This is a genomic window from Rosistilla ulvae, assembly GCF_007741475.1.
GTDB classification, from domain to species: domain Bacteria; phylum Planctomycetota; class Planctomycetia; order Pirellulales; family Pirellulaceae; genus Rosistilla; species Rosistilla ulvae.
The window spans coordinates 1326447-1384117 of sequence record NZ_CP036261.1 but is presented as its reverse complement, the minus strand read 5'-3'; the positions used below and the strand labels follow the sequence as shown (position 1 = coordinate 1384117).

Genomic DNA, 57671 nt, shown 5'->3' with positions numbered 1-57671 from the left:
CGATCCGATGCCGGTGTTGATCCGATTGGGGCATCACTGCAGCGATCAAGAGAAAAACGCCGAAGCAGCCGAACGCGAATTGATCCGCATCAAGTTACTGCATCATATGAATAAGAACGTCGGGCAAACGTTTGAGGCGGTGGTGACGCGAGTGCATCCCGACGGACTGTACGCCCGCGGGATCAAGATGCCCGCCGAAGGTTACATCTCGATCGATAAACTGCCATCGGATAACTATCGCTTCGAACGAAAAGGGCACCGCCTGGAAGGCTTCCGCGAAGGGAACCAGTTCCGGCTGGGCGATCGAATCGTGGTCAAGATCGATAAAGTCGACATGCAGGCCCGCGAGCTGTTTTATGGACTGGTCGGCAGAGAGGCCGGCAAGGCCCCCAAACATCAGTTGAAAAACAGAGCGAAACCCAAGACTGCCGCGGGAAAGCGATACGACAAAGCTCGCGTGAAAAAGAAACTGAAACAGAATCAAAAACGAAAGCGTTAACCACATCGACCGGGGTTAATCTGCGATTCCTTGGGAGATGTCATTCGGCCGCGCGATAGCGCCGCGGCGTCCATGGGACGGTCAGCCCGCGCGGCAAGGCCGAGTTGCCTAAACGCAAAAACTGATTCGCCCTGCAGCATCGACGTAATTGCATCGGGACCGCGGAGGATGCATGATAGGTTTCCCGCCTTTCCTGCTTTCCTCCGTTTTCTCGATTAAAGAGTGCTGTGATGGAACCCCGCCGCGTTGCTGCCTGTTTGTTTGCACTGAGTCTTATGGTTGTGAGTCACCAGGTCGTAGGCCAATCGGCCACGCCCGAATTGACGACGCTCGATTCCCACTTTCCGATGCAGGTCCCTGCCAGCAAGCAGGCGATCGAAGCGCAGAACGAACACGTTCGCACGATGCTGCGATTGGCGAACGGATTGATTCCGATGCCCGAGTTGGCCGATCCGCAGCCGACGATTTATGGCCGCCGCGAAATGGACGGCTACAGCATCGAAAAGATCTACTTCGAGAGCCTGCCCGGTTTTTATGTGACCGGCAATCTGTACCGCCCCGAGGGCGCGACCGATGCGGCGCCGATCGTCTTGAGCGCCCACGGCCACTGGACCGACGGTCGATTCTACGACGCCGGTGACAAAGCGGCGCGAGCGGCGATCGCGATGGGAGCCGAGCGTTTTGAATCGGCAGCTCATAACGTCATCCAAGCTCGCTGCGTGCAGTTCGCGCGGATGGGATGTGTCGTTTTGAACTGGGATATGGTCGGGCATGCCGACAGCCAACAGATCTCGATCGACCGAATTCACGGTTTCCGCACTCAGGCCGCCGAGATCGAAAACACCGCAGACGGTTGGTTGTTGTTCAGCCCGCAGGCCGAAAGCCATCTGCAATCGCCGATGGGGCTGCAGACGATCAATACGCTACAAGCGGTCCGCGTCGCTCAGATGCTGCCGGGCGTCGATGCGTCGCGAATCGCGATGACGGGAGCCAGTGGCGGCGGAACGCAAACCTTCGTCGCCGCTGCGATCCAACCGGCGATCACCGCCGCCTTTCCCGCGGTGATGGTCAGCACGGGAATGCAGGGAGGCTGCACTTGCGAAAACGCTTGCTATCTGCGGATCGATGGCGGAAACATCCACATCGCCTCGTGCATCGCACCGCGATGGCTGGGGATGACCGCTGCGGACGATTGGACCCGCACGATGCCAACCGACGGATTTCCCGAACTGCAACGCGTCTACGAATTGTTTGGCGCCAAGAACCGCGTCAGCCTCGCCCCGGCGATCCACTTCCGACACAACTACAACCACGTCAGCCGCGTCGCCTGTTACGCGATGCTGAACAAAGCGTTTGGACTGGGACTGCAAGAACCGATCCTCGAATCCGATTTCCAGCGGCTGACAGCGGAAGAGCTGACAGTTTGGGATGCCGAACATCCAGCCCCGCCAGCTGGCTTGGACTTCGAACGCAAGCTGCTGAAGGCTTGGCACGAATCGACGCAGCGGAAGCTTCAGCTGACGCTAGCGGTTGCTGAGGACAAGGGAGCGGAATTCCGCGATGTCGCTGGGCCCGCGGTCGAAGCGATGGTTGGATACCGCCCCGACGAAGCCGCTGCAAAAGCTGAATTCGATTTAGCGTCGAAGCAAGAAATCAATGGCAGCCTAGTGATGACGGGCGACCTGACGTCAGCCGGCGATGCGGACAAGTTGCCCGTCTACTTCAACTATCCCGATCAATGGAACGGTAACGTCACGCTGGTCGCCGACGTCGGCGGAATCGCGGCAGTCGAGAAACGTTTGGCCGATCCGGAGTCGGAATATGCGAAACTGCTGGCGTCGGGAACCTGTATCGCCACCTGCGATCTGCCGGCTGCCGAAGGAGATGACGAGGGGACGAAACAGAAGCTGGTCCGCCAGGATCGGCTGGCCGCCTGTTTTACCTATGGATACAACCGCGCTCTGTTGCTGCGACGCGCCAAGTCGCTGCTAACGTTGGCTCAGTTCATGCGCAACCACGACCGGACTCCAAAGCAGATCCAAATGGATGGTCTTGGGGAAGCGGGCCCGATCGTCGCGGTAGCTGGTGCTGTCGCGGGGCCGTTGGTCGACGGTTGCCGCATCAACCGCGGAGACTTCCGTTTCCAGGATGTCGCCAACATCGCCGATGCCAACTTTGTTCCCGGCGGAGCACGTTATCTGGACCTGCCTGGAATCTTGGCTTTGCATGCACCCCGGCCGTTGGAAGTGCACGGTGGGGCAAAGGGCACGTTCGACGCAACGGAAGCTCAGTACAAGAAGATGGGGGCACTAGGCAGCTTGAAGTTTGCCGTACCTAAGTCGGCCGATGGCCAATGATGCGCAAGTGTCTTGCAACTTGAAGCGACTTTTGAACAGGGGAATGATTGTGGATTGATCGATTGCCCTTGTTCCGATTTTTCCGTCGCGATAGAGTTGGCAGCGGAGAGTTATCCGTTGCCGCAGATGATTCGATTTTTTGCTAACGCATCGCTGACCGTTCCCCCGATAGTGTAGGTGGACAGTCATCCTGAACGCTAGCAAAGTCGCTTATTTCTGCTACGGATTGCATTTCCCAACGACACGGAATGCGGCGTATTAGATTGTCCTGATGCGGGTTTTCCACATCACCAATACTGCCGCATGGCCTGTCGCATCACTGCGGCCAGGTTGCATCTTCACCGTACAGGGAGCCTTCTACCGATGCAGATTTTTGGTCCATACCGCGTGAGTACACCTCAGCCGACCAATAATGTTTCGCGCACCAATCAAGTTGTCGAAAATCGAGCCACCAGTGGCTCGAGCCAACCGATCGATCAATTAGACCTTTCCTCGGAAGCTCAAGGGATCAATCGTCTCTCCGGGGCCAACGAGACCGGCGTGGTCGATGGCATTCGGTTTGATAAAGTGGCCGATATCCGGCGGCAGATCGCCGATGGCAGCTATGACACCGACGATAAATTGAGCGCCGCGCTCGATCGGTTGTTGGACGAAGTCGGTTAGCCGACGTAAATTTCGGCCAGCGTAACTCAACAAACGGGTTCCTAGTTCCCAACCGCGTGCCATTGGTATCTGCTTGCAGGCGGCGTATACTTCGCGTGGCTTTAGCAGCGGCGACTGTCTCCGCGATATAAGGGAGACATGGTGTCGCTTCGCGCCCCGTTCGGTTTAAACTGGAAGGGTTGGTCAACATGGTTCGTTGGCTCCCGATTCCCCTTGTCGTGCTTTGAGTTGCGTAGTTGTGTCCGATTCAGCCCCACTTGAAAAAGTTGCCGTCTCGCTGACTCCCCAAGAGAGATTTGAGGAGTTTTTGCAAAGTCGCGGACAACGGAACACCGAGCAGCGACGTTTTTTGGTCGATCGCGTGTTCAGCAATCACGAGCACTTCGATGTCGATTCGTTGATCGAACAACTGCCGCGCAAGGGTCAAGAAAATTACGTTAGCCGCCCAACGGTCTATCGTGCGCTGAAAGAATTTGTCGACGCAGGACTATTGCGTTGCTTCCAATTGGAAGGACGTTCGGTCTACGAACACGATTACGGGTATCCGCAGCACGATCATCTGTACTGCACCCGTTGCCAGAAATTGATCGAGTTCACCAGCGACGAAATGATGAAGATTCGCGATCAGGTCGCTGTCCAACACAGCTTCCGAGTGACCAGCCATCGCTTGATCATTCAAGGCGTCTGCCAAGACTGTTCGCGTCGGCGGAAAAAGCGAAAACAGGACCTAATCTAGGCATCCACACCCCCAATTTAGAAGGTCGCTGGGCAGGCGACGTTGCCACTACTGGCAATTAAATGGGTTGCTTGGGTAATATGAGTGCGTTCAACGGGGAAACGTCTTGCGGTAAGGCTCACGCACTGCCGAAACTAAATGGGGTTCCGTGCTGCTAGTGCGCTTCAGACTCGATCTGAAGGCATCGGCTCAGCAAGTCAATTCTTCACTAAACTGGACGAAGGCTCGTGAATTCAACAATTCGTATTTGTACGGGAGTTCTCACCGGGCTATGCGTTGTGCTATGCAGCTTCGCCCCCCCCGTTGCCACCGCTGCCGAGCCTTTCCCTCCAAATCGCACGCTACTGTCGAACCAGACACAAGCTGTCTTTGAGATCCTGGATGTGCCGCAATTGGAGACCCGCTGGGGGAATTCTTTTGCCGGAGCACTCTCGGAAGCTCCCGAACTGAAGCCGTTTTTCGACTCTCAACGGGAAACACTTCGTCAGCGATTGTCCGAATCGGGGTTGGCTTTCAATCTAACGCTGAACGATATTCACGCGATCGCCTCGGGCGAAGCGACCCTGGGCTGGATGCAATTGCGGAATACCAACGCGGTTTGCATCATGATCGACACTCGCGGCCGCGACGCTGCCACAGCCGAAGTGCTGCAAAGAATCGATGCTGAACTGAAACAGCATCGTGGGGCGACGATGAGCGAACTCCCCTACCAAGGTCACACGATTTCGACCTATGTGCTGAAGAAGAAGCTTGGCCAGATCAAGGTCGAACAATTCAGTTACGTTCGCATCGCCGGGCGGTTGATCGCAGCGGACCAGATCGATGCGGTCAAAGGAATCGTCGATCGCATCGCGGGGACAGGCGAACTGGTCAAGGCGAGCGATTTTGCCGCGGTCGAAGCCAAGATCGGCGAAGGTGACGATCAAGATATCCGTTGGTTTGTCCGCCCTCTGGGTTTCGCCCGCGTCTTGGAAGCGCGCAGCGGCGGCCTCAAAAAACAACAGCTCGATACGATTCAATTGCTGCAGGAACAGGGCTTCGATGCGATCCTTTCCGCTGGTGGACACCTGCGGTTGGATGACGGAAAGTTTGACGTCCGGCACCAAACCTACATCCACGCCCCGCCGACCACGGCGCTTCCCAGCAAGTACAAGCTGGCTGGCCGGATGTTGCAGTTCCCCAATGTCGATGAACAGGAACCGCCCGCCTGGGTGCTCCCGACGGTAGCCAGCTACCTGGATGGAAACTGGAAGCTCGAAGAAGCCTTCTGGGCTGCCGAGACATTGGTCAACCAGGCCGTTGGCGATGAAATCTTCCGTCGCGTCGTCGATGGTATTAAAAAGGACAAAGACGGTCCGCAGATCGATCTGGCCAACGATATTGTTGCCAACTTTCGCGACCGCCTAATCTTGTTGACCGACAACGTCCATCCGGTTTCCAAACATAGCGAGCGGATGCTGATCGGCGTTCGATTGCAGAACGAAGCGGTCGTCAAAGCTGCTGTCGACAAGGCGATGAAAAGCGATCCCAACGCCAAAGAATTCCCCTACGCCCACCACAACTGGATCTGGCAGGTGACGCAGCCCGAGGCGAGTGACGATGAAATCGAACTCGAAGGCTTCGAGGACTTTGAGGAATTCATCGATGAATCCGAAGGCAAACAGACCCCGCCCCTTTTGAATCAATGGGCGATCACGGTCTACGACGGCTACCTGATGTTCTCCAGCCACGCTCAGATGCTGGTCGATTCGATCGAACACCACCGTCAAGCAAAGGATGAATCGCTCTCGGCCGCCACTGACTTCATTCGCATTCGCGCCGCACTGTTGGATCAATATGGCCCCGATCGCGCGATCTGGCGCGTCCTTCGTTCCGAATCGGCCTTCCGTGCCAAATACGAACTGCTGCGGCGCGGCGAGCTGAAGGAATCCGATTCCGTCCTGGCAGCGATCGTGCGACGGCTGTTCGTCCAATCGAACGCTGAAACCGACGAAGAAGAATTGCAAGTCGATGCCTCGGAACTGCCCGACTTCAGCATCCTCACAAAGCACCTCCAACCTTCGGGCGTGACGCTGAAAACCGAACCCGCGGGATGGTTTGTTCGTGGGCTGATGCTCAAGCCGGACGAAACTCCCGCCCCGAGCGTTGCAGCTCAGCGGTAGCCCCTCGCGCTGCGGGGAGCCCCAAATTCCTCAACTCGAATCCTGGAGTGGACACTTATGGCCAACGACCCCATCGATTTGCTGGCACCAGGATTGCGCGGTTGGACGATCGCCGATCGCTTTGATTTTGCAGAGCGAGGCGAGATCTCGCTCGACTCCGGAACGCTTTCGATCGGCAAGGGCCGACCAGCCAGTGGGCTCAGCTATCGCGGGCCGCAACCGGGCGACTTCTACCGCATCGCTTGGGAGGCTCGCCGCACCGTCGGCAGCGACTTCTTCTGCGGCCTGACCTTTCCGATCCGCGGCAGCCACGCGACGTTGATCGTCGGCGGCTGGGGGGGCGGTGTGATCGGGATCTCGAACATCGACAACATGTCGGCTGTCGAAAACCCGACGACCGAATATCGCGAGTTCGAACTGAACCGCTGGTATCGGTTTGAGATGGAGGTCAACAAGACGGCGGTGCTGTTTGCGATCGATGGCGAGCGAGTGATCGATCTGGATCACGACGAGCACAAATATTCGGTCTGGTGGGAACAGGAGCAGATGGCGCCGATCGGGCTGGCCACCTGGGATACCGCCAGCGAGATCCGCAAGCTGACGCTGACGAATCTCGACGGCTGATGTGTCGCTGCGATGCCGAGGGATTTGCGTCGCGCTGACGACACAAATCAAAACTGAACGGAAGAATGAAAAAGAGCCTGGCCGGAAAGTTTCCGGCCAGGCTCTTTTTGTTTGAGTTGTATGAACTCGCGGCGATCCTATTGGTCGGCCAGCGGTTCTTTCTTCTCGGTGATCACTTCACACTTCTCCGCTTCGTCAGCGTTCATCTGAGTGTATTCCGACCATTCGTCGGGAACGTTGTCTTCGTGGAAGATCGCTTCGACGGGGCATTCGGGTACACACGCTTCGCAATCGATGCATTCTTCGGGGTGGATGTAAAGCATCTTCTCACCCTCGTAAAAGCATTCGACGGGGCAGACGACAACGCAATCTGTATATTTGCAACCGAAGCAAGGTTGAGCTACTACATGAGTCATTCTTGAAAACCTTTCTGGATCTTTTCTTACGCGAATCTGGATGGGGCCTTGGGGAGCCAGCCGGCCAGAAAACTCACATCCCTGAATTCAGTTGATCGGTAACGTACCTGTCACAGCACCAATCTTTTCCAATTTCCCCGCAGACACAAGACGACAAACGACCGCATAAAGGTTCGCGCTTGCATCAGTCGGAATCGTAAAGCTCCAAACGACTTATGTCAACGAAACCAAAGCTCCAAATCACGCGATCGGCCTAACATTTTGCGGGCTCTCTATTGAGATCCGATCTCGCTAAGCCGGCTCGGATTCATCACTCGGTTCCCGGCGACCAAGCGTTCTGCGCCCGCCATCGCAACCAGTGGTCGGAGATCACGATCGCGACCATCGCTTCGGCCATCGGGATGAACCGCGGCAGCAGGCAGGGATCGTGGCGGCCGCGCGTGCGGATCGTCGTCGCCTCGCCCGAACTGGTCACCGTCGCCTGTTCGATCGGCAGGCTGCTGGTCGGTTTGACCGCCGCGCGAAGCACGATCGGCAACCCCGTCGAGATACCTCCCAACATGCCGCCGTGCCGGTTCGACTTGGTTGTGATCTGGCCATCTTCGCCGGTGGTAAACAGGTCGTTGTGTTCGCTGCCACGCATCGTCACACACCCAAACCCGATCCCGTATTCGACTCCCAAGACCGCGGGCAGACTGAATAACGCCTTGGCCAGATCGGCTTTCAATTTATCGAACACCGGTTCGCCCAGTCCCGCCGGGATGTTGGCCGCCACGATCTCCGCCGCACCGCCGATCGAATCGCCCGCTTTGCGGACCTCTTCGATCTTGGCGATCATCTGCTGGGCGACCGCTTCGTCGGGACAGCGGACGATGTTCGGTTGGCCGTCGGCGAACTCTTCCACTTGCTGCAGCGTGACGCTCGCCGGATCGGCGATCTCCGCTTTCAGATCCCCCACCTGCGCCACGTAGCCCAACACGCGGCCGCCAAACGCTTCGGCGAGGATCTTCTTCGCTAGCGCCCCAGCCGCCACGCGGGCTGTCGTTTCGCGAGCGCTCGAACGTCCGCCGCCGCGGTAGTCGCGGAAACCATACTTCTGATCAAACGTGAAATCGGCGTGCCCCGGCCGATATTTGTCTTTGATGTCGGAGTAGTCTTTGCTGCGTTGATCCTGGTTGCGGATCAAGATCGCTACGCTGGTCCCCGTGGTCCGCCCCTCGAAGACGCCAGCGAGGATCTCCGGTTCATCCGACTCCTTCCGCTGCGTCACGATCTTGCTTTGGCCGGGCCGGCGGCGAGCCAGATCGGGCAGCAGGTCGTCGACTGAAAACGGAATTCCAGCGGGGACGCCGTCGATGATCACGACGTTACCGGGGCCGTGGCTCTCGCCAGCTGTCGTAATTCGCAGTGCCTGTCCGAACGAGTTGCCTGTCATGGGGATCCGTTTCGTAGCTTGAAGTCAAACTGTCCCCAGTCGCAAAAATTGACGCAGAAACCAGGGATTCCTGCCGGGAATCGTCAAATGCAGCCCCGAAACGCGTGCCAAAGGGCCTTATTTCGGTCAAAATCTTCGAGTGCAAAGGTTTCACTTGCGGGACGCTAATACCGTACCTAAGATGAAATTGAACGCCAACCGACGGCAATTCATCCGGCTTATACCGGTATTTTGTCAGAAATCTTCTCCTCCGAACAGAGACGCAATTCTTGACACTCTCGGACATCGATCGACAACTGCTGGATCGTTGCTTGGACAACGAGCCTCAATCTTGGGAAGCGTTTATCGATCGCTTCTTGGGGCTGGTGGTGCACGTCGTCAACCACACCGCCACATCGCGCGGCGTTACGCTCCCCGTTGCGGAACGAGACGACATGGTTGCGGAAGTCTTCCTGACCCTGGTCAACAACGACCGAGCGGTGCTGCGTCGCTTCCGACGTCAGAGTAGTCTGGCGACCTATCTGACAGTCATCGCCCGCCGCGTGATCGTGCATCAATTGGCAACCGCCCAGCGGCTTGCGGCTCAGAAAAATCGCATCGCCAGCGAAGAGACACAGATCAGTCCGGTGGAACAGCAGGTCGAGGATCGCGATCAATTGGAGCAGATGCTCGCGCGGCTCGATCCTAAAGAAGCCGATGTGGTCCGGATGCACCATCTGGAAGGTAAGACCTACCGCGAGATCGGCAATCATCTCGGCCTGCCCGAAAACAGCGTCGGCCCAATGCTCAGCCGTGCCCGCGACAAAATGCGTCAAAGCCAACCGGGCGTCTAGCCGGTTGCGATGAACGCCTCAATATTCTTTTCTTGAAGGCGCTCGCTGCCAAAATGATTGAGCCACCGAGGTCACCGAGCACACAGAGAGAATCAATCCTCCGTGGCCTCTGAGCCCTCTGTGGCAAAAACATCCCGAATGGAATCGAACACGCTAACCGGTGGTTTGAGCGTAGCGAACTCTTTGCGGATTCAGGGCCGAAGGCCAGGCGATTTGCATAGCCCAGGCCAGCGGCCTGGGACCCCGTCGCACGCGAACATCGAGAGGGCCAACGGCCCGGCAATTTGTTGGCGAATCAATCCGAACTCAGAGCAAATCGCCGGGCCGTTGGCCCTACGGATTTAACGCGGCAATCGCCAACCCCAGGACGATGGCCTGGGCTATGCAAATTGCTGGAGCTTCGCCCCGCCAAACCAAGACAAACCCGGCCCCCAACCGCGAAATCAATCGCCGCCCCCCGACGGGGTCGCACATCGATCTGCGATCCCTTCGGGAGCGCCGCGCTCGGGGCCCTATGTGGCATCGCGCTTATTCACCGACCGCGGCAGCTTGGCGTGAGAGCGGCCGCGGCGTCTGTTCCAGAGCTTCCGCAGTGCCTCCGCGACGCCAATCGGCGACGCCCGTCGCCTCGCCGGTCTCCAGGTCGATCATGATGCTATGAGCGGCCCCCTGGCGGCGTGTGGGCGACAGATCGACGTGATGGCCGCGGGCTTCCAGATCGGTCTTCATCGATTCGAATAATCCACGGCTAGTCGATTCGAAACGGATCTCGTCGGGGAACCACTGGTGGTGAAACCGCGGGGCTTCGATCGCTTTTTCGAGCGATCGATTCATAAACAACGTCTGGACCAAGATCTCCGTCACGGTGTTGATGATCGTCCGGCCGCCGGGGCTGCCAACCAAAAGTTTTGCCTGGCCATCGACGCGAACAATCGTCGGCGATTGGGAGCTAAGCATCCGTTTTCCGGGAGCCAGCAGATTCGCGGCGGTTCCGATCTTCCCTTCCTTGTTGGTGTAACCGGGATACCAATTGAAGTCGCCCATCTCGTTGTTCAGCAGAAAACCGGTTCCGGGAACGACGATCCGGCAGCCGAAAGTTCCTTCCAAAGTGTAGGTGTTACTGACGGCGAGGCCATCGGCATCGATGACCGAGAAATGAGTCGTCTCGGGGCTCTCGTAGGGCCCTTCGCTCAGCGGGATCGATCCGGCGATCGCTTCGCTAGGCGTTGCGACGTCGGGGCGAATGGTTTTGGCAAGTTCGATCGCGTGCTCATCGGTGAGTAGCTGTTTTGGAATCTCGACGAATCGGGGATCGCCCAGCCAGGCAGCCCGTTCGCGAAAGCCACGTCGCATCGCTTCGACCAAATAATGAACCTGATCGGTTGTCCAGAAAGCATCCGCCGCCGCTGGCAGCGGAATCGCTGCGAGCATCCGCAATTGCATCAACACTGTGATCCCACCCGACGACGGCGGAGCGGCTCCGAAAATTTCAAACTGGCCGATCTTGCCGGAGATCGCTGGCTGGATCTCGGCGGTGTAGTTCTTTAAGTCGCTTTTGGAGATCAGACCACCGCTGCGCTTCATCTCGGCCACAATCTTGTCGGCGATGGATCCATCATAAAAAGCGTTTGGCCCCTGAACTGCGATCAATTCCAGCGTGTCTGCTAGGTCGGGTTGAACCAACACGTCTCCTGTCTTCCAGAACCTGCCTGCGGGATGGCCGTAGACTCGCCGCAGTTCGGCGAACCGCGGTTCGGTTTGAATCGACTTCAGCTTCAACACCGAATTGAGCGAGTACGCCAAGTGTTCGTCGACAACAAATCCATCGCGAGCCAAGGCAACGCACGGCTTGATGATCTCGTCCCACGGCAGCTTGCCATATTTTTCGTGAGCCAACGCCATGCCGCGGACCGTTCCAGGGACGCCCGCCATGCGGCTGTGGTGCCGCTGTTTCCATTTGTCAAAGCTGTATTCGTCGACGCTTGCCGGAGCTGTTTCGCGATAGTTGACGCAGACGACCTCTTCGTCGGGAGGAGCGATCATCATGAACCCGCCGCCGCCGATATTGCCAGCTTCCGGCCAAGTGACCTGCAAACCGAAGGCGACTCCAATCGCCGCATCGACCGCGTTGCCGCCTTTGGCAAGTATCTCCCGTCCTACCTTGGAAGCTCCGGCTGTATTCGATACGACAACTCCACTCTTGCCCGTTGCCACATCGACAGGCGTGCGATCCGGCAACGGGAACTTCGCCTGGGCATTGGCGACGCCGCTGAACAGGAACGCTGCAAAAAGAGTTACAACGACCCTCGTCAACAGACACTTTCGGGATGACCTGAATCCAGGTTGGAACGATATAAACATTGTCTTCATCATCTTTGCAGGTAGGACGGAAAGGAGAGTTGGATAATTCGTGGGCATTCGAATCACTTCGAATGCGTCGGCGGGGAAGGTGAATGAAAGGTGGGTAATGATCGAGTACTCGTGTCGACACTGGCTAGGCGAGCGACTGACAAGTCGATGTTTCGTTGTTAGACTCAATTATCTTTTCTATCTCAATCGGCGGGCTATTCAAATCAATGGTCTTGCTGCATAAATGTACGAACCACTTTTAAACAATTGATTCCAAGTGCACCGTATCGGAGATAACGATGGCTGACGGTTCTCATTCAAGCAGTGATTCTCATCCGTTGAGCGACGCCGCCTCGCCAGCACCGCTCTCTCCGTTCCACTTGGCTGTTCAAGTGAATGACTTGGCGGAGGCTCGCAAGTTCTATGGTGAACTGCTCGGTTGCAGCGAAGGACGCAGCGCCAGTACTTGGGTCGATGTTAACTTTTTTGGACACCAGTTTGTGTGTCATCTCAATCCCGACAAAACGCCTGGTGGGATTCACTGTAACGAAGTCGATGGGCATGGGGGTGCCGGTTCCACATTTTGGAATTGTCCTCGACATGCAGCGTTGGTCCGCGCTCGCCGATCGATTGAAGTCAAAAGGTGTTGAGTTTGTGATCGCTCCCTATATCCGATTCCAAGGTGAACCTGGCGAACAGGGAACGATGTTCTTTTACGACCTGTCGGGAAACGCAATCGAAATGAAGGGTTTCAACGACATGAACGCGTTGTTCGCAAAGTAGTCTCCGGTGGTTAGCCATCGCTTCGTGTCAGCCACGCGAAGCGGGCGGTGTCGTGGCGGGGGTGCGAGCCAATGTTTTGGCGGCGTCGATCATTCGAGCTTCTCGAACCCAAGTGCTGCGGTGGAATGCGGTGAGGAAATCAGGGGAGACGTCGCGACAGCCCTCTTCACAGATGGCGTGATAGTTTGGGTGGGGCAGCAATTGCGAGTCGAGCAGCTGCCGGCCTTCATGCGTTTCGGTGCGGCAGGAAAGGAAATAGCCGATCTGTGGAGCGGAATCCATCGCGTCCCAAAGGATTGTCCAAGCTGGCAACAGGTCGTAAGCCGACTCTCGTTCGACCAACGCCATGATATCCACAGCGTCTAATTCGTATTGGATTCCGTTGAACCAGTCGTTGGAATCATTGCTGGATCTCGCATTGAGGACGCCGAAGCGCCCCTCCGCCTCCTGTTCGCCATAGATCTGCCGGCCGCGGGGACTCATCACGTATTCGTAGACCCGGCGAGCCCCCATCACAAGTACGGGACGCGCCGACGAGACGCACTGTTCACTGAGCGTACGACGTGCAGAACTCCGATTCATCAGGCTGCCATATCCGACCAGGGGCAGTCGGACCGGGCTGTCGGGGACGATATCGATGGTGTTCCACGGATAGAAATGCTCTTCGGCAACCTCCCACGGATCGCCAAGTGGCAATCGGCAAATGGCTTCGCCCGAAGCGGCGGCGAATCGATCGATAAACAAGAATCATCCCTTCGCAAAAGCTATCGTGCCCGGGAGTCGTGAATTCTCACCCAAGCGTGACCGTTCACCCGCGATGCGAGTCTCAGTTCCGTGGCTTGCTGCCGGCCCAGCGGATCCCTTCGACCATGATCGAATTGGGGCCGCCGGACGATTCGGGATGCGGGCTAAAGCACAGAACTCGCCCGTCGTGAAACATCGTTCGCACGATGGCGTGAGTTCCAACCATGGCACCCACTGGGGCACCCTTCTTCGCGATCTCGGTCTCGTAAGTTGCTAGGACTTCGTAGCCCGGAAGTTCAGGATTGTCGTGAGGAATCAACAGTGGGCCCTGGCCGTAATAGACTTCCAATTCGGAGGCTTTCGATTTCAGCACGTTGCGTCCGCTCGGAGAGAGCCCCAACGAGACGGTTCCGGTTCCGCGAGCCCAGTGGCTGCGATCCCAAACTCTCGCGTTGACGATTCCTAACGACCACGTGTACTGAGACGATGCGAGGTAGGATCCGGCGCAGATCCCGACATAGCCGCCGCCGGACCGGACGAAGCTCTTCACCACCTCGCGTCCTTCTTCGCCCAGCTTTTCAGCCTGCTTGCTGCCCGATCCACCCGGCATGATCAAGACGTCGAACTTCTCCAAGATGCCTTTTTGGATCTCTTGCGGAGTCACGCGGACCGCATCGAATCCTGCGTCGCGGACCAGGATCCGTTTCAGGTTTTTGGGGCCGTTGGCCGATCCGTCGGAATGGTCATAAATCGCAACGCGAATCAGCGTGTCGCGATCCGTCCCCGGCAGCGATTCTGCGCGGACGATTCCGGTGGCGACCAGGACGCAGAAAAGCATCAACTGGCAGAGAGTTGTGATCGAACCAAGGAGAGCTTCTGGAAAGGTAGCGGTTGAACGTTTCATGGGTGAAGACTTTATTAGGTTTCAATTAGTCGGCGTGCGTCAATCAAGTTGGCGATGTGACTTAGTTCGAGGAGGTGGCGAAGCTCGAATCATTAAACACTGGCGGCTTGGGGGCTGGTTTCGCCAAGGCGATGGTTTTCGCTTCTTGCAGTTCCTTCGACATCGCTTGCATCGCGGCATGGGCCGCTTCGTTGTGTAGCTTTTTGATCTCCTGCACCGGTGCCTTTCCTTGGGACCACCGCTGTTTGGCGCGAAGTGTCGTTGTTAGCAGACGATCTTCGAGGGCCCACAGATCGCTCCAGATACCTGGCAGCAAGTCGCTGTAGATCGCTTCTTTGTCCGGTGTTAGGCTCCATTCGCGAAGCGTGATTGCGATCTCTCCAATTTCTCCACCACGCTCGTCCGTCAGATCATCGGCGACGCCCGCGACAACAAACGATGGGACCGCGATGGTGAATTTGGGATCGCCCAGCATCGTCCACATCGTGGTCAGGCGAGGATCTTCGCCGGGGCGGACGCCATGGAACACGGCGGCAGAGACGGTGGTCGTGCGGCTGATCGTGTTTTTGGTTGCGATTCGCGTGGGCAATGTTCCCGGCTTGCCGTTGACCGAACCTGGCAGCGGGTTGCCATTTTCGTCGCTCAAGTCTCGAGCGCATTGCCGAAGGACTTCTTCGACCGAGATGCCATCCGAAGCTGTCAGTTCGAGAATTCCACATGCTCGCAGGTAGCGATCGCTCGACGAGACATCGCTCAGTTCAACGGGACTCGGATTCGCGCCGAGTTCCTGAGCGGTCGTTGCAAAGTTGGAGCGAACGATGTAGCCGCGTGGGGCGATCTTGGGATCGTTGGCGTCAAACATCTTGTACTGCTTGGGCCCGGTTTCAAACAACGCAGCTCCGCCTTGAGCATCGATGACACCAAAGTTTGCGATCGTTGCCCGCCCCGTCGTGTTGGTCTCTTTCAGTAGCTTTTCGAAATCGGCGACCGTCGCACACGTTTGCAACGCCATCCGCATCAAGGTGCCGTTGCCGGGGCCCGACGTCTTGCCTTCGATCTTCAAATCTTTGCTGAGTGAATTTTCGATGCAGAAACCCGCCTCGTTGACACCCATCCAGACCGACGATCGGCTGCCCGCATTGACGACGGCGATCGCTTTGAATTTCCCGCCGGTGATCTCCGCCATTTCGTTGTGCAACCGACTGCCGTAGTCGCGATTCTTCCACAAGATTGGACGGCCATCGGGGGTTGCGCTTCCGCTGATCACAGCCGTCGTGCAAGCCAACGTTTGGGCAACCATGCCGTTTTCGGTAAGCAGTAACAAGAGCGGAAGCATCACTGTCAGAAGGCGGGATCGCATCATGATTTTCATCGTTGCGTTCTTCTTGTGCAGAGGTGGGGAGTTTCAGGTGGGGACGCGCGGAGCTGCCTGCTATTTAAGCAGCAGCTGCCTAGGGTCTAGGAAATATCATCGAGTTGCGGCGCCGTATCAATGCTGTAATGCGCAAAAAGAGATCCATTCCGTCCTAACTTCAAAGGCTCCTAGTGCTTTGTCAGGCTTTGATTTTGGGGTAGAGGGATTTTAGTTTTGTTCTCGCATCTTTGACTTGGAATTGCCAGTCAACGCCACGCTGTCTTCTGTTTGAGTGTGAGGACCACGCCTGTGTTTCCTTTCTCAGCGGCGCAATCGTCGCGAATCGACGACCGTTGATACACTGCCGCGTCATTGAACTGAGTTCGTTCTCAGCCGCGTTGAGCCAACTTCCATGCTTGGGTGTGTAACGGAACTCGATGCGACGAACCAAGGCACGGGCTTTTTCTGGCTTAAAGGCCTCGTAGAAGGCGCCTTTGGTGTGGGTATTGAGATTGTCACATACCAGGATGATCTTCTTCGCCTTTTTGTAGCGTGTCGTCAGCAGTGCCTCCATTTCGATGGCCCAATCGACCTTGGTTCGCTTTGGACGCACGGTGACTTCTCTCCATCCGGCCAGCGGCTCGGTGAACATGAACACGCTGGCGGTTCCGCACCGTTCATACTCGTAATCGACGCGTCGAGCATGATTGCGGGTCGCCGGGATCGGCGTTCGCGTCTCTTTGTGAAGCTGGACCGGCTGTTCGTCCATGCACACCACGGGATAGTCCGAATCATACGGTTCTTCGTAGGTATCTAGGACTTCTTCCATGCACGCTACAAATTCGGAGTCGGCGTCGGGTGGAATCACCCAATACTGGATCTTGCGATTGGTCATGCCGTTTTTTTAAGCGTTTGGCGAACGGTTTCGTAGCTGATCGAGTCCACGATCCCCAGTTCTACCACGTGGTCTGCCAACAGACGCAGCGACCAACTCGCGAACCCTTTGGGAGGTTTCCCCAACCGCAAGGCGATCACTTTCGCTTCTTGCTTTCCGTCAAGCGTCTTCTCTCGCGGGGCGCTCAAACGCGGTTTCCCGTGCAGCGCCGTATCGAACCCTTCGGTCACCAAACGTTTGCGAAGATTCTCCACGGTCTGAATCCGACACGCCAAAGCTTCCGCGATTTTGGCGTCGGTCCAGCCAGGTCCTTCCGTGTCAGCTTTGAGAAGGATCAGCGCCCGCCGTACCTTCTGCGAGGAGCCTTTCAGCTTCTTTACAATCGCCTTCAGTTCTTCCCGTTCTGTATCCGAAAGCCGAACGATATACTTCTTAATCATCGAATCCTCCGTGACTCGTGGGGCAATCGACCTACAAACTCCCGGATTCTTCCAATTTAGGAAACCCCAATTCCTAAGCCTGACAAAGCACTAGCGGGGTCCTTGCGAATAGACGCAGTAAATTACAAGAGAAAACGGAGGATATGCACTTTGGGGCCGAACGAAGTGTTTTAGAGATTCTCCCCCACTACCTTTCGCCCAAATCGAGCGGCTTGGTCTCCCACACAGGGAAACGTTACCGCGTGCATTTGCCACGACCGACAACTCGGGGACCTTTCAACTGGAGACCCCGCAATACGGTGAAGGCATTCCTGAAGGAAGCTATCTGGTGCAGATCCAATCGAGCGACCAGACGATCGATTCGCAATCGGGCAAAAGTGTATCGATTCCGATTGTCTATGGAGAGAATGGAATCGAAGTCATCACGATTTCGAGCGATGGCGAAAAGACGTTTACGTTTGATTTGAAAAGTCGCCCCAAGAAGGGTGACTATGTTTCCGAAAACTCGATGGCGGAAGCCTGATTTCGGATGCGGGTCAAAATCAATCAGCCACATCGATGGCTGATTTTGGGGCGACTATTGCAGCCACGCCCATCCGGTCTGTTCCGGGCGATCGAAGCCCCATGATGCGGCGAGGGCGTCGGCGGCTTGTTCGATGTCGGTAATCTCTCCCCAGCCGCCGTTGTGCAAGTGCGCGTGAGCAAACTCGTGAGCGATCACGTATTTGGCAAACGCCTCGGTCGCCCGGTCCAGCTTCGGCCGCAGCACGACACAGCGACTCCCTTTGCCAACCGCTCCGGGACTGGCGATGAACAGCCGCGATCCCTTGCCCGGTTGATAATCTTCGATCGCGACGTCGAACCGTGGATCGCTGGCGAAATCCAACTGCACGTCGCCTGGCAACGCGTGCAGTACCTCCAGCACGCGTTGTTGCAGCGACGGATATTCGGCAAACGGTTTGATAAAGGTCGCAAATGCCTCGCGGTAGTCTGACATAATCGTTCTGCATCAACCGGCGATTCAAGGATCCAAGAAACGGAAACTGTAGGCTAGCCGATTTCGATTGCCTGCGTCTTCCGAACCGCAAAATATAACGTTTCGCCCTGCTGCCCCCAACTGCCCCCCGGTTCAAAGTCATCACCGCATCTCTCATCGCCGTCGCGGATCATTAAGATTCGTCGATCGTGTGATTGAGCGGCGCTTTGGTTGTCTCTAGCCTAGGGCGTCGCACGTCCCCCAAACTGGACCGTCTCAGGCAATCGGCTAAACATCTAAGGATAACACGATGAACTCTCAATCGCCCGCAACGCAGCCGACAATCCATCGAGGAAACAAGGCTCGCGAACGCCTTCTCTCGACAAACATGCCGCAGCGTTTGGCATCGCAGACAAACACGATTGCCCGCCGGTCGATTGCCGTTGCGATCCGAACGTTGGCGTTGCTCCTGTTCGTCGGGGCTGCTGTCTCAACCTTGCTAACGAGTACGATGAGTACAGTCGTAGCCGAGGAGACGGCGCCGCCGGTTGAGTTTCGAATTGGATTTTTCAATATCTATTTGGGACTGGCCAATGCATCGCATCGCGCTGCCGTTGTGCGTCAGATCCAACGCACTGCTCCGGATATCATGGGGCTCAGCGAGATCAACGACGCGGACCATTCAATGCTGCGGACGTTGGTCCCGGGGCTGCCCAACGTGGTCACTCAGCCCGGCGGCTTGCAGCCGGCGTTGCTCACCCGTTATCCGGTACTGTCGTCCGGATCGCTTGGCTCCAACGCACCAGCGAACGAATTCCGACGCAAGCACTTGTGGGCAGTACTCGATGTGGGGCACGAGAATCGGAACTTGCTGGTCTACGTCGTTCACACCGAATCGTGGTGTTACAAGGGGCCGTGTGCAAACGTCAAAAGACCCGCGTTGGAGTTCCCGCGGGCGATCGAATGGATTCGGCTCAAGCAACACATCCAAGCGAAGCTCAAGCAAGATCCCAATCTCGAGGTCGTCGTGATGGGAGATTGGAACGACGATAATCGCAGCCCGCAAACCGACGCGTTTGCGTCTGAGCCCGAAGGAGTGTTCGGCGGGTTTGCGTTGGGTGCGGATATCGACTTTCCCGTCCAGCACGCTCCGTATCCCAATTACCAATGTGAGCAAGCTGGGCTACGGTTGCTGGAATCGACCGACACCGATGGCAACCGCAACACGGTATGGGCTGGAACGCCGAATCCGGCGCTGCAGACCGCCGTGAAAATCGATTACATCGCCCACAGCGAGGGCGTTGAGGTTGCAGGGCACGAAGTGCTCAATTCCGAAGTCAGCGACCCGAATGCGGGACTGCGGAAATACGGAGAGCCGTTGAACTTCGGTGATTCCCGCGCTGCCAGCGATCACTTGATGGTCTTCGCCGACATGGCGATCCAGTAGTCTTCGCAGCGGCTGGGAACGCAAGAGACCGAAAAACCAGATCCGCCAACATCATTTCTCGTTGAGCTCGATTGATCCAGTCAACGGATCACCGATAGACGCCGCGATAGGTTGTTCCTTGGCTGACCTGCGGGACGTAGCCGCTGGCCGGCGCGTAGGGTGGCTGTTGGGGCGCGTATTGCGCTTGCGGCGGCGGATAGCTTGCCGCCGGAATCGCCGCTTGAGCCTGCGGCGGTGGGGAGTTTGGCTGCGGGTAATTTGCTGGTGGCGGACTAGCGGTTGCCGGCGGAAAACCTGGCAGCGGCGCGTAGCTGGCTTGCGGTGGCGGGACGGTGTAGGTTGGCGGCACCGGGCTCATCGGCGGCTGGCCGATCCGGGTTAGATCGATCGGCCGCTCGTTGCCATCTTCAGGCATCGCAAACAGTCGCGGATCGTCCGACAACAACTGGTTCACCGAATACGAACCGATTTCGATCTTCAGCGCCAGCGGTTCGCCTCCGTTGGGTGTCAACCGCAGTTGAACATCGTGCGGCAGGCTGCATTGCACTTCCTCGAAGTAGCGAAAATCCTCTCCCGACGCGTTTGCCAGCAAGCGACCATCGGGACCGTACAGCAGCAATTCGGTGACAACACCCTGCCGCTGGTCGATCACCATCACGCGGCGATACGTCCCGTCGACCATCGGTTGCGACAGCTTCAGTTCCAGCTTGCCGTCGGCTCGCACCGTCGGCCCTTCTTCGATTTGATTGACGTCGATGTGAGCCATCCCCAAGGCGTCGACCAACCACGTCGGGTCGACCGGCAGGATCGCTCGCTGCAATTGCCGTTGGTAATCTTCGTGTCGAGCAAAATAAAGACTGGTTCCCATCCCTTCGGGAATCTTCATCCAGAACAGCTCTTCATTGCTCCCTAGATCCATCCCGCTCCCCATCACCACCGGCAGGCTGGCTCGCATTCGGATTCGCCGCGGACGTTCGAGAGCGAGGTTCGCGCGCAGGCTCGGCAGCGCCGGCATACTCAAGACCTTGATCGATGCCGACGTGCTTTGCAGTTTCTCGATCCGGTCGGTTCGATTCACAGCTGCCGCCAATTCCTCGCGCGACGGAGTCCCTTCGAAGATCTCCGGCGGCGGACTGAAATCGGTGACCGCTTTGCCACGATAACAAGTTGCACCACCGGCGACCCAGGTCACGGACAGCGTCAGCAAAATCTGCAGCCAGCGTTGGCGATGCGATGGTTCCGAGTTGGGGCCCCGTGGATTCATGATTCCTCGACTTCACAGTAGAGCAGTTCGGTCAATTCGTCGCGGATCTGATCCCGCTCTTCCCGCGGGATCTCGCACTCGGCGACTTCGATTTGCGAGTTGTCGGCGATCACCTGGACCACCAACATCCCTTCGACTGCCCCTTCTTCATGGTCCAACGGGCGGACGACCCGCTTCCGCATCAACATCAGTGCCAGCAGATAGCGGACCGCTTCGCGATGCGGTTGTTCGGACATTTGTTTCAGCAAATCCAGCAGGACATGGTTGGGCGCCAGCTTCATCCGGCCCGCTCCAGCCTCGGGCATTTTGCCCTGCCACCAACCGATCGCCTCTTCGGGCGGTCCTTCCCAAGCCTCCGCCGAGATGTCTTTGCGCGCGAAGTCCTCATCGTCTTCGAAGACGACCGAATAGAACGTTTCGCCAGGTTTTAGCGGCCGATCCAGGACGCTGCAGCGTCGCGAACAACGGCTAACTTTATATTCCGACAACAAGACAGAAGTGCCTCAAACAACAGCCGATTCCGGCGGCCGGAACGTTTTCCCGGCCACTAGCAAATGGTCAACGACCTGAGCTTCTACCAAATCGGAAACAGGCAAAGCAATAGACATGAAAGGCGTAGGAGTCGGGGGCATGGCTGTGTTTGCACCATGCTAGCAACGGCGCTACGTGAAGCGATCGAAACCCAAATTTGGCAAGAAACTGCGGGGGCGACGTGAGTTAGCGAGCTGCAAATATCTCCGTCTCTGTAGCAAGCGAGTGTTGGCACGCACCTCCCTATTCTGACTGTCTGCCCTGTTCCTGCAATCAGCGATGCGAATCAGCGATGCGAATCAGCGATGCGAATCAGCGATGCGAATCAGCGATGCGAATCAGCGATGCGAATCAGCGATGCGAATCAGCCTCGTCGAACCCGGTTTCGGAAACCCTGTCAAGCCCCCATGTTGCAAGATAGCATCGTGGCTATTTGTCGAATACTATTTCGACGTAACTTCAAACTGGAAGGTATTCGGGCCGGTGGTTAAAACGTCCGCCGTTAGCTCACTTTCGAGGTTATATTTAGTGGGGATATAGTTTTCCTCGCTGGCATCCATCCCAGGCGTGCCGCCACTTACTGGGCGATAGGCTACGATTTCGACGCGTCGCGACCCTGGTTCCACCTGGCCTGCATATTTTCCATCTACGATCTCAGTGCTATCAATTACCCCTTCGGCGATTGTCTTGAAATAGATAAATCCCTTCGGAAGCGGCTTGCCGTCGATCATCACTTCACCGCTGACGTCGACGCGTGTTGGTTCGGAATTTTCCTGAGTGCAACCGAGCGAAATTGCGGATGACGCGACCAAAAGTATCAGCCAGATTCGTGGTAACATTTTGCTTGTCCTCAATTGTAATTTTCCAATCGCCATCGCAATACTGTCATTGTGCAATGAATGTGAACAAAACTGCTAGCGGCTGGAATTGCCGCTAGCAGTGTAGGATTCGAACCATCGTGATTCGTTGTTGGCTAATAATCTGCGATCACCTGACCATCGTCGCGGGTTGCGAGCCTCGCCAGAGTATCGAGCGTAATGGTTTCGGCGATGAAGCGAATTGAACCATCCCCCATCAACGCAACAACGCCGCCGGGGTGGGGCGAGTTGAGGGGGATATTGGCAGCTCCATCACTCCCAACACCGGTCCCTGACCTGTCATTGCTCCAACCCCTTGTCTTGTTGATAGGGTAGCGAATCGTCGACATGGCAAACGAGCGATTATCGGAGTTGAGTGTCATGTTGGGCGGCGAATCGGAACTTTTCACGCCAATCGCCCAACCCCACGATTGACTAGTGCGGTAGTCAAGCTTTGCTCCACTTGAGGACGTCAGGAAATTGCTATGTTCGCTGACGGCTAAGCAATTGCTTGTGCCATCGACGATGTCAGCAAAACGGGTTTTACTGTTCGGGTAGAGCAAGCCGCCAGCGCTCATTTTCCCGCCACTGGGGGCATGGATCGTTCGCGATTCGGTATACCCGGGAATCAAGCCGTTGTCGGCACCGCTGATTCCAACATAGTCGACTGCTGCCGAAGTTGAAATGTTGGCGCAAAATTCTGGCAGTGGCGAGGAAGGGCAGCGATACTGTTCCATCTTGTTACCGCTGACAACAGCCCGGTTGTTGTTGTTGAAGACTCCAGAACTGCCGTAGAATTGCCATTGGTCATAGATCGTGTTTCCTTCTACAAACGGCAGGATGTAAACCAACCAGTTGCTACCCCAATTTGTTGTCGCTGTCGCGTCGGTCCCAAACGGTGCTTGATCTTGAGCTCCACCAGGCGGAAATCTCTTGTAGGTGTCATGGTGATTATGCAATGCCAAGCCGATCTGCTTGAGGTTATTTGTGCATTGCATACGACGAGCCGCTTCGCGGGCGGCCTGGACTGCAGGCAAAAGCAAGCCTACGAGAATTCCGATGATCGCAATCACTACCAGCAGTTCGACTAGAGTGAATCCACGTCGCGGTTTCATAGGAGATAGATACATAAAAAAACCTTTTCACAGGGAAGAGACAGACACCTAACATTTAAACACACGGAAAATGCCGCCACATTGAACGGTAACACTTCAACAGCCATGATGATTTCAATGAAAATGCGTCACTATTGCAGTGCCGAATGGGCTGGAACCGATCGATCATTGCTCCGTTATTTCCGAGCGTCTCCATTTCGATGCCGCAACCGGCAACAAGATAGTAGTACTGGCGGCATATTACACCAGACAGGAGGGAAATCCACCCCCATGTGCGGTTTCACGGTTAATCTCTGCACGTAGAGCTCGTGGTAGCCAAATGCAGCGGCTTTTGGGCATGAATTAAAGAGGGGAGCTGGCCGAGCTTGCAGAAGGGCCTAATGAAGCAAGTCATCGACGGGCGATCCGACCTCCTGGGACGGTCAAAACAACAGTCCCTCTTCGGCAAGACGAAAGTTCTGACAGACGGGTCTTGTCTTTCAAAAATTTACGCCACCGACTGCACGTTCGACGCGGCATCGATGTTCGTGCAATCGAATACACCCTGGATGATCCTCAGCGGACCGGCCACGGTGAGACGCCTCGTTTGTTGAGTCCAATAGTGGACGAGGAAACCAATCCGAGGCAGACGATTATCGTTCTGTATCGCGAGCGTTATGAAGAGGAGATAGCGATTGACGAAACAATACCCCAGTTGCGTTGCAGTCCGCCACTGCGCATACATCGTCCCGCCGGAGTGGTTCAAGAGACCTACGGCTTTAACTGATCGCACATTTTGTGATTCGCAAACTGGAAGTCGAATCGTCGGCCCTCGCAGGCCCTGTCGCCTCGTCGCATTTCATTCACCACGACGGTCAAAGTCCTCCGCAACAATCTAGGTGAGGCTTCGCAATCCCCCGTACTGTTCCGTCAGTGGTACTGACAATTTGATCGACGAGATCAGTTTGCAAGGGCTTGAACCGCGTCAATCTACGCGTCATAAGACGCCGTGAAACGCCAAAAACACCGCGATCCCCGCTCCTAATTCACAAATTCGACGAAACCATTTGTCCCCTAACTTAGCGGTCTTGGGCTTCAGCCGATTGCTCCACGCATGCCTACTGCGTCCGAAAGAACGTATCGCGGCGGCCGCCATTGCCTTCGACAAACCGGATTTTAGCAAAACACTGCGGGCAGCGTCCCTCGTAAAACGCTCCCCCTTTGCGGTCGCGATAGACCCGCACGTAGATGTTGCAGCAAGAGAAGACCACGCCCAAAAACGGTTTGGCTTTGCTGTCGCCGCCGCGACGGGCCGAACCGTTGGGATCACTCGTTAAATCAAGCTGTTCAGAAGACTCCATCCTGGCAACCCTGCTAGCAATACAAGGGAACGCGACGCATCGACTCAGCCGTCTATTTCGGCCAAATGGCGATCTATCGATTAACCGCGATTTCGATCCGCTGCAATACTTCTTCGCGTCCCAGAATTGCTAGCGTTTCAAACATTCCAAATCCGACAGCCTGACCGGTCGTGGCAACGCGCAAGGCGTGGATGATCTGGCCGATCTTGATCCCCTTGGCTTCGACAAACGCCTTCACGGCGACTTCGGTTCCGGCGACGCTGAAGTCGTCGGCTTTACCGAGTTCAACGGCCAGGTCTTTCAGCAGCCCCACAGCCTCTTCGGGCTTGCGGATTCGTTTTTCGAAATCCTTCTCGACGTAGGTAAGTTGATCGGCCGAGATGAAGCAGAATTCATAATCGATGATATCGCCGGCTACTTTCAAGCGATCGCCGACCGCTGCCACGATCTGGCGGACGCGCGACCGCGTCGCGTCGTCGGCTTCCGCAACCCACCCCGCTTTGACAAGGAACGGCAGCGCCATCTCGACCTTTCGATCGACGTCGAAGTCGGCCATGTGATCGGCTTGGAAAGCCAACAGCTTCTGCGGATCGAAGCTGGCCGGGCTCTTGTTCACCCGAGCCAAAGTGAAGTGTTTGATCATCTCCTCGCGAGTGAACCGTTCGGTGGAACCGTCCAGCGACCATCCCAGCAGCATCAGATAGTTCAAGATCGCATCGGGCAGGAAACCGATCTCGCGATAGAAATCGACGATCACGGGATTAAAAGTGTTGGCATCGGTATCCATTCCGATCCGGTCGGCGATCCGTTTTCCGTAGTCGGTCAGCGCCGCGAAGTCGCGCTGCTTCAGATATTTGTCCAGCTTCCGTTTGCTCAGCTTCGCCGACCCGCCCGGTTCAGCCACGTAAGGCAGGTGCGCGAACTGCGGCAATTCGAACCCAAGCGATTGGGCGATGAAGATCTGCCGCGGCGTGTTGGGCAGGTGCTCGGCGGCGCGAACGACGTGCGTGATCTCAAAATCGTGGTCGTCGACGACGGTCGCCAGGTGATACAGGCACGAACCATCAGCCCGTTGGATCACGTGGTCCTGCTCGGCCGCCCAGTCGACGCGGACCTCGCCGCGGACCAGGTCGTCGATTTGGCAAACCCCTTCGCGAGGCATCTTCAACCGCACCACGCCCGCTCGTCCTTCGGCCTCGAACGCCGCTGCTTGCTCTTCGGTTTCCGCCATCCAGCGTCGGTCGTAGACGAACGCGCCCCCCGCCTTCTCAGCCGCCTCGCGCTGCTGCTGCAATTCTTCCGGCTTGGCAAAGTCGCGGTAGGCGTGGCCCGACTTCAGCAATTGGTCGACAGCTTCGCGATGGCGATCGGCTCGCTGCGACTGATAATAGGGAGCGTGCGGTCCGCCGACTTCGGGGCCTTCGTCCCAGTCCATTCCCAACCAGCGGAAGCCATCCAAAATCGGCTGCAACGCTTCTTCAACGTTCCGCTGTTGATCGGTGTCGTCGATCCGTAAGATGAACTGTCCCCCGGACTGCCGAGCCAACAGCCAATTGAACAGCGCGGTGCGGACACCGCCGATGTGAAGGTAACCGGTCGGACTGGGAGCAAAGCGAGTGCGGATCATAGAATTGACGGGAGGTGTCGAAGAAAACGAAGGGCAAAAAACGCACGCCATCAGCGTCGCATCCAAAGCGGATTTGGCCTATTAGCCTGATCGATCGGGCGAAGATCCGCTAGTCCACCCGGCGGCCCACAGGCTGCATCAGGCAACGTTCCCCAACCACGATCCTGGAGCAAAACGTCGATGTCCGAAAACAAGACCCAGCCAACCGACGCAAACGTCGACGATTTTATAGCAGCGATCGAGAACCCGCGACGGCAGGCGGATGCTTTGACAGCCTTGGCGATCTACAAAGAGATCACGGGCCTGCCGCCGGTGATGTGGGGGCCATCGATCATCGGTTTCGGGACGTATCACTACGTCTACGCGACGGGGCGTGAGGGAGATATGCCGGCAGCCGCCTTCTCGCCGCGGAAGTCGAACATGACCTTCTACGTCGCCGACAGCTTCGACGGTGCCGATTCGCTGTACCAGCGGCTGGGCAAACACAAACGCTCGGTCGCCTGTCTGTACATCAACAAACTCGACGACGTCGACCTCGACATCCTCCGCGAGCTCATCGCGGGACAATACAAGCACGGGTCCGCCTGCTGATCCGCTGGAGTCGAGGCTTCAGCCGACGAACCTCTGAAAACGCGCAGGGCGTTGCCCATGCGGCTAAACGATTGCGATCTAGTTTAACCGCGTGCCCAGCGGGCCGCGCGTTGCGAGAACCTGGAACGCCAGCCGGCGAGACGCTTCGAAAACGCGCAGGGCGTTGCCCATGCGGCTAAACGATTGCGATCTAGTTTAACCGCGTGCCCAGCGGGCCGCGCGTTGCGAGAACCTGGAACGCGAACCGATGAGACGCATTGAAAACGCGCAGGGCGTTGCCCGTGCGGTTAAACGAACAAACGACGCGCACCAACATAAAAACTACTTCGCGTATTGACGCAGCGGTTTGGGCAACGGGAACGAGACCTTTTCCTCGCGGACGGTTTTCAGTTCCACTTCGGCGGCAAAGTGCTCTTCGAGCCACTGGATCGTGGCGTTGACGACCGATTCGGGGGCGCTGGCACCGGCGGTCACCAAGACGGTCCAATCGGCTTGGAACTGGTCGACCGAGAGGTCTTCCGGACCGTCGATCAAGAAGGCGGGGCGATCGGGCGATTCGGCGAGCTCGCGCAGGCGTTGGCTGTTGCTACTGTTCTGGCTCCCCAGCACGATCACCGCATCGGCCTCGTCGCTCAACAATCGAACCGCCTCCTGACGGTTCTGCGTCGCGTAGCAGATGTCATCTTTGGGCGGCCCCTTGAGTTCAGGGAAGCGAGCCTTCAAGCGGTTGATGATCCGCGTCGCATCGTCGACGCTCAGCGTGGTCTGAGTCAGATAAGCCAGCTTCGCCTCGTCCGACACGTCCAACTTGTCGACATCCTCTTCGGTTTCGACAAGAATGATCGCCTCGGGAGCTTCCCCCATCGTGCCGATCACCTCGTCGTGCCCATCGTGCCCGATCAAGAAGATCGTGTAGCCCTGCTTGGCGTATCGGATCGCTTCCAGATGGACCTTGGTCACCAGCGGGCAGGTGGCGTCGATCGCCGTCAGTTTCCGCTGCTTGGCCAGTTCACGCGTTGCGGGGGCGACGCCGTGAGCGGAGAAGAGAACGGTGGCCCCTTCGGGAACGTCGGTCAATTCGTTGACAAAGACCGCTCCTTTGGAACGGAACGTGCGAACGACGTATTGATTGTGGACGATCTCGTGATAGACGTAGACGGGCGGGCCCATCGCTTCCAAGGCGATCTCAAGGCTCTCGACAGCCATGTTCACGCCCGCACAGAACCCTCGCGGCGCAGCAAGGTGAATTTTCATAGTAGAATCGTCTTTATCCCGAGGTCATCAATTTCGTCGAAGTTCCGCTACCGATAGGATAACCGGACAACGATTTTCTGCCTAACGCCCTTTTCGCGTTCTCCTAAGGCCAAGCCATTGTTGCTTTGCAAGCATCCCCCCGAGGGGGCTGACGCCGCGGCGGCGAATTCCCCGTCCAAATTCCATTCCTTCTATAGGATCTCGCCATGCCAGCCTATCGTGTCGAGCGTTCGATCTTGATCGATGCGGACGCCGAAAAAGTCTTTGATACCGTCGCCGATTTCAACACCTGGAATATCTGGTCCCCCTGGTTGGTGATCGCCCACGAAGCTGTCGTGACCGTCACCGACGATCCCAACAGCGTCGGATCGATCTATCGCTGGAACGGTGAATTTGTCGGGCGGGGGGAGGTCGAACACGCCCAACTGGACCGTCCTCGCAAAATCGTCGACACGCTGCGGTTCGAGAAGCCGTTTAAATCGACGTCGCAGGTCGAATTCCTCGTGCAAAGCGAAGCGGGCCAGACGCGGCTCTCCTGGGTGATGAATGGCAGTCTCCCCTGGTTCCTGTTCTGGATGCGCCGCAACATGGAGACATATATAGGCACGGACTACGCCCGCGGCCTAAAAATGGTCCGCGAGTACATCCAGACCGGCCGCGTGTTGTCGAAGAGCACCGTCGAGGGGATCGAAAAAATTCCGGCTCGCCGAGTCGTCGGGCTTCGCGAGTCGTGCCAACTGGAGGAGATCGGCCCGGTGATGGGCAAGACCTTCGCCCGCGTAGCCGAAGAGTTTTCTGGACACAACCTGCCGTTGGACGGTGAGATGCTGAGCGTCTACCACCCCAGCGACATGATGAAGGGGCAGTTCGAATTCACCTGCGGATATGTCGTCGATTCCGGCGTCGCGCTGCCGCCGGGGCTTGTCGAGTGCTCGATCCCAGCGGCCAAGGCGCTGCACGTCAAACACGTCGGCAGCTACGAAAACCTCGGCAATGCGTGGAGCGGTGCTCACCAGTTTGCCAACTACCGAAAACAAAAACTCGCAAAGACCGAGACGTTGGAGATCTACCGCAACACGCCGCAGGATACGGCGGACGAAGACCTTGTCACCGATATCTATCTGCCGCTGCGATAGCCTCTGCCGCTGTCGCAGCCCTGCAAAAACGAACCTCCGCTCAAACCGCCGCCAAGAATGGATCCCCATATACGAACCCCAGGGTGCTGCTGTTTAATTGAGACGGACGATCCCCGTATCGATCCCCCAAGAACAAAAAACTAACGAGCGAAGTCCCATGTCCGACGATGTCACTCCCGAAAACGAACCGGCTGCCACCGACGCGACCGCCCCACCGGCACGCAAGCCTGGGCGGAAACCGGTGATCCTTGTCGCGCTGACGCTGTTGTTCGCCGCCTTCACGATCGGCGGTCGCTACTTCATCATCGAACTGGAAGACTTGGTTGGCATCAGCATGGATGTGCTGAACGTGATCACCTTGTTCGGCACCGCGGCGCTGTTGTTGGGATGGGCAGGCTGGGCCTTGCTGATGAGCGGTTGGCGGTGGCCGCAGCGGATCGCCGTGGCGGTGATGCTGATCGGACTGCCGATTGGATTCCTGAGTCTGTTCCGTCCGGTTGGCGGCGGCGACATCGATTTCCTGCGGTTCGAACCGGTCTGGACCAAGCGAGCCCAACCGGCGGCGCTGACGGACGACGCCGCGGTGGTGACCGTCGATCTGAAAACCGAAACCCCCAACGATTTCGCTCAGTTTCTGGGGCGCGAGCAGACGGGCAGCGTCGACGCGCAGATCGATCCCGAAAAATTCGCCGACAGCCCGATCCTCTGGAAGCAGACGATCGGACTAGGGTGGCCCGGCTTCGTCGCTCGCAATGGCTTTGCTGTCACGATGGAACAGCGAGGCGTCAACGAATGTGTCAGCTGTTACCGGATCGACGATGGCACACTGGTTTGGTTGTACGAACATCCCGCTCGGCACCGCGACGCGATGAACCTGGGGCACGTCGGGCCGCGGTCGACGCCAACGATCCACGATGGCAAGGTCTACGCTGTTGGAGCGGTCGGCAATTTGGTCTGCCTGGACGGGGCCGACGGGACGCCGCTCTGGCAAGTCGATTTGAACGAGCTGTTGGAAATCGAACTGGCCGAGACGACCGACAATGATGGGCTGACGGTTCAATACGAAGCGAACACATCGCTGGCGTGGGGCAGAAGTAATTCGCCGTTGATCGTCGACGACAGCGTGATCATCGCCGGGGGCGGACCGCGCGAAGGAACCAAAGCGACACTGATGGCTTTCGATCTGCAGACGGGCGAACTGAAGTGGCGCGGCGGCGACGAGATGATCGCTTACGGATCGCCCACGATCGCGGCGGTCTCTGGCATCCGGCAGATCCTGATGACCGCCGAGAGTCAGGCGATGGGGTTTGATCCGAAAACCGGCGACGTGTTGTGGACGTTCGAACGCAGCGGCGACAGCGACGGCGGCGCGAACACTTCGCAGTTGTCGGTCGTTTCAGAGACTGACGTGATGACGACTAAAGGCTATCCCGGCGGGGGTGGCGAACGGATTCGATTGAGCGTCGACGGCGAGAAGATCACGCCCGAATCGGTCTGGTATAACGCCAGCGTTCTAAAAACGAAACTTACAAGCCCGGTGATCTATGACGGCCACGGCTATTCGCTTTCCAACGGCTTCATGGAATCGACCGACCTGAGCGATGGAACGCGGAACTGGAAACAGCGCGGCCGGTTTGGGCACGGCCAGATCCTGTTGGTCGGCGACAAGATCTTGATTCACAGCGAATCGGGAACGCTGCATTTGATCGACGCTTCGCCCGAGGAGTACCACGAGTACGGCGAGATCAAAACGATCGACGGCATCTGTTGGAACACGCTCTGTCTGTACGGATCGAAGCTGCTTGTCCGCAGCGATTTGGAAGCCGCTTGCATCGACCTGCCGATGCTCAACCAGCCGGCCGTCGACGCGGTAGCCCCTGAAAATCCCGAGCCTTAGTCTCCACGTCCGCCTCTCCGCGGTCGCGGATCTGCGATCGCGAGCGTCCGCTCCCGGGCCGCGACCTGAAATCTTCAATGCCCTCCCCCGCCAGCCCGCTCGAAAATCCGAACGCCGCGCCGCCAAGCCTCGCTGAAAGCCAGGCCTACTGCCGACGTTATGCGCGCGCGCGACGGGAGAACTTTGTCGTCGCCAGTTGCTGTCTGCCGCGCGATCTCCGCCAGGACTTCTACAACCTCTACACCTACTGTCGCACCGCGGACGATCTGGCCGACGAGATCGCTTCGCCCGCCGAGAGTCTCTACCTGTTGGATCTCTGGCAACAACAGCTCGAAAGCTGCTACGACGATCAACCGCCCCACATCGCTTTTGTGGCGTTGCAGTCGACGATCGAGCGGTTTTCGATTCCGCGTGAGCCGTTTCTGGATCTATTGACAGCCTTTCGCCGCGACCAAGACCAATCGCGATACGCGACTCAAGAAGAGCTGGCCGATTATTGCCGCTATTCCGCCAACCCGGTCGGCCATTTGATCCTGCACTTGGCGGATGCCTTCGATTCTTCGCGGGCATCGCTCTCCGATTCGATCTGTACCGGGTTGCAGCTCGCGAATCATTGGCAGGACGTTGGCGAGGATTTTCGTCGCGGGCGAATCTATCTGCCGCAAGACCGCTGCGAGGCGTTGGGCGTTACCGAAGCGATGCTCGCCGCGCCGACAGCGTCCACGGAATTGAAGGCGCTCGTTTCCGAGCAGGTCGAAATCGCAAGCCGCTTGTTTGAGGATGGCCGCCCGCTGTTGGAACATGTTCCCCGCTGGCTGCGGTTGGATTTGGAGTTGATCCTTGCGGGCGGCGAAGCGGCACTGCAAGCGATCCGCGATGCCGATTTTGATATCCTGGGCAATCGGTGCAAAGTGCCGTTGAAGACGCGGTTCGCCTGGGTCGCGCGTACCGCTTGGCTGCAGTGGTCTGCCCGATGAACAATTCTCCCGCTTCGATCGACGCCAGCTATGCCGTAGCCGCTCGCGTGGCTCGGCAAGCAGCCAGCAGCTTCTATCCTTCGTTCTGGCTGCTACCGCGAGCCAAGCGACAAGCGATGTGCGCGTTCTACGCTTTTGCTCGACTGACCGACGACGCCGCCGATGCGGCGGGGGAGATCGCCGACAAGCGACGCTGGCTGGAGGATTGGAGGCGGTTGATCGAGTCAACCGTCGCGGAGGATCAGCTCCCGCAAGCGTTTCCCACACATTCTGCGGATGCCGAATCGCTGCAGCGGTCCGAGCAGGCAATGCAGATCCTGCCCGCGTTGCAGCACGCGCAGCAACGCTACGCGATCGCTCCGACGCTGCTGCTCGAAATCATCGACGGCGCACTCGCCGACCAGAAGGACCAATCGATCACAACGCAACAGGAACTGGACACCTATTGCTACCAAGTCGCATCGACTGTTGGGCTGGTCTGTCTGCAGATTTGGGAGTTCCAAGGGGAAGCGACTCAGCAGGCGGCGATCGATTGTGGCAAAGCGTTCCAGTTGACGAACATCTTGCGCGACGTCCGCGAAGACCTGCAGCGTGGGCGATGTTATCTGCCGCAGGCGGATCTGCAGCGGTTTGGCGTCGATCCGCAGCGGCCCGCCGACGAACAACAGCCAGCTTGGGAAGAACTGCTGAGGTATTACGGTGACCGCGCCGAGTCGTATTACCAGCAGGGTTGGCTCGCTTGGGATGGCATCCATGCCGACGGGCGACCGATGTTCAGCATGATGTGGCACAGCTATCACGCGTTGTTGAAGAAGATCCGCCAGCAACCGCTGCAGGTTTTGCAGCGACGTGTGCGACTGACGTGGCGGCAGAAAATGAACATCGCCGCTAGCCACTTTGTCCCCGGCTATCCGCGGCGGCTTGCCGTTGTGGCGACTCGCCGCGATGAAGAGGCTTGATCGATGGAGACGGCACCGCCACGCGTCGCGATCGTCGGAGGAGGATTGGCCGGGATGGCCGCTGCGCTGGGACTGTCGCAGGCCGGATTCAAGGTGACGCTAATCGAAGCTCGCAGCAAAACCGGCGGCCGCGCGGGTTCCTTCATCGATCCTACCACGGGGGCGGAGATCGATTATTGCCAACACGTCGGTATGGGCTGCTGCACGAACCTGCTGGACCTTTTGAAGCGGACGGGCCAGTTGGACGCTTGGCGGCGTTATCGATCACTGACGTTCATCGGTCCCGAGGGGCAAGTCTGTCCATTTGCCCGATCGCGTTGGATGCCCGCTCCGCTGCATCTGATGAAGGCGTTTTCGGGCTTAAGCTACCTGTCGCAAGATCTTCGCAAAACGATCGCTCATGGAATTTGGAAACTGATGCGTCTGCGTCCGGAAGACCAAGCGAACTGGCCGACGATGCGGGATTGGTTGACCGCCGCGGGGCAATCCGAATCGGCGATCCGGGAATTCTGGGACGTGATTTTGGTCAGCGCCCTCGGGGAGGCGACCGATCGCGTCGCTGTCGCTCCGGCCCGGAAGGTCCTTGTCGACGGCTTCCTTTCGCACCGCGATGCGGGTGACGTCTGGGTGCCTCAGTTGCCTCTTTCGGTCCTGTTTGGTCAACGCTTGCCCGACGACTTAACCCGGCGTGGCGTCGAGATCCGATTGTCGGCGCGGGCAACCGGGATCGAGAGTCACGGCGGACGGGCGACCGGCGTGCGGTTGAGCGATGGTTCGACGATCGCCGCCGATTATCTGCTGATCGCGACACCGTGGCACCAATTGCAAAATGTATTGGGGGACGCCAGCGATGCGGTCGACGATGGCGAATCGATCGCATTGATCCCCGCGTCGCCGATCACGGGGATCCATTTGTGGTGCGACCGGCCGCTGACCGATGCGGATCACTTAGTTTTTGTCGACCGAACGATCCAGTGGCTGTTCCGTCCCACGTTTGCAAGCGATCAAACGGGTAGGATCTATCATCAAATCGTGATCAGCGGATCGCGCGACTTGCCGCCGCGGCAACAACTGTTGGACCAAGTCGTCAACGAACTTCGCGAATTGCTACCCGCAGCCCGCGACGCCAACGTTGTCGATTCGCGGATCGTGACCGATCCCAAATCGGTCTTCTCGGTCTCGCGGGAGACTGAAAAACGTCGCCCCGCCGCGACGACACGCTTGCCAAATCTGTGGCTTGCTGGCGACTGGACCGCCACCGGTTGGCCCGCGACGATGGAATCGGCCGTGATCGGCGGCTATCGCGCGGCCGACCAGATCGCCGACACCTTGGGGCGGCCCTGCGGAAATGAGCAGCCGGCGTTGGCGACGTCCTGGCTCGCCAAACTTTTGATTCGATAGAACACGACCGCAGCGGGCGAGTTCACCAATCTTCCGGCGCATGGTGTCGCGAAGGCTTCTCGGTGGGACTCTATTTCTTCTTGCGACGTTGCGTGATCAAGGCATGCACGACATCGCTGCGGCGGACGACCCCTAGCAATTCATGCGGCTCGGCGCTGGTGACCACGGGAATACAGTCGTCGGTTTCAGCTTGAAAAAGTTCGAACGCGCGAGAAGCGGGTTCGTCGGGATACAACATCACCGTCGTTTCGCTGATAAGGTCTTCGGCGCGAACCAGTTGCGAAGCACTGAGGTCGAACATCACATCGCTCAACAATGGATAACGAATCACTCCAACGACACTCATCCGATCGTCGACGACCGGATAGGTATTGTCGTGACTGTGTTCGATATGATCGATCACGTCGTCGAAGCGGGCCGATTGATGAATCCCTTTGGTCTTGCGAACTAACTTGTTCACACTCACTCCATTCATGGCCCCGTTGGGAGCCGCCGTTCCCCAGACCGCCGATCGAAAGCGGTCGCCAACACTGCGAACCTGCTCCAAAGGAGAGCGTGGGGCGTGGTTGATCGCTTGAGCCAAAGGAACTTCGCCTGTTTCCAACAACGATTTGCGAATGAACAACGGACCGATGATTTCGAACAAAACAACCGATCCGAGGATGATGTCTTGGACCGGTTTGCCCAGTTCGGGGTTGCGGGCCACCGCGATCGTCGAGAGCGCGATCGCCGCTCCCGCTTGCGCAAACAGACAACTGCCCAACCAATGCCGGACTTCCAACGGTTGCCGCGTCAGCCGTGCCGCCAGATAGACCCCCGACCATTTACCAACGAGTCGAAAGACGACATACACCGCCCCCAAGGTGCCAGCGGCCAGAAAGGCGTGCAGATCGAGTTCGGTTCCATGCACGGCAAAAAACAAGACGGCCAGAAGTCCGGAGAGATGGTCGAGCTCGTCCCCAATCTTCGATTTGGAATCGGACGTATTGGCGACCGTCACCCCCATCACAAAGAAGGTCAACATATAAGGAATCTGCAGCGATTCGTTGACGCCCAATAAAAACGTCGCCGTCGCAACCAACAGCACCAGCCAACGCTTGATGTTAAGCAACCCGCAGCCATAGCTGACGATGACACCGCCGACCACGCCCAGGGCGATCGAGCCCGCGATATTCAGCAACACATTGCCAACTTGCCCCCACAATGACGATTCGAGCTGCCCTTGGGTCAGCTGGATCGCGAGGAACCCAAATTCGAACAAGACGATACAGGCAAAGTTGTTTATCGCCACCAAAAAACCGGTGCTTTCGGTGACCGGCCCCTCGGAACGAAACTCTTTCAGCACCAAGATTGTCGTCGCCGGCGCGGTCGCGACCGCCAAGCATGCCAACAACAAGGCCATGCTTCCCGAGCAGCCAAACATCAACAGACCGACCAACACCAAACCAAACGTGGCGCAGATCTCCGCTCCGGAAAGGACCAAACAGCGGCCGGCAATGCGGCGAAATTTGGTGAACGTGAACTCGCAGCCAAGATTGAACAAGACGACAGCCATCGCCAGCTTGAGCATCGGATCGAAATGCTCAAGGTGCTCCTGCGGGACCCAATCCATCAAACTGGGGCCGACAAGCAACCCCACCAGCAGGTACGCAGTCACTTTGGGCAGATGCAACACATCAGCAAACACCCCCGCAGCCAGGCAAGCGCCAAGCAGCAATCCGAGAGTGCCGGTAATGTGGAGATGAAAGTCAGCCATCGAGCCTCGTTGCCTTGCAGGAAGTCCGTTCCCACTGCGGTTGTCGCCATCGGACAACCATTCGTCAGACCAAATGTTAACTCAGGGCGACGGCAAGGGACAGCTGAGAATTTCGAATGCGTCGGGGTAGTCCAACATTCTCGCCTGAGAGCTTTTGTGAATGTTTAGATAAATCTTCGCCACCGGCGCATCACAGAGACAGCCAAACCTCTGGTCCCGATCCTTCTCTTTGCACGATGCGATGTCCATCGATTCGCTCTCCAAGATTGCCGACTTCCACACCGAACTGCTCGCCATGCAGCGACTGGGCTTGCCGCTGGAACTCGGTTTTGCCGGACCTGCCCACAAGCTTCCGGCGCAGCTGGCGCAAATCCAACGCCGGTTGGCATTGCGAATCGAACGGCAGGGCGAGCTCACCGAAGCGATTGCCAGCGACCCCGATCTACCCAAACCGTATCGATCGGCGTTGAGCACTTGGATTCAGTGCGAACAACCGACCGAAGTCTTCGACCAGTTGTCCGATGCCGCCGCAGCTCGCCGCGAATTGCATGGCGAGATGGGGATCGCAATGCTTGGCCCGTTGATCGTCCTCGCGTTGGTCTATCTGGGGTTAATCTCATTATGTTTGTTTGTCGCCCCGCAACTGGAATCTCTATACGAACAACTGTGGCAACCGATCAGCGGCAGCCTGCGATTGGTTGGGATGCTGCGCGACGCGATGCCGATTTGGGTGCCTGGGGTGCCGATCGTCACGATTGCTGCCATCGCCTGGTGGTCGTTGCGGCCCATGCGTTCTCGGTTCGGATGGTTGCTTGGGGGGCGACACTATTTCACGTCGATTCAAACCGCCGCCTACGCCCGACATGTCGCGGCCTTGCTGGACGCTGGCGATTCGACCGGGCAAGCGTTGGCGAGCGTCGGTCCGCTGCGTCTACAGAACGACGATCTCGATGGCGACCTGGCTACAGCCAACGTCTACCTGAGCACGGCGGAGGAGATCGGCCAACAGGTTCCAATGGATGACCCAGCGATCGCGGCATTGCCGCCGATGCTGCGATGGGGATTGGTCGGTCGGCTGGAAAACCAGTCGCGGGCGCAGGTGTTGCGGCAAGTTGCCGCGATCTACAGCGATTCGGCGGTAGATCAGGCAAGGCGTTGGCGTGTGATGTTACCGATGGTGTTGAGCGGTGGGATCGGCGGCCTGTTGGTGCTCGCATACGCGCTTGGACTGATGCTTCCCTACATCGACTTGCTTTACAAAATCGCAACCCAGGTGGCCGATTAACCCAATGTCCACGTTTCATGATCAAATCGAAGCGACGCTTGCTCGACGCGAGCTTCTCATTCCGCCGCTGGTCGCGATGGCCGACGAGATGTCTGCTGGCTGGGGCAAACGCGACCTGAATGAGTTGATCGATCTGCTGCGCAATGAAACCGATGTCCAGGCGTGGCTGCAACATCCGCGAGCTGCGGCTTGGTTGCCGGTGATCGTCGGCGGTTTCAATCCCGCCGAAACGCCACAGCGGATCCATTCGCTATTTACTCAAACGATGCGGCAACAACAGCGGCAGCGGCAACGGAGGGCGAGTTTGCTGTACCCGATGTTGATCTTGGGACTGACGGGAATCGTAGGGCTGGCGTTGAGCTGGTTTGTTGTCCCGACCTTCGCAGCGATGTACCGCGATTTTGGCTTGAATCAGCCTCTGCCGACGCGGATCGCCGTGGCAATCTCCGACCGATTGATCCAAGCCCCGTTGCAACAGTTGTTGATCGCCGCAGCAGCGATTGCATCGGCCGTCGCGATCTACCGCTGGTGGCTACGAAGTCCGCTGTGCGCGCAACTCTTCAGCCTCAAGGGGAGCACGCGCAAAGTGCAAGCGATGGCGCAAGCGATCGGATCGGTCGCCGAACTGATCAGCATCGGCGCGTCGCCACCCGAAGCGCTTCGGATCAGCGGTCGTGGCTGCGGACATCCACTGTATCAACGCGAACTCGAATCGTTGGCGACGGCGGCGGAAACCTCCAGCGCCGACTGGACTCAGATCAACGCAACCATCTATTTCCCAGCCAACTTACTGCTGGCCCTGCACCCCAACGACGCGGGCCTTCCCAACATTCGCCTGCTGCGCGAACTGGCGCTGATGTATCACGAGCGTGCCACGCAACGGATCGATTGGCTGCGATGGTTGATCGGTCCGCTGGCACTGGTTGCCGTCGCGTCGATTGTCATATTTGTTGTTGTCGCTCTATTCATGCCTTGGGGTTCGCTGATCGTCGCGTTGTGACAACGTTCCTCGGCCGTTTCCCCAATCGTTTCCAAGTTCAATTCCCCGCCAGCTCACGCAACCATTCAAGTGCGTTTTGTAGATGAAACTTCCATTCAACGAACAGAACTTCCCCACCGCAAATCGTGCCGGCCGCAAGCTTGCACGAGGGCTGCGGGCGATCGGTCGCCTGGAAATCGGTGGAAACCTTCCTGGACGGCGATGGCGACTTTCGTCGCGAATTGCCAACGAACCGTTGGCGGCAAAGCAACGAACGCTGCTTCGCGTCTTAGCCATCGCCCACAGCGAAGGACAGCCGACGCCCCAGTGGGTTGAAAACTTGGCCGATGAACATCACGGTCGCTATCGACGCCGCTTGCTGCGTCTGACACGCCGCCTAGAATCGGGAGCGTCGCTTGTCGACGCGTTGGAACAGACCCCCGATGCGCTCAGCGACCAAATGGTCCTCGCAATTCGGTTTGGCTATCAATCGGGAACGCTTCGGGAGACATTCGATCAATTATTGGCAACGCCTGCCGACGACGGAGGGGCGATCCCGACAGTTCGTCACAGCATGTTTTACCTGGCGGGATCGATGTTGATGTACTTTTTGATCGTCAGTTTCCTATTCCTCAGGATCCTCTCAACGCTGCTGCAAATCGCCAACGAGTTTGAATGGGAGCCCCCGGCGGCGATACGGACTTTGGTCGCCGCAGGTCGCTTCTTCGAAAGCACTTTTTTGCTATGGGTGTTGCTGGGATTTGCCGCTCTACGATTGGTCACATCGGGCGTGATGCAACGATTTTATCGACGCGTCTGGGCCTCGCGACTGCTGCGTCCGGTCGTTCGTTTGCGTTCGGCGGAGCTGCTGCGATTGTTGTCGCCAGCGGTTGCCTCGGGCCGGCCTTTGGGAGGTGCGTTGTCGACGCTGGCACGCCACCACTACGACCGCAACGTACGAGCCAAACTGTTGTTCGCCCGAAACGAAGTCGAGCAGGGATCCGACCCGTGGAGTTCGTTGTCGGTGGCCGGGCTATTACAACGCGATGAGTCCCAGGCGTTGGCCGGTTCGACATCCAACAGGACGCGTGCCTGGTTGATGCACCGTCTGGCCGATCGACATCAACGTCAGTTTGGACGTCGCGTCACGTTACTGCTGTCGCTGCTACAACCGGCGATCGTGCTCGCGATGGCCGCGATCGTGGCTTGGATTGGATTTGCGTTTTTTGGGTTCCTTAGCGGAATCATCCTCATCTTGGCGTGAGCTTACGTTTTGTCGACGTCATTGTTTTCGATTGCATTGTGAAGATTTGATTTAGGAGTTCCGACGATCATGTGTTTTCGCCACACCTTCAATCGCTGCCAATCGCCGCCGCGGCGGGGTTGTCGACGCGGCGGTGGTTCGATGATCGAACTTGTCGTCTCCGCGACGCTGCTTGTCGCGTTGATCGGTACGTTTGCGCCGATGTCGCTGAGCGCAGGACGGTTGTGGCAGCAGACGCGCCATCATCAACTGGCGCTCGACGAACTCTCAAATCACTTGGATCGCTTGCTCGCACTTCCCGAGGACCAACGCAATGCGGAGATCGAGTCGTTGGAGCCATCGGCAGCCGCGCAAGCCGCGCTGCCCGACGCCCGTTTGACGGCGGTCGAAGTGAGCGATGGCGATGGCGTTCGTTTAACGATCCAAATCGACTGGCAACGACAAACGCCAGCGCAGCCTCTGTCGCTGACAGGATGGATCCGGGGGACCCACGATGAATAATCCAACCGTCCAATCCCAACATGCCTATACAACCTGCCGCCGCAGCGCGATCGTTCGCCCTGGTTTCACATTGATCGAACTGATCATGGCGATGTCGATCGGCAGTGTATTGATGCTGTTGGCGATCGGTGTGGTCCATCAGGCGCTGACCTTTTCCAAATTGGGGCAGGGGAGGGCGGATCAAGATCGCACCCTGGTTCGACTGGACCGCCAGTTTCGAAACGACGTTCATCGCAGTCGCGGTTTTGAATTGACAGATCGTCAGACGGTGGAACTGACGATCGACGACAACCGCCGTGTCGTCTATGCAATCGATGAAAACCAGATCCAACGCCACACCGCGGACGACGGCAAACAGCAAGACCGCGAACTGTTTTTGCTGGACGACCGATCGACCATCGAACTGCAAATGCTCGACGCGCCACAGCGGCTGGGAATCGTGGTTCGCAGCGACACGGGCCTGCAGGGCGTACCGCAACGAACCGACCGACAAATCGTGGCCGTCCCCGGCCTGCTGTACCAACAATTGCCCAATCGGGACACAAGCCCGCCCGACGCGGAAGAGACATCCGACGCAGGAGACCAAGCTCGATGAACGCTTTGAAATGCCAACATCGCCGCGGCGCGATCGCGGTTGCGATGTTGGTCTGCATGTTGATCGCGACCACCCTGGCAGCCAGCACGTTGCATAGCGCCCTGCACAGCCGCCGGGAAACGGGGCGAATGCGGCAACTGCGACAGACCGAATTGCTGCTGGATGCCGGGATATTGCGTGCGGCAGAGAAATGGACGCGCGACCGAACCTATCGCGGGGAGACCTGGCGTCCAACCAACAGCATGCCACACGATGGCGATGCGGTCGTGAAGATCGACGTTTCCGGCGATGCTGAAGCGCCCCAGGTGCATGTCGTTGCCAGCATCGAACCCGACAGCAATTTTTCGGCGCGAACTCAACGCTCGACGCGTCTTGAATTCCCCTGGCCGTCGAACCGATCGCGATGAATCGTTCAAGCCCATCCTTTTCTTTTGAAATCCTCCCTCGATCCAAATCCCCTTCAACCACGAGAACAATCATGAACCGAGTGTCAGATCTTTATCGCGGCGGTGCCCGCCGTCGCGGCTTCACCCTGGTCGAACTGTTGGTCGTGATCGCGATCATCGGCATCTTGGTCGGGCTGCTGCTGCCGGCTGTGCAAGCGGCTCGCGAAGCAGCTCGCCGCTGCCAATGCATGAACAACCTCACGCAGCTGGGCTTGGCGATGCATCATCATGAATTCAGCACCGAACATCTTCCGTCGGGAGTGATCAATCCGGATGGACCAATCCGCAGCGCAGAATCGGGGCAACACATCAGTTGGGTCGTGCAGATCTTGCCATTTATCGAACAGCATGCGTTGTACAACCACTTCGATCAGGCGGCCGGCGCGTACGCCGCGGTCAATCGCGAGGCCCGCGAACAACGGATCGCGACGATGTATTGCCCCTCGTATCCAGGCAACAATTATGGCGGCAGAACCGAAGCGGGAGAAATTGTCAGTGGCAACTACGCCGGATGTCACCACGACGTCGAAGCTCCGATCGATGCCAACGACAACGGATTGCTGTTCCTCAACAGCGAGATCCGCTACAGCCAGATTCCCGACGGCAGCACCCAGACGATCCTATTGGGCGAATCGTTGCCGTTTGCCAACGATCTCGGCTGGGCCTCTGGCACGCGGGCGACGCTGCGGAACACGGGAACACCGATCGCTGCGTATAACCCGCGGCACCAATTGGTCGATCAAGAGCAACCCGCCCCGTCGGAGGAGCCTTTATATGTAGGGGGCTTCGGCAGCTGCCATCCCGGCGGCGCCCAGTTTTCCTTCGCCGATGGTTCGACGCGGTTCTTGAACCAATCGATCGATCCAGAACTGCTTCGTCGCTATGGCAACCGTCGCGATGGCGAATTGACAGGCTGGGAATAACCGCAGCACGCCCCTCACGGACACAGGGCTGCAGGGCTATTCACTGCTTCGAACTGGAGCGTCTCTGAAAATGGTAACACGACGCGTAAGCGAGGAATTCACGCGGTGCCTCGCTTACGCATCGCGGGTTATCAAGAGTGCCTAACCCCAAACAGTGATTTGTCCTGAGGTAGCAAACCTTTGCTAGGTAACAATCCGCCTCGAAACATTAGTACAATAAACGCGGTGAACCTCGCCGAACACAAAAGTTTTCATTCGCCGAGTTGTTCCCCATTAAGCGAAGTGGCCAGGCAACAAGGGGCCACGCCACCCCACTGCAGCACCACTAAAGACACCTCCCGCGACATAACTGTCTCAGCACCCCCTCGACGCCCACTCAATCTGAGGTAAATTTTGGGGCAAACGCAACGGCCTCGCAGCTGCGGGGTAGCAGTCGATTTCGTTGCGTCGCTCGCAATCCCCCTCCCCACAAGATCGCTTCACGGCGGCGTGCTGCCCCAGCACGTAGACAACTGAGACAAAGGAAGTCAGCAATGAACGCAGGCATTGTATGGTTGGTTTGTTTTGCATCGGCTATCGCAGCCCTCGTTTGGGCGCGGCGGTTTTATACCGCGATGATGGAGGCCGATGAAGGAACCGATCTGATGCGAGAAATCGCAGAGAGTGTTCGCCAAGGGGCTGACGCCTATCTGAAGCAACAGTACCGCTGGGTCACGATCGTCTTTGTTGTTGTCGCGGCGCTGCTGTCGGTGGCGGCATACGGCTTCGGTTTGCAGAGCGGATTTGTGCCGATCGCGTTTGTCACCGGCGGCTTCTTCTCCGGGCTGTGCGGTTGGTTTGGGATGAAGACGGCGACGCAGGCGAGCAGCCGGACCGCCGCCGCGGCTCGCCATTCCTTAGACCAAGGCTTGCAGATCGCCTTTCGCAGCGGTGCGGTGATGGGGCTGACAGTCGTCGGAATGGGGCTGATCTACATCACCGTCTGGTTTGCGATCCTGTATTGGATCTGCCCGATGTTGGGGCATCCCCTGTCGCTGCAACAGATCTCGATCGCGATGCTCAGCTTCGGGATGGGAGCCAGTGCGCAAGCGCTGTTCGCTCGCGTCGGCGGCGGAATCTTTACCAAAGCGGCCGATGTCGGAGCCGACCTTGTGGGCAAAGTCGAATCGGACATGCGAGAGGATTCGCCGCAAAATCCGGCCACGATCGCCGATAACGTCGGCGACAACGTCGGCGATGTCGCGGGGATGGGAGCGGATCTCTATGAGTCGTATTGTGGTTCGATCCTGGCCGCATCGGCCCTCGGCGTGGCGGCGATGAGCAATCCGGCGCTGATGCCCGAAGGGGTCTCGGTCGAATCGGCCCAGTTGGACGCGATGTTGTTGCCGATGGCGATCTCGGGCGTCGGCATCCTGTTGTCGATCGCTGGCATCTATCGTGTCCGGACCGGCGAAAACACTTCGCAAACACAACTGCTGCACGCGTTGGCTCGCGGTATCAATTTTTCAGCCGCCTTGGTCGTCGTCGCGGCGGTGTTGGTCAGTCTGTGGCTGATGCCTCGTATTCCCGGCACCATGCTGTGGGGCGTGTTGCCCGGCGTGGCGGTCAGCATCATCGTGGGACTGGGAGCTGGATGGTTGATCGGCAAGTGGACCGAATACGCGACGAGCGACGAAGAGCAACCGACGCGGAAGCTGGCCGAACAAGCGGAGACCGGGCCGGCGACGCTGATCATCTGCGGCATCGCCGACGGCATGATGAGTGTTTGGGTGCCGGTGATCATCGTCTGTGCTGCGACGCTGGCCGCGTACGGCTTCGCCTGTGGCGGTCACTTCAACAACTTTCAATACTTCCCGCTGGGCCTGTACGGCGTTGGCATCGCCGCGGTCGGGATGCTCAGCACGCTCGGGATCACGCTGGCGACTGACGCCTACGGACCGATCGCTGACAATGCCGGCGGCAACGCGGAGATGGCGGGACTGGAAGAAACCGTTCGCCAACGGACCGACGCGTTGGACAGCTTGGGCAACACGACGGCGGCCACCGGTAAAGGCTTTGCGATCGGTTCGGCAGCGCTAACGGCGTTGGCGTTGTTGGCGGCGTATGTCGAAGGAGTCCGCGACGGCTTCGATCGCTGGGCGACGGCGGAAGTGGTCCAGATCGATGAAGATGGTCTGTATAAGATCGCACCGTCGTTTGCACTCGAAAAGGCGGGCGAAGAGATCACCCCTCTGCTGTTGATGCCAACCACATCGCTCGATCCGACGTCGCTGGACGGCTGGAATGCGATCGACACGTCGACGGGGCCGGCGCGGATCGACGCGGCGGTAGTCTCACAAATCGAAAACGGTGCCCCTCTGCTCGCGTCGACTCAGGAAAACCTGATCTCCACGCGAACCGCGACGATCCGCGACTTCATGCGTTATTACGACGGCTCGCTGATGAATCCGCGCGTCCTGGTCGGGATGTTCATGGGTGCGATGGCGACGTTCCTGTTCTGTGCGATGACGATGAAAGCTGTCGGCCGCGCCGCTCAAGGGATGGTCCTGGAAGTCCGCCGTCAATTGAAAGAGAACCCGGGGATCAAGACGGGCGAAGTCAAACCCGATTACCAGCGGCCGGTGGCGATCAGCACCAAAGCGGCGCAGCGCGAGATGGTGTTGCCAAGCTTGATCGGGTTGTTGTTGCCGATCGTGATCGGATTGGTGTTGGGCGTGGCGGGCGTGATCGGTTTGTTGGCGGGATGTTTGACTAGCGGGTTCTGTCTGGCGATCTTCATGTCCAACGCGGGTGGTTCTTGGGATAACGCCAAGAAATACATCGAGAGCGGGGCGCATGGCGGCAAGGGGAGCGAGGCGCACAAAGCGGCAGTTGTCGGCGATACCGTCGGCGATCCGTTCAAAGATACCAGCGGCCCCAGCCTGAACATCCTGATCAAATTGATGAGCATGGTCAGCGTCGTCGTCGCCGGCCTCGTCGTCCGCTTCAGCCTGGTCGCAATGGGCATTCTGTAGCGTGCTTGGTGAGAAGCGTATTTCAATTTGCAAGCAGGGCTTTCGATCGCATCTCGTTGCCACACAGGCAGCGGCCCTGCTTGCTCACCCCGGCTTATAGCTCCCGATTCTCAATCGTGTTACGCTTGGGCTTCTCTGCATCGCTCCACCTACCCCAGAGAGTCACGTCGTGGCCGACCGCATCGTTTTTGAAGGTATCCGATTTAACGTCCATGAGATCGATGTGCCGACGGCTGACGGCAGCCCGATCAAGCGGCATGTCGCTCGGCATCCCGGCGCGGTGGTGATCGCGCCGCTGTTGGACAACGATCGCGTTGTGTTGATTCAAAACACGCGAGCGACCGTCGGCAAGACGTTGATGGAGTTGCCCGCCGGGACGCGCGAACCCAACGAAGCTGCCGAAGTCACAGCGGCTCGCGAGTTGATCGAAGAGACTGGATATCGCGCTGGCAAACTGACGCGAGCTCTCCAGTTCTACGCTTCGCCAGGGATCACCGACGAATTGATGCATCTGTTTATCGCCGAGGATCTGACCGAAGGGGATCATGCGCGGGAAGCGGGGGAAGCGATCGTGAACCGGATCACCACCTGGGCGGAGATCGACGCGATGATCGATCGCGGCGAATTCGAAGATGGCAAAACGCTGACCGGACTGCTGTGGGTTCGCCGTTGGCTGGACCGCCAAAACCGCTAACCGAACCTCTTGTCGACGCCTTTCTTTTCTGAACACCTCGCCTCTCATAAGTCATCATGCAAACCACCACGCTGTTAGCCGGAATCCCCGCCGAAAACGCCTCGCTGTTTCACCGCATGCCGTTGTCCGTCGGCGATCCGGCGGCTTGGATCCAAGTCGATGACGAGACGACGGTGATCGTGCGGGACATCGAAGTCGACCGCGCGCGGCGACAACTGACCGCCAACCACTTCGGTTCGCCCGGCGAATACGCTCCCGCCGGTGGGCTGAGTCCCGATCGCGCGACCGCGACGGCTCAAGCAGTTGCCGAGTTCTTGGCTCGCAAAAAGATCGCATCGATTCAAACCGATCGCACACTGCCGTTCATCTTCGCTTGGCACATCCAGCAAGCGGGAATCGAGATCGCTTACAACGCCGACCTGGGCGTGATCGATCGCCGCAGCAAGAGCGACCGCGAGCTGGAGTGTTTGCAAACGGCTCAAGAGATGACGCAGCGGGCGATGGAGTTGGCGTGCCGCACGATCGCCGCAAGCACCGCCAATGCCAGCGGCCAATTGGTGCACGAAGGGGAATTGCTGACCAGCGAACGCGTCAAAGCGATCGCCGCGCAGTTCTTTCTCGAGTACAACTTTGCCATGGAACACGGATCGATCGTCGCGACGGCTCCCGAAGTCGCCGACTGTCACCACGCCGGCGCCGGGCCGCTGAGAACCGAGGTGCCGATCGTCGTCGATCTGTTCCCGCGCGATTTGTCCAGCCGTTACTGGGGCGATTGCACGCGGACTGTCGTTCACGGGCAAGCGTCCGAAGAGGTCAAGCATATGCACGCGGCGGTGGTTCAGGCCAAAGCCGCTGCGACGGCTGCGCTGCGAGTGGGAAACACCGGCGACGCGGTGCACCAAGCGTCGACCGACGTCTTGCTCGACCGCGGTTATCCGCTGTCGCGCGGCACGGTCACCGACCATCCATCGATTCAACATGGCACCGGGCACGGGATCGGGCTGGAGATTCACGAACCAATTCTGTTGGACGACGGCGGCCCGGAGATCCTGCCGAATGAAGTCCTGACGATCGAGCCCGGTTTGTATGGTCGCAGCCTCGGCGGTGTCCGCGTTGAGGACATGGTTGCCGCAACCACCGACGGACCGGTCGTCTTCGGCACGCTGCATCAAGGACTCGATTGGAAGTGACCGCGGCGAGCAATTAGAATGTTCAACGCGATCGTTCTCCGTTTGCCAACCGCCCCGCTTTTGTCTGCCTCCCCAGGACCTTTGAGCATGTCACCTCGCTATCTTTTCACTGCCGTTGTGCTGCTTGTCGTCAGCATCGCTTCCATCGCGTCGGCTCAACGGCCAGGCCGCGGTGCGCGTCCGACAGGCGATTCGTCCGTCAGCGATCCCGAACTGTTGGGGCTGCATAAGGAGTTCGTTTCCAAAGCGGAGAAACTGGCAGCGGAATACGAACGGAAGAAGAACCTCGACGGGGCCCGCGAGGTCTACGAATCGATGACCCGTTTGATTCCCGAATACGAAGCGGCTCAGCTGGGGCTGAAGCGAATCTTGAACGCTCAATCGACCCAGGATCGCAAGGTGGTCGAGGTCCAAGCGAACCGCGACTGGCAGGATACGCAGATCATTCTTGTCAAAGGGAACCCGGTCCACATCGAAGCCAAAGGAACTTGGTTTGTCGTCAATGAAACCGACGCCAACGGCTTGGTGATTCCCAAAGAGATCGATCCGAAGAACAACAAGATCAAGCTGGGGACGCTGATCGGGATGATCGTCAGCCAGCCGGACGTCAGCAAATTAAAGCCGTTCCCGATCGGCACGGGGACCGATTTCATAGCTCCCGAAACAGGCAGGCTCGTCTTGCGGATGTTCGACGTCGATCCGCGCGACAATAAAGGAAGCATGTCGGTCCTGGTGCAAAGCACCTTCGGCCGCCCGTAGTACCGACCTCCACGGCCCCTTCGTTTAACCGCGTGCCCAGCGGGCCGCGCGTCCGGGCGCGAAAAACGCGTATCTATCAACACTAACGCGCGGGGCGTTGCCGCCGCGGTTAAACGATCGGAGCGACCCAGCCACCTCGTTTAACCGCGTGCCCAACGGGCCGCGCGTCCAGTCGCGACAAACGAGTGTCTATCGATGTAAACGCGCGGGGCGTTGCCGCCGCGGTTAAACGATCGGAGCGACCCAGCCACCTCGTTTAACCGCGTGCCCAGCGGGCCGCGCGTCCAGTCGCGACAAACACGTATCTATCGACGTAAACGCGCGGGGCGTTGCCGCCGCGGTTAAACGATCGGAGCGACCCAGCCACCTCGTTTAACCGCGTGCCCAGCGGGCCGCGCGTCCAGTCGCGACAACCGGGTATCTATCGATGTAACCGCGCGGGGCGTTGCCCGCGCGGTTAAACGATCGGAGCGACCCAGCCACTTCGTTTAACCGCGTGCCCAGCGGGCCGCGCGTCCGGGCGTGACAAACACGTATCTATCGACGTAAACGCGCGGGGCGTTGCCACCGCGGTTAAACGATTGGCTCTTCAGCTTCCGTCGCTTCGGCGACTGGTTCGCCCCATCCGGGTTCAAACGTCTTGCTGCACGCGGTGCAGACGACTTCGGTCGCCAAGCAGGTGTCGGCGATCGTTTGTTTGGCTTGGCAGTGATCGCACGGCACTTCCAGGTTCATCGGCAGCTTGCCCAATGCGTCGAGTTGTTCGTCGGAGAGGTCCGGGATCTCGATATCTTCGGGAGCGATCGTCACCAACAGTTCGCGCGTGATCTCCTGGATTCCGGCCAGTCGATTTGCCAGTCGGCGGACCGTTCGCTCGAAAGCGTTACGTGCCGTTCGGCCGTTGCCGAAGTGTCGGTCACGCGTGGCGTACAGGAACGTCAGCCCATGCAGCACGCGGCGTCGGGTTTCGCTGGGAAGTTCGTACTTCGCCTTGCCACACATCAAACCGAAGATGCGACTCAATTCGCCCGGCGTGTAATCGATGAACTCCATCGTCGTGCCGACCCGTGAACTGAGCCCGGGGTTGGACCGGATCATCGTGTTCATCTCGTTGGGATAACCGGCCAGGATCACGACCAATCGATTGCGTTGATCCTCCATCCGTTTCAGCAGCGTTTGGATCGCTTCACGGCCGTATTGATCCTGCCCGCTGGCATCGATCAGCGTGTACGCCTCGTCGATAAACAGCACGCCGTCGAGCGCTTCGTCGATCTTGGCGTTGGTCTTGGGACCGGTCTGCCCCGCGTATTCGGCGACCAATCCACTGCGGTCGGTCTCGGCCAATTGGCCTTTGTCCAATACGCCAAGAGCTCCAAAGATGTCGGCGATGATCCGGGCGACAGTCGTCTTGCCGGTTCCCGGATTGCCGACAAACGACATGTGCAGGCTCGGTTCGGTCGTCGGCAAACCCTCGGCCACGCGGCGCGCTTCCATCTTCAAAAAGTTCGTCAGCGTGGAGACTTGTTCTTTGATGTTCTCCAGCCCGATCAACTCGTTCAGCTTCGCCAGCGACTTCTGCAACCGCTCCTCGGGCGACAGCTGAGGTTCCGGTTCGGCAGCCGGCCCGGCCGTCGTGGGCCCCGCCTGCGCAGAAGCCGTCGGCGCTGGCGGTGCCTGTCGCAGCGGAGGCTCTGGATTTTTGCGCAGCCGCTGCGAGTCCTCGCCGACTTTGCGAACCACCTCGCGCTCGGTTCGACTGTCGCCAGCAAAATGAGCTTCGGTTTGCGCCGCCGCTTGATCGAGATCGTCTTGTAATTGACGCAGCCGCGCCGTGTCGGCGGTGCCGATCAAACCGTCCGCTTTGGCGACGATGTTCGCCATCCGGATCGCCAACGCCATGACTTCACCCCAGCGATCGCGCAGCGGCGGCAGGACGATAAAGGGTTGGATCAGGTCGTGCCACTCGAAGTTCTCGGCTTCATCCAACAGCCAATCGACCGCCTCACGCAACTGTGCCCCCATGATCGGTTTGCCCCACAGATGCGTCAGCAGCACGCGGCCCAGTTGCCGCTGTTCGATCAGGTTGGCCGCTTGGCTGGAGGCACCGACGGCGAAGACTTTCATGATGAATCCGCTGTGCAGGTCGTCCATCTGGCTGACAAAATCGGTCTCGCCACCGTCGAGCATCCAGGCGTCGTGGTCGACGATCTGACGACCGCTGCTGATGAACAGGTCGCGCGTCTGTTGCAAGGCTTCGCGGTAGGTGCGGATCGAAGCCAAGATGGCGTCGTCGTTGGGAGTGTCCATTGCCTGTGGTCCAATTGATATGCGGTGATACAAACGCCAGCGTCTCGCTAGAATATCAGCATTTGCATTGGCGTGGAATCAACCGGGGACAGCATGATGGGCTTCATTCGCCAATGGCAAACGCAGTGGACTGCGATGTCGACCGACCAGCGGCGGCGGGCGGCTTGGGCATTCGCTTGGTTCTTCTGCATTCTGTTGGCCTACTTTGTGATCCGCCCGGTCCGCGAGACGATGGGGATTCAAGGAGGCACGAAACAGTTGCCGTGGCTTTTCCTGGGCACTTTCACAACGATGCTAATCGCGGTGCCGATCTATTCCTTTGTTGTGGCTCGCTGCCAACGCAAACGTTTGGTGCCGATCGTCTACCGATTCTTTGCCCTTAATCTGCTGCTGTTCTGGTTGGCGATGCACGTCGAGAGTGCCGAGGTCCACGTTTGGGTCGCGCGATGTTTCTTCATCTGGACCAGCGTCTTCAGTCTGTTCAACACATCGGTCTTCTGGAGCGTGTTGGCCGATCTCTATGACAGTCGCCAAGCCAAACGCGTCTTTGGAATGATCGCTGTCGGAGGCACGTTGGGAGCGATCGTCGGTTCGCTGTTGACCTCGCTGCTGTCGACGATCCTGGGCGTGCAGAACCTGTTGTGGTTGCCGATCGTGCTGTTGGAAGTCGGCGTCTTTTGCGCCGGACGGATGATGAAAGCCGAACCGCCCGCGACCGAGGTTTCCGCTGCCGATGAGTCTGTGCAATCGGGAGCGTCGACCGATTCAAAGTCTTCCGACGACGAACCGGCGCCGGGCGGAGGGATCTTCGAAGGGATCACACACGTCGCCCGTTCGCCTTACCTGGCGATGATCTGTCTGTTCCTGTTGCTGGGCCAATTGACCGGCACGCATTTTTATCTGGTGCAAGCGGAACTTGTGAAAGAGTTCATTCCCGAACGCGACGCGCAGACCGCTCTGTTTGGCAAGCTGAATCTGTTTACTCAGCTGCTGACGCTGGGATTACAAGCCGGTGTGGTCGGGCTCGTGCTGCGACGGATGGGAGTCGCGGCGGCGCTAGTGCTGCTGCCGGTCGTCTGCTTGCTGGCGTTGATCGGGCTGGGGCTGTTCCCATCGATCGCCGTTCTAGCGATCAGCGACGTCGTCCGCCGCGGGGTCGTCTACGGCGTGACGGTTCCATCGCGAGAGGTCTTGTTCACGGTGGTCGATCGCGCCGACAAATACAAATCGAAAAGCTTCATCGACACGGTCGTGGTCCGTGGCGGCGATGCGATCAGCGGCCAAGCGTTTGCTTTCATCCGACAGTGGCATCTGGGACTGGCCGCGATGAACGCGTTGATGATCCCCGTCGTGATCGTTTGGGGAATCTTGGCGATCTATCTGGGACGCCAACAAACCCGCCGCGCCGCGGCGGGGGAATGCGAGTCGAAAGCCAAAGCCGATGGTGTTGCGTCGATTGAGAACGTTTGAGTTTGCCCCGAAGGATCCGAAAGTGAGTACCCGTCTGCCCAACGCTCACGTTCAGGATCGGCGGAATAGGCAGCACGGCGATGGCTACCCAATTCGGGCCACGCGCTGACCTTGACGGGTGGCTCGCGATGGCACTACTGTTCAGGAGGTTTGTGGGCATGTCCAGGCTGGACACCAAGAGGAATTTCGCCTGCAATCGGATTCTGAAAGCGCGAAAGACTATTTGGAAATGGATATTCTCAAACATAACCGCAAGCTGATTCATCGCGGCAAATATGTGTTTGCGCCAACGGGTTTGCTGCCCGTTCGTCGAGGCGCCAAAAAACCACAGCGGCTCGATGCGTCGCGTGATTTGCTAGCGGAATATCCTGACCGGATGCGGTTGCTATGGCACGATCCGGCCGAGGGAGGCTCCGTAATTGAGATTGCTGGGGGATGGTGTTACGGTCGGCGCTGCGACTGGATCGGAATCGACGATCGTGCACTGGCAGACCTGCACGGCGATGGCAGTCAGCTAATACCTGAGATGCCTCCCAGCGGGCCGCTTAATCCACGTTACTACCGTCATCGGTTAACGACCTCGCGCCGTTTCCCGAAGCCTGTGCAAGTCGATGGCGATGTCGTCATTCTCAACTCGCCTGGATCGCACAACTACTATCACTGGCTGCGTGAAACGCTGCCGCGTCTGGAGTTGGTCCGCCAAGCGGGGATCATGCAAGCGGACGCCTACGTGATCGACAACTACAAGTCGTTCCAGTGGCAAGCCCTGCAGTTGTTGGGCATTCCAGCGGAAAAGATCATTGAGCCTCATCAGGGCTTGATGCTTCAAGCCAATCGTTTGATCGTGCCATCCATTGCAACCGCGGGATCGCGACGTCGCCTCGGAATTCGCTTGCAAAGTCAAACCGACAATACTTTGGCAGCACTAGATTCCAAGCCGAGTCAGCGTGTCTATGTCAGCCGTCGAATTGCCAAAAAACGTTCGTTGGGCAACGATGCCGAAGTAGCCGGAATGCTTGCAAAGCATGGTTTCGAGTCCCATTGCTTGGAAGAGTACAATTTAGAAGCTCAGATTCGCCTATTCCGCGACGCATCGATCGTCGTGGGCATGCATGGCGCGGGACTGGTCAACATCCTGTTAACGCGGCGACCACTGAACCTGATTGAGATCCGCCCCGAGAGCTGTCATCGCGATTGTTTTGAATTACTTGCCAATGAACTCGGAGTATCGTACCGGCGGGTCACCGCGGGCCGCGGTTGGTGGCGGGCCCCATGGCAATGCCCCTTGGAACGGCTCGAGACGGCAGTCGTTCACGCGATCGCCACCAGCGAGAGTCAGGCTTCTTTGCGTCGAACCGGCTGAGCACGGTACTGGCGAACTGTTAGCAAGGTAGGTTCAAATTGGTTCTAGCGGATGGATTCGTCGCCACGGACTGATGCAAGGCCCAAGGACGTGCGTCTTACGGAAGTCCTGCTTAGAAACGGTTGCTCCGTAGAACTTTCAAAGCGCGACGCTTTCGTCACGCAGCGAGCCTTGGCGTGATTGAGCACGGCATTGCCCGGTTCTTGAGATATCGCAGAACCAATCGTTGCTCTCGCAAATCGAGGCTGTTTGCATCGCCTGTGCGTGGCGTCCGGTAATCCTTTGCAGCTCGCGTTGGATGACACGACAGGCCGTCCGACGTGCACCGCTGCTGGCCGGCTAAGCCGCGAGTTGTCCAAGACGCCCGGTCGGAGATACTGTTGTGCCTGCTTAACGGCTTGCTATCGGGTCGAGGTCTTCCACGATGAATCGGTATTCGTGTCGCCCAAGCATAATCAGGCATTCGTCAAGATCGCTGTTGGAAAGAGGGCGATATTCGAAGCGCAAGATGCTCGGCGCGAGACGATTGAAGTCAATCGTCTTGATGATCTCGTAGTCGTATCCTTCGGCATCGATTTGCAACAAGTCGACAGTATCAAAGTCTTCCTTTTCGAGCATTTCATGGAAAGTCATGCATTGCACGATTTCGGAGTAAATCATTGCCGGTTCGGCGCCATGCTTGAGGAGGTGATTGCGGTCGAACGAAGCACGTTCCAAGTCTCCACCTTCAAACATGTAGAATGGACGTGATCCGCTAGTTTTATCGATGGCTGTGTTGCCGAGAGCCAGAACCTTGTTTCATCCGTGAAGTGCCTACAAACGTTTATATACGTTGGCTGAAGTTCAACAAGAATCCTTTTTACCAGGTAATATCTCACAATCCGTAAGATTTCGTCATTCTGCGCACCGTCGAACGCACCAACCTGCACAAAAACAATCCGGCCCTTTTAAATGACTTGTTCCGTACGTGCCAAGGGAACCACGCTACCCAAACGAAGCTCGGGTTGATCGACCAGGATACACGGCTATCGAGTGCGTGCTAGCCCGATCCTGCGCAAGATGCGAGCGTGAGCGTGCTTGACTTCGTTTCCGGTTGGGAACCCTGTCTCTCAGGAAAACATGCACCTTTTGAGTTGTCCGAAAACTCGAGACCGATAGCAGACCCCATAGCCGCTTCCACGGTAAATCACAGCGTCGCCCGCCCATCGAACTCGTCATCGCAAAAGGTGGGAGGCGTTGCTGATGAAAGGAGTTTCTATTTCGCTGTTTCGAATTGTAAAAGTTTACAACGCTTGTTGACGTACGATCTACGACTTTGCTAGAGAACCAGACTTACCAAACGAGGGGGAGAGGCGAGTGGCGTGTTAAATAAATCATGTGCGAGCCCAATAGCCATGGAAATCGTTAGGGGGAATGAGTTGTGAACAGAACGCGAAATCAGGTTGTGGTTTCCCTCGGAGGCGGATGCGATGTCGCTTTGATCCTTCGCCACTTTTATCTACGGCAAGCAAGTCTTCCATTTGATTGGTTGTGGAACTTACACGATGGGCTTCGGGCAGTAACTTCTATTATTGCAAATGACTTCCTTGAGGTTCGCAGTCGCGATGCATATATCCGATCACCTCACTTTCGCTGGCCCAACCAAGAAGTCGTTGTCTTTCGAAACTATCCAAATATAGCGCACGTGCACGGCAATCCGTTGGAAGATTCGCACGCAAAGGAGACCTTGAACCGAAGGATCGATCGGTTAACCAGAATCCTAACGGACCCGCAACGAGAAATCGTATTTGTTTACTATCGTCGTTTCGATGAAGGCCCCGAGCTGCTTTGCGAATCTACGGTGGCAGACAGGACGCAAAAGTTGATAGACGAGTCTCTAGAGTTTATGGAGATGATGGATCGCAAGTACGCCCATCCCAAAATGCGACTAATCAGCGTCTTTTCGACGGACGAGCCTTTTTTAAGCATGCCGTCGGTTGTTCACCAATTTGCAAAAAATGCGAGACGCTGCGCGATGCCCACAATTGATTTCGAATGGTTGATTGCACGCCCCGAAAACAATCGAAGAGCAGGTCGGCACTGGAAAAACCAGTGGAGGAATTTGCTGCTAAGGCAGGGGGTGATGAGTCGCGTTGATTTAGTGAAAACCATCCCGTTGTCGACGGGCCGTCGCATTCAACAAATGCTTCCGCGAAAGTTCAGAAATATTGCAAGCCAAATCTAAGTGACGTGGATTCCGAGTTTGTGCCAAGCACGCTGCGAATTCTGTGGAAATTCCGAAACACAAACAGACTCCGAACGCGACAGGCGCGCTCACCTGTATCGTGCGTTTGAAATCTCGGCATTTGGCGCGAACTGAACGTTCGCAACAGGCGATCTCAATTGGCGATCTACCTGGGACGCCAACAAACCCGCCGCGCCGCGGCGGGTGAACCTGAATGAGTCGGCTGGCCGTCGATGATCCGACGTGGAGCAAGATTTGCTGCTGGTGTGCCAGAGCCTCCGACCTGACGACTCACTTACTTTTTCAGTTCCCAATTGAGATCATTGGGCCCCTCGGCAGTAATTTCCACCGTCAGGTCCGAATCGCGATTGTAATGCGTGGGAATGTACTGCACTGGCATCGATCCCGCGACATCAGATTCCATAACGCGTTGCATCTTTCGAGAGATCTTCGCGGGCGATTCGACACGCGTAGCAGTAATCCGCACCGTCTTATTGCCCGGCGAAGCTTCGATCTGAAACTTGCCATCATTGATCGAGCCTGCAAAGGGCCGCTCGCCAGCATCCGTTGATGGCTCCAAGACGATCTTGCCTTGAGGCAACGGGCTGCCGTCGATCGTCACCGTCCCGGAAACGGCGACCAATCCCGAGTTGTTATCCCCTGAACATCCGGTGCAAAGAACCACCAAGACGCCGTACAGGAAAATGCATACTTTCATGCCGGAGGTATTGGATTTAGGGTTAGGAAGTTTCGTCATGAACGTACTCACTTGATAAATTGAACAATGTTGCGGACGGAGTTTTGTTGAAGATCGATCGCATACGGATCCTGCAGCTGTCAATCTCGGTGCAATTCGAATCTCTAGGCTAGAAATCACCAAGAACTTCACCATTCTGCATCGTCCCCAATCCACGCCACGTGTTGAGATCGATGGTCTCGCTCATGAACCGGACCGAAGCGTCTCCCATCAACAAGTTGACACCACCGGGGTGAAAACTACGGGCCGAGTTTCGATAGCCGCCGCTGGCGTTGGCATCGCTATAGCCAACATCTTCACATGGAGCAAATCGGTCCCAGTTGCCATTGGTGCATTCGTTGAAATTGGTGTCGCTGCGAACAATCAGATCGGGAAGTGTTGTGTTGGGGGCTTGCTGGGTTGAGAAGAAGCCTTCACCGTGATTGGCTCCTTGCCAATAAGCTCCTCCATCGTAAACGTGCCCGTCTCGATTGTTGCCCCGAATAATGATTTCACTGCCCATCACGGTATTGGAGCTTCCGTCGATCAAATTATTAAATCCCGTCGACGATTCGAAGTAGAACATTCCCTTGGTGGAACTCGATGGACTGTTGGTCCGTTTAAAAAAGTCGCTTCCGTTGGATAACACGTAATTGCCAATTTGATTGCCACGACATCGGGCGGGTCCCGAGGGATCCGAAGGGCACGCAAATGTCGGGACAACTGCACTTCCCAGAGGCTTGCCTTGGAAAGTTGGTGGAATGGTGTAGACGGGCGAAGAACCTCCACTCAAGTTCCCACCAGCGGATGTCGGAGTGCGAATGCAAAGTTCGTATGTGTCTTGAAGTGCACTCTGTTCGACGTATGGCAAAATCCGCTGATACCAACAATCGCGATTTCCAATTTCTCCCAGCCGATACCCGTAGGGGAAATAGCGGTGCGTGTCGTGGTAATTGTGTAGCGCCAAACCAAGTTGCTTCAGGTGGTTGGTGCACTGCATTCGGCGGGCGGCCTCCCGCGCGGTTTGTACGGCGGGAAGCAGAAGACCGACGAGGATACCAATGATCGCGATCACGACCAGCAGCTCAACTAGTGTGAAAGCGGATTTACGAGAACGAACTTTCATGGATGGCTCCAGGTTCAATTTGCGTTAAGGTGAAGTGAAGATGGCAGGCTTGATCGGAGGAATGCATTCTCAACACTTGAGAAGAACGCAATCTCGCAAAGCCTCGAGTTCCTCGCTGCGCTGGTACCGGCAATTTGCACGGTGAGGAAGGTTATCTCCGACGCTCGAAATATCGGCCCCTCGCAAAATTTGGTCAACATGTTTGACTGGGAAGAAACATTTATTGCGCCAATCTTCACCCGCCCTTCACCTCATTGTGGACAAAACATCACAGCACATCGGTGGTTCCTTTCATGGGGTGACGGTTAATCTACAGGGCAAAGAATGAGACAACATCTGGGACCCAAAGGCACAACAGCCTCGTCGGTTGCCAGGCTTGCTCACGTGATTCCCGCAGTGCGAGGGGACGCAAGGGATCAGCAGAGAAGAGGCGGACAATTGATTGCCGCGCTGCCGGTCGTGTACCTGTCCTC

The 57671-nt window shown here is 57.7% G+C and carries 50 protein-coding genes (1 of these 50 only partly in view); 30 read left to right on the top strand and 20 right to left on the bottom strand.

The features are described from left to right. From rnr to EC9_RS05065, 6 genes are all read left to right on the top strand, one after another. Positions 1–499: the final stretch of a ribonuclease R gene (rnr, locus tag EC9_RS05090; protein WP_145342922.1), read on the top strand. 1790 nt of this gene lie to the left of the window's left edge; 499 of the gene's 2289 nt are visible here — the last part of the coding sequence; its start codon lies beyond the left edge, outside the window; its stop codon occupies positions 497–499. Between the two features lie 281 nt (positions 500–780). Continuing rightward, positions 781–2856 carry an alpha/beta hydrolase family protein gene (locus EC9_RS05085; protein ID WP_218934593.1) on the top strand — a complete coding sequence of 692 codons (2076 nt, stop codon included), beginning with the start codon at positions 781–783 and terminating at the stop codon, positions 2854–2856. Positions 2857–3219: 363 nt separating this feature from the next. Next, complete coding sequence (locus EC9_RS05080; RefSeq protein ID WP_145342918.1) at positions 3220–3519, top strand: flagellar biosynthesis anti-sigma factor FlgM; 300 nt, start codon at positions 3220–3222, stop codon at positions 3517–3519. A 238-nt stretch (positions 3520–3757) separates the two neighbouring features. Then, a complete protein-coding gene (locus EC9_RS05075; protein ID WP_145342916.1) occupies positions 3758–4255 on the top strand; it encodes a Fur family transcriptional regulator in 498 nt (165 codons plus the stop codon). A 278-nt stretch (positions 4256–4533) separates the two neighbouring features. Then, a complete protein-coding gene (locus tag EC9_RS05070) occupies positions 4534–6417 on the top strand; it encodes a hypothetical protein (protein ID WP_145342914.1) in 1884 nt (627 codons plus the stop codon). A 57-nt stretch (positions 6418–6474) separates the two neighbouring features. Continuing rightward, positions 6475–7041: a family 16 glycoside hydrolase gene (locus EC9_RS05065; protein ID WP_145342912.1), complete on the top strand. Its 567-nt coding sequence runs from the start codon at positions 6475–6477 to the stop codon at positions 7039–7041. Positions 7042–7178: 137 nt separating this feature from the next. Here EC9_RS05065 and EC9_RS05060 read toward each other — a convergent pair whose 3' ends face one another. Together EC9_RS05060 and aroC are read right to left on the bottom strand one after the other, a co-directional pair. Beyond that, on the bottom strand, positions 7179–7457 hold the full coding sequence (locus EC9_RS05060; protein WP_145342910.1) for a ferredoxin family protein: 279 nt from the start codon (positions 7455–7457) through the stop codon (positions 7179–7181). Between the two features lie 310 nt (positions 7458–7767). Next, complete coding sequence (gene aroC / locus EC9_RS05055) at positions 7768–8892, bottom strand: chorismate synthase (RefSeq protein ID WP_145342908.1); 1125 nt, start codon at positions 8890–8892, stop codon at positions 7768–7770. Positions 8893–9161: 269 nt separating this feature from the next. Between aroC and EC9_RS05050 the strand changes: the two genes are divergently transcribed. Continuing rightward, positions 9162–9725 carry an RNA polymerase sigma factor gene (locus EC9_RS05050; RefSeq protein ID WP_145342906.1) on the top strand — a complete coding sequence of 188 codons (564 nt, stop codon included), beginning with the start codon at positions 9162–9164 and terminating at the stop codon, positions 9723–9725. 528 nt (positions 9726–10253) lie between these two features. Here EC9_RS05050 and ggt read toward each other — a convergent pair. Then, positions 10254–12038 carry a gamma-glutamyltransferase gene (ggt, locus tag EC9_RS05045; RefSeq protein ID WP_218934592.1) on the bottom strand — a complete coding sequence of 595 codons (1785 nt, stop codon included), beginning with the start codon at positions 12036–12038 and terminating at the stop codon, positions 10254–10256. A gap of 567 nt (positions 12039–12605) precedes the next feature. Between ggt and EC9_RS26880 the strand changes: the two genes are divergently transcribed. After that, a complete protein-coding gene (locus EC9_RS26880) occupies positions 12606–12857 on the top strand; it encodes a VOC family protein (protein ID WP_246105962.1) in 252 nt (83 codons plus the stop codon). A 27-nt stretch (positions 12858–12884) separates the two neighbouring features. Here the strand turns inward: EC9_RS26880 and EC9_RS05035 are convergent, their stop codons facing one another. The 4 genes from EC9_RS05035 to EC9_RS05020 form a co-directional block, all read right to left on the bottom strand. Then, a complete protein-coding gene (locus EC9_RS05035; RefSeq protein ID WP_145342902.1) occupies positions 12885–13601 on the bottom strand; it encodes a hypothetical protein in 717 nt (238 codons plus the stop codon). Between the two features lie 82 nt (positions 13602–13683). Next, the gene (locus tag EC9_RS05030; RefSeq protein WP_246105961.1) at positions 13684–14505 is read right to left on the bottom strand and encodes a BPL-N domain-containing protein; all 822 of its coding nucleotides are present in this window, start codon (positions 14503–14505) and stop codon (positions 13684–13686) included. Between the two features lie 61 nt (positions 14506–14566). After that, positions 14567–15868 carry a carcinine hydrolase/isopenicillin-N N-acyltransferase family protein gene (locus EC9_RS05025; RefSeq protein WP_145342900.1) on the bottom strand — a complete coding sequence of 434 codons (1302 nt, stop codon included), beginning with the start codon at positions 15866–15868 and terminating at the stop codon, positions 14567–14569. Positions 15869–16058: 190 nt separating this feature from the next. Further along, positions 16059–17191, bottom strand: a protein-coding gene (locus EC9_RS05020; RefSeq protein WP_145124286.1) for an IS630 family transposase whose coding sequence is annotated in 2 segments (ribosomal slippage) — positions 16059–16756 and positions 16756–17191 — 1134 coding nt in all. Because the reading frame shifts where the segments join, the coding sequence is not laid out codon by codon here. Between the two features lie 331 nt (positions 17192–17522). Between EC9_RS05020 and EC9_RS05015 the strand changes: the two genes are divergently transcribed. Beyond that, on the top strand, positions 17523–17717 hold the full coding sequence (locus tag EC9_RS05015; RefSeq protein WP_145342898.1) for a hypothetical protein: 195 nt from the start codon (positions 17523–17525) through the stop codon (positions 17715–17717). A 54-nt stretch (positions 17718–17771) separates the two neighbouring features. On the opposite strand, the gene EC9_RS05010 is transcribed toward EC9_RS05015, so the two are convergent. Then, entirely contained in the window at positions 17772–18191 is a 420-nt protein-coding gene (locus EC9_RS05010; RefSeq protein ID WP_145342896.1) for an ImmA/IrrE family metallo-endopeptidase, read from the bottom strand. A 490-nt stretch (positions 18192–18681) separates the two neighbouring features. Between EC9_RS05010 and EC9_RS05005 the strand changes: the two genes are divergently transcribed. Next, positions 18682–19617: an endonuclease/exonuclease/phosphatase family protein gene (locus EC9_RS05005; protein WP_218934590.1), complete on the top strand. Its 936-nt coding sequence runs from the start codon at positions 18682–18684 to the stop codon at positions 19615–19617. An 88-nt stretch (positions 19618–19705) separates the two neighbouring features. Here the strand turns inward: EC9_RS05005 and EC9_RS05000 are convergent, their stop codons facing one another. From EC9_RS05000 to gltX, 6 genes are all read right to left on the bottom strand, one after another. Continuing rightward, positions 19706–20881 carry a hypothetical protein gene (locus EC9_RS05000; RefSeq protein WP_145342892.1) on the bottom strand — a complete coding sequence of 392 codons (1176 nt, stop codon included), beginning with the start codon at positions 20879–20881 and terminating at the stop codon, positions 19706–19708. After that, a complete protein-coding gene (locus EC9_RS04995) occupies positions 20878–21372 on the bottom strand; it encodes a hypothetical protein (RefSeq protein WP_145118369.1) in 495 nt (164 codons plus the stop codon). Before EC9_RS04995 ends, EC9_RS05000 begins: the two co-directional genes overlap by 4 nt. Before the next feature lie 483 nt (positions 21373–21855). Next, positions 21856–22251: a hypothetical protein gene (locus EC9_RS04990; RefSeq protein ID WP_145342890.1), complete on the bottom strand. Its 396-nt coding sequence runs from the start codon at positions 22249–22251 to the stop codon at positions 21856–21858. 134 nt (positions 22252–22385) lie between these two features. Further along, entirely contained in the window at positions 22386–23384 is a 999-nt protein-coding gene (locus EC9_RS04985; RefSeq protein WP_218934589.1) for a DUF1559 domain-containing protein, read from the bottom strand. Positions 23385–24481: 1097 nt separating this feature from the next. After that, the gene (locus EC9_RS04980; RefSeq protein ID WP_145342885.1) at positions 24482–24724 is read right to left on the bottom strand and encodes a hypothetical protein; all 243 of its coding nucleotides are present in this window, start codon (positions 24722–24724) and stop codon (positions 24482–24484) included. A gap of 73 nt (positions 24725–24797) precedes the next feature. After that, the gene (gene gltX, locus EC9_RS04975) at positions 24798–26351 is read right to left on the bottom strand and encodes a glutamate--tRNA ligase (protein WP_145342883.1); all 1554 of its coding nucleotides are present in this window, start codon (positions 26349–26351) and stop codon (positions 24798–24800) included. 180 nt (positions 26352–26531) lie between these two features. On the opposite strand from gltX, the gene EC9_RS04970 reads away from it, so the two are divergent. Beyond that, positions 26532–26942 carry a DUF1801 domain-containing protein gene (locus EC9_RS04970; protein WP_145342881.1) on the top strand — a complete coding sequence of 137 codons (411 nt, stop codon included), beginning with the start codon at positions 26532–26534 and terminating at the stop codon, positions 26940–26942. A gap of 321 nt (positions 26943–27263) precedes the next feature. Here EC9_RS04970 and ispH read toward each other — a convergent pair whose 3' ends face one another. After that, positions 27264–28196, bottom strand: coding sequence for a 4-hydroxy-3-methylbut-2-enyl diphosphate reductase (gene ispH, locus EC9_RS04965; RefSeq protein ID WP_145342879.1), 933 nt, complete (start codon positions 28194–28196; stop codon positions 27264–27266). A 206-nt stretch (positions 28197–28402) separates the two neighbouring features. Between ispH and EC9_RS04960 the strand changes: the two genes are divergently transcribed. The 5 genes from EC9_RS04960 to hpnE all read left to right on the top strand — a co-directional run bounded on the left by EC9_RS04960 (position 28403) and on the right by hpnE (position 34566). Further along, on the top strand, positions 28403–29332 hold the full coding sequence (locus EC9_RS04960; RefSeq protein WP_145342876.1) for an SRPBCC family protein: 930 nt from the start codon (positions 28403–28405) through the stop codon (positions 29330–29332). Between the two features lie 157 nt (positions 29333–29489). After that, positions 29490–31229 (top strand): outer membrane protein assembly factor BamB family protein, encoded by a 1740-nt coding sequence (locus tag EC9_RS04955; RefSeq protein WP_145342874.1) that lies wholly within the window; start codon positions 29490–29492, stop codon positions 31227–31229. Positions 31230–31306: 77 nt separating this feature from the next. Beyond that, positions 31307–32206 (top strand): squalene synthase HpnC, encoded by a 900-nt coding sequence (hpnC, locus tag EC9_RS04950; protein WP_145342872.1) that lies wholly within the window; start codon positions 31307–31309, stop codon positions 32204–32206. Next, complete coding sequence (locus EC9_RS04945; RefSeq protein WP_145342869.1) at positions 32203–33165, top strand: phytoene/squalene synthase family protein; 963 nt, start codon at positions 32203–32205, stop codon at positions 33163–33165. Before hpnC ends, EC9_RS04945 begins: the two co-directional genes overlap by 4 nt. A gap of 3 nt (positions 33166–33168) precedes the next feature. Continuing rightward, a complete protein-coding gene (gene hpnE / locus EC9_RS04940) occupies positions 33169–34566 on the top strand; it encodes a hydroxysqualene dehydroxylase HpnE (RefSeq protein ID WP_145342867.1) in 1398 nt (465 codons plus the stop codon). A gap of 70 nt (positions 34567–34636) precedes the next feature. Here hpnE and EC9_RS04935 read toward each other — a convergent pair whose 3' ends face one another. After that, positions 34637–36322, bottom strand: coding sequence for a cation:proton antiporter domain-containing protein (locus EC9_RS04935; protein WP_145342865.1), 1686 nt, complete (start codon positions 36320–36322; stop codon positions 34637–34639). A gap of 241 nt (positions 36323–36563) precedes the next feature. On the opposite strand from EC9_RS04935, the gene EC9_RS04930 reads away from it, so the two are divergent. From EC9_RS04930 to EC9_RS04880, 11 genes are all read left to right on the top strand, one after another. Then, on the top strand, positions 36564–37607 hold the full coding sequence (locus tag EC9_RS04930) for a type II secretion system F family protein (RefSeq protein ID WP_145342863.1): 1044 nt from the start codon (positions 36564–36566) through the stop codon (positions 37605–37607). A 4-nt stretch (positions 37608–37611) separates the two neighbouring features. Next, positions 37612–38607, top strand: a complete 996-nt coding sequence (locus EC9_RS04925; RefSeq protein ID WP_145342861.1) for a type II secretion system F family protein — start codon at positions 37612–37614, stop codon at positions 38605–38607. 82 nt (positions 38608–38689) lie between these two features. Further along, entirely contained in the window at positions 38690–39850 is a 1161-nt protein-coding gene (locus tag EC9_RS04920; RefSeq protein WP_145342859.1) for a type II secretion system F family protein, read from the top strand. A gap of 69 nt (positions 39851–39919) precedes the next feature. Further along, complete coding sequence (locus EC9_RS04915) at positions 39920–40351, top strand: hypothetical protein (RefSeq protein ID WP_145342857.1); 432 nt, start codon at positions 39920–39922, stop codon at positions 40349–40351. Further along, positions 40344–40946 carry a PulJ/GspJ family protein gene (locus EC9_RS04910; protein WP_145342855.1) on the top strand — a complete coding sequence of 201 codons (603 nt, stop codon included), beginning with the start codon at positions 40344–40346 and terminating at the stop codon, positions 40944–40946. Before EC9_RS04915 ends, EC9_RS04910 begins: the two co-directional genes overlap by 8 nt. Then, complete coding sequence (locus EC9_RS04905) at positions 40943–41353, top strand: hypothetical protein (RefSeq protein WP_145342853.1); 411 nt, start codon at positions 40943–40945, stop codon at positions 41351–41353. Before EC9_RS04910 ends, EC9_RS04905 begins: the two co-directional genes overlap by 4 nt. Before the next feature lie 71 nt (positions 41354–41424). Then, positions 41425–42315 carry a DUF1559 domain-containing protein gene (locus EC9_RS04900; RefSeq protein WP_145342851.1) on the top strand — a complete coding sequence of 297 codons (891 nt, stop codon included), beginning with the start codon at positions 41425–41427 and terminating at the stop codon, positions 42313–42315. Between the two features lie 533 nt (positions 42316–42848). Next, a complete protein-coding gene (locus EC9_RS04895) occupies positions 42849–45329 on the top strand; it encodes a sodium-translocating pyrophosphatase (RefSeq protein WP_145342849.1) in 2481 nt (826 codons plus the stop codon). A 169-nt stretch (positions 45330–45498) separates the two neighbouring features. Further along, a complete protein-coding gene (locus EC9_RS04890; RefSeq protein WP_145342847.1) occupies positions 45499–46023 on the top strand; it encodes an NUDIX hydrolase in 525 nt (174 codons plus the stop codon). A gap of 56 nt (positions 46024–46079) precedes the next feature. Continuing rightward, positions 46080–47213: a M24 family metallopeptidase gene (locus EC9_RS04885; RefSeq protein WP_145342845.1), complete on the top strand. Its 1134-nt coding sequence runs from the start codon at positions 46080–46082 to the stop codon at positions 47211–47213. Between the two features lie 87 nt (positions 47214–47300). Further along, positions 47301–47972 (top strand): hypothetical protein, encoded by a 672-nt coding sequence (locus EC9_RS04880; protein WP_145342843.1) that lies wholly within the window; start codon positions 47301–47303, stop codon positions 47970–47972. 573 nt (positions 47973–48545) lie between these two features. Here EC9_RS04880 and EC9_RS04875 read toward each other — a convergent pair. After that, positions 48546–50279, bottom strand: a complete 1734-nt coding sequence (locus EC9_RS04875) for an AAA family ATPase (RefSeq protein WP_145342841.1) — start codon at positions 50277–50279, stop codon at positions 48546–48548. A 72-nt stretch (positions 50280–50351) separates the two neighbouring features. On the opposite strand from EC9_RS04875, the gene EC9_RS04870 reads away from it, so the two are divergent. Together EC9_RS04870 and EC9_RS04865 are read left to right on the top strand one after the other, a co-directional pair. After that, complete coding sequence (locus EC9_RS04870) at positions 50352–51749, top strand: NTP/NDP exchange transporter (protein ID WP_246105960.1); 1398 nt, start codon at positions 50352–50354, stop codon at positions 51747–51749. Positions 51750–51978: 229 nt separating this feature from the next. After that, entirely contained in the window at positions 51979–53112 is a 1134-nt protein-coding gene (locus EC9_RS04865) for a glycosyltransferase family 61 protein (RefSeq protein ID WP_145342839.1), read from the top strand. 390 nt (positions 53113–53502) lie between these two features. On the opposite strand, the gene EC9_RS04860 is transcribed toward EC9_RS04865, so the two are convergent. Beyond that, complete coding sequence (locus EC9_RS04860; RefSeq protein ID WP_218934588.1) at positions 53503–53829, bottom strand: FkbM family methyltransferase; 327 nt, start codon at positions 53827–53829, stop codon at positions 53503–53505. 703 nt (positions 53830–54532) lie between these two features. Here EC9_RS04860 and EC9_RS04855 point away from each other — a divergent pair. Next, positions 54533–55336 carry a DUF1796 family putative cysteine peptidase gene (locus tag EC9_RS04855; RefSeq protein ID WP_145342834.1) on the top strand — a complete coding sequence of 268 codons (804 nt, stop codon included), beginning with the start codon at positions 54533–54535 and terminating at the stop codon, positions 55334–55336. Between the two features lie 295 nt (positions 55337–55631). Here the strand turns inward: EC9_RS04855 and EC9_RS04850 are convergent, their stop codons facing one another. Both EC9_RS04850 and EC9_RS04845 read right to left on the bottom strand, forming a co-directional pair. Beyond that, on the bottom strand, positions 55632–56054 hold the full coding sequence (locus EC9_RS04850) for a hypothetical protein (RefSeq protein WP_145342832.1): 423 nt from the start codon (positions 56052–56054) through the stop codon (positions 55632–55634). Positions 56055–56202: 148 nt separating this feature from the next. Further along, a complete protein-coding gene (locus tag EC9_RS04845; RefSeq protein WP_145342830.1) occupies positions 56203–57198 on the bottom strand; it encodes a DUF1559 domain-containing protein in 996 nt (331 codons plus the stop codon). Positions 57199–57671: the final 473 nt, after the last annotated feature.

Coding starts and splice junctions, on each gene's coding strand:
- hpnE (WP_145342867.1), top strand. CDS start 33,169: ATGGAGACGGCACCGCCACGCGTCGCGATCGTCGGAGGAGGATTGGCC.
- EC9_RS04865 (WP_145342839.1), top strand. CDS start 51,979: ATGGATATTCTCAAACATAACCGCAAGCTGATTCATCGCGGCAAATAT.
- EC9_RS04980 (WP_145342885.1), bottom strand. CDS start 24,724: ATGGAGTCTTCTGAACAGCTTGATTTAACGAGTGATCCCAACGGTTCG.
- EC9_RS04960 (WP_145342876.1), top strand. CDS start 28,403: ATGCCAGCCTATCGTGTCGAGCGTTCGATCTTGATCGATGCGGACGCC.
- EC9_RS05010 (WP_145342896.1), bottom strand. CDS start 18,191: ATGTCAGACTACCGCGAGGCATTTGCGACCTTTATCAAACCGTTTGCC.
- EC9_RS04910 (WP_145342855.1), top strand. CDS start 40,344: ATGAATAATCCAACCGTCCAATCCCAACATGCCTATACAACCTGCCGC.
- EC9_RS04925 (WP_145342861.1), top strand. CDS start 37,612: ATGTCCACGTTTCATGATCAAATCGAAGCGACGCTTGCTCGACGCGAG.
- EC9_RS04985 (WP_218934589.1), bottom strand. CDS start 23,384: ATGAAACCGCGACGTGGATTCACTCTAGTCGAACTGCTGGTAGTGATT.
- EC9_RS04895 (WP_145342849.1), top strand. CDS start 42,849: ATGAACGCAGGCATTGTATGGTTGGTTTGTTTTGCATCGGCTATCGCA.
- EC9_RS05060 (WP_145342910.1), bottom strand. CDS start 7,457: ATGACTCATGTAGTAGCTCAACCTTGCTTCGGTTGCAAATATACAGAT.
- aroC (WP_145342908.1), bottom strand. CDS start 8,892: ATGACAGGCAACTCGTTCGGACAGGCACTGCGAATTACGACAGCTGGC.
- gltX (WP_145342883.1), bottom strand. CDS start 26,351: ATGATCCGCACTCGCTTTGCTCCCAGTCCGACCGGTTACCTTCACATC.
- EC9_RS05065 (WP_145342912.1), top strand. CDS start 6,475: ATGGCCAACGACCCCATCGATTTGCTGGCACCAGGATTGCGCGGTTGG.
- EC9_RS04930 (WP_145342863.1), top strand. CDS start 36,564: ATGTCCATCGATTCGCTCTCCAAGATTGCCGACTTCCACACCGAACTG.
- EC9_RS05000 (WP_145342892.1), bottom strand. CDS start 20,881: ATGAATCCACGGGGCCCCAACTCGGAACCATCGCATCGCCAACGCTGG.
- EC9_RS04915 (WP_145342857.1), top strand. CDS start 39,920: ATGTGTTTTCGCCACACCTTCAATCGCTGCCAATCGCCGCCGCGGCGG.
- EC9_RS04945 (WP_145342869.1), top strand. CDS start 32,203: ATGAACAATTCTCCCGCTTCGATCGACGCCAGCTATGCCGTAGCCGCT.
- EC9_RS04885 (WP_145342845.1), top strand. CDS start 46,080: ATGCAAACCACCACGCTGTTAGCCGGAATCCCCGCCGAAAACGCCTCG.
- EC9_RS04955 (WP_145342874.1), top strand. CDS start 29,490: ATGTCCGACGATGTCACTCCCGAAAACGAACCGGCTGCCACCGACGCG.
- EC9_RS04850 (WP_145342832.1), bottom strand. CDS start 56,054: ATGAAAGTATGCATTTTCCTGTACGGCGTCTTGGTGGTTCTTTGCACC.
- EC9_RS04845 (WP_145342830.1), bottom strand. CDS start 57,198: ATGAAAGTTCGTTCTCGTAAATCCGCTTTCACACTAGTTGAGCTGCTG.
- EC9_RS04875 (WP_145342841.1), bottom strand. CDS start 50,279: ATGGACACTCCCAACGACGACGCCATCTTGGCTTCGATCCGCACCTAC.
- EC9_RS04880 (WP_145342843.1), top strand. CDS start 47,301: ATGTCACCTCGCTATCTTTTCACTGCCGTTGTGCTGCTTGTCGTCAGC.
- EC9_RS05080 (WP_145342918.1), top strand. CDS start 3,220: ATGCAGATTTTTGGTCCATACCGCGTGAGTACACCTCAGCCGACCAAT.
- EC9_RS04970 (WP_145342881.1), top strand. CDS start 26,532: ATGTCCGAAAACAAGACCCAGCCAACCGACGCAAACGTCGACGATTTT.
- EC9_RS04900 (WP_145342851.1), top strand. CDS start 41,425: ATGAACCGAGTGTCAGATCTTTATCGCGGCGGTGCCCGCCGTCGCGGC.
- EC9_RS04905 (WP_145342853.1), top strand. CDS start 40,943: ATGAACGCTTTGAAATGCCAACATCGCCGCGGCGCGATCGCGGTTGCG.
- EC9_RS05005 (WP_218934590.1), top strand. CDS start 18,682: ATGAGTACAGTCGTAGCCGAGGAGACGGCGCCGCCGGTTGAGTTTCGA.
- EC9_RS04935 (WP_145342865.1), bottom strand. CDS start 36,322: ATGGCTGACTTTCATCTCCACATTACCGGCACTCTCGGATTGCTGCTT.
- ispH (WP_145342879.1), bottom strand. CDS start 28,196: ATGAAAATTCACCTTGCTGCGCCGCGAGGGTTCTGTGCGGGCGTGAAC.
- EC9_RS05025 (WP_145342900.1), bottom strand. CDS start 15,868: ATGATGCGATCCCGCCTTCTGACAGTGATGCTTCCGCTCTTGTTACTG.
- EC9_RS05030 (WP_246105961.1), bottom strand. CDS start 14,505: ATGAAACGTTCAACCGCTACCTTTCCAGAAGCTCTCCTTGGTTCGATC.
- EC9_RS04920 (WP_145342859.1), top strand. CDS start 38,690: ATGAAACTTCCATTCAACGAACAGAACTTCCCCACCGCAAATCGTGCC.
- hpnC (WP_145342872.1), top strand. CDS start 31,307: ATGCCCTCCCCCGCCAGCCCGCTCGAAAATCCGAACGCCGCGCCGCCA.
- EC9_RS04990 (WP_145342890.1), bottom strand. CDS start 22,251: ATGTTACCACGAATCTGGCTGATACTTTTGGTCGCGTCATCCGCAATT.